Source organism: Rhodococcus sp. 06-1460-1B (assembly GCF_002258475.1).
In the GTDB taxonomy this organism is placed as follows: domain Bacteria; phylum Actinomycetota; class Actinomycetes; order Mycobacteriales; family Mycobacteriaceae; genus Rhodococcoides; species Rhodococcoides fascians.
Window position 1 is genome coordinate 1 of sequence record NZ_NOYS01000015.1, and the last position, 50,431, is coordinate 50,431.

64 protein-coding genes and 1 pseudogene are annotated in these 50,431 nt (G+C 66.0%); 35 read left to right on the forward strand and 30 right to left on the reverse strand.

Annotation, left to right across the window (positions count from 1 at the left end; genetic code table 11):
• The 6 genes from CH268_RS05720 to CH268_RS27765 all read left to right on the forward strand — a co-directional run.
• A partial coding sequence (locus CH268_RS05720) for an ImmA/IrrE family metallo-endopeptidase (protein WP_141215087.1) occupies positions 1 to 390 on the forward strand: 390 nt, incomplete at its 5' end.
• Between the two features lie 372 nt (positions 391 to 762).
• Positions 763 to 999, forward strand: a complete 237-nt coding sequence (locus tag CH268_RS05725; RefSeq protein WP_094662873.1) for a hypothetical protein — start codon at positions 763 to 765, stop codon at positions 997 to 999.
• A gap of 45 nt (positions 1,000 to 1,044) precedes the next feature.
• Positions 1,045 to 1,344, forward strand: a complete 300-nt coding sequence (locus CH268_RS05730; protein ID WP_094662875.1) for a hypothetical protein — start codon at positions 1,045 to 1,047, stop codon at positions 1,342 to 1,344.
• 67 nt (positions 1,345 to 1,411) lie between these two features.
• Positions 1,412 to 1,744: a hypothetical protein gene (locus tag CH268_RS05735; RefSeq protein WP_094662877.1), complete on the forward strand. Its 333-nt coding sequence runs from the start codon at positions 1,412 to 1,414 to the stop codon at positions 1,742 to 1,744.
• Positions 1,741 to 1,911, forward strand: coding sequence for a hypothetical protein (locus CH268_RS27760; RefSeq protein ID WP_165839653.1), 171 nt, complete (start codon positions 1,741 to 1,743; stop codon positions 1,909 to 1,911). The genes CH268_RS05735 and CH268_RS27760 overlap by 4 nt, the downstream gene beginning before the upstream one ends.
• Positions 1,912 to 2,168: 257 nt before the next feature.
• Positions 2,169 to 2,333 (forward strand): hypothetical protein, encoded by a 165-nt coding sequence (locus tag CH268_RS27765; protein WP_176457852.1) that lies wholly within the window; start codon positions 2,169 to 2,171, stop codon positions 2,331 to 2,333.
• Between the two features lie 11 nt (positions 2,334 to 2,344).
• On the opposite strand, the gene CH268_RS05745 is transcribed toward CH268_RS27765, so the two are convergent.
• Complete coding sequence (locus CH268_RS05745; protein WP_094662881.1) at positions 2,345 to 2,734, reverse strand: hypothetical protein; 390 nt, start codon at positions 2,732 to 2,734, stop codon at positions 2,345 to 2,347.
• A 692-nt stretch (positions 2,735 to 3,426) separates the two neighbouring features.
• On the opposite strand from CH268_RS05745, the gene CH268_RS05750 reads away from it, so the two are divergent.
• Both CH268_RS05750 and CH268_RS05755 read left to right on the forward strand, forming a co-directional pair.
• Positions 3,427 to 3,714 (forward strand): hypothetical protein, encoded by a 288-nt coding sequence (locus CH268_RS05750; protein WP_094662883.1) that lies wholly within the window; start codon positions 3,427 to 3,429, stop codon positions 3,712 to 3,714.
• A gap of 98 nt (positions 3,715 to 3,812) precedes the next feature.
• Positions 3,813 to 5,537: a ParB/RepB/Spo0J family partition protein gene (locus tag CH268_RS05755; RefSeq protein ID WP_094662885.1), complete on the forward strand. Its 1,725-nt coding sequence runs from the start codon at positions 3,813 to 3,815 to the stop codon at positions 5,535 to 5,537.
• A gap of 37 nt (positions 5,538 to 5,574) precedes the next feature.
• On the opposite strand, the gene CH268_RS05760 is transcribed toward CH268_RS05755, so the two are convergent.
• The 3 genes from CH268_RS05760 to CH268_RS05770 form a co-directional block, all read right to left on the reverse strand.
• Positions 5,575 to 5,760 carry a hypothetical protein gene (locus CH268_RS05760; RefSeq protein ID WP_094662887.1) on the reverse strand — a complete coding sequence of 62 codons (186 nt, stop codon included), beginning with the start codon at positions 5,758 to 5,760 and terminating at the stop codon, positions 5,575 to 5,577.
• Positions 5,761 to 5,897: 137 nt separating this feature from the next.
• Positions 5,898 to 6,266: a histone-like nucleoid-structuring protein Lsr2 gene (locus CH268_RS05765; RefSeq protein WP_094662889.1), complete on the reverse strand. Its 369-nt coding sequence runs from the start codon at positions 6,264 to 6,266 to the stop codon at positions 5,898 to 5,900.
• An 88-nt stretch (positions 6,267 to 6,354) separates the two neighbouring features.
• The gene (locus tag CH268_RS05770; RefSeq protein ID WP_369597497.1) at positions 6,355 to 7,281 is read right to left on the reverse strand and encodes an ATP-dependent DNA ligase; all 927 of its coding nucleotides are present in this window, start codon (positions 7,279 to 7,281) and stop codon (positions 6,355 to 6,357) included.
• A gap of 100 nt (positions 7,282 to 7,381) precedes the next feature.
• Between CH268_RS05770 and CH268_RS05775 the strand changes: the two genes are divergently transcribed.
• From CH268_RS05775 to CH268_RS05795, 5 genes are all read left to right on the forward strand, one after another.
• The gene (locus CH268_RS05775) at positions 7,382 to 8,545 is read left to right on the forward strand and encodes a tyrosine-type recombinase/integrase (protein WP_217900897.1); all 1,164 of its coding nucleotides are present in this window, start codon (positions 7,382 to 7,384) and stop codon (positions 8,543 to 8,545) included.
• A gap of 3 nt (positions 8,546 to 8,548) precedes the next feature.
• Complete coding sequence (locus CH268_RS05780) at positions 8,549 to 8,881, forward strand: helix-turn-helix domain-containing protein (RefSeq protein WP_176457853.1); 333 nt, start codon at positions 8,549 to 8,551, stop codon at positions 8,879 to 8,881.
• 71 nt (positions 8,882 to 8,952) lie between these two features.
• Entirely contained in the window at positions 8,953 to 9,813 is an 861-nt protein-coding gene (locus CH268_RS05785; RefSeq protein WP_141215088.1) for a hypothetical protein, read from the forward strand.
• Positions 9,814 to 9,969: 156 nt separating this feature from the next.
• On the forward strand, positions 9,970 to 10,200 hold the full coding sequence (locus CH268_RS05790) for a heavy-metal-associated domain-containing protein (RefSeq protein WP_094662893.1): 231 nt from the start codon (positions 9,970 to 9,972) through the stop codon (positions 10,198 to 10,200).
• Between the two features lie 34 nt (positions 10,201 to 10,234).
• Positions 10,235 to 12,418, forward strand: coding sequence for a heavy metal translocating P-type ATPase (locus tag CH268_RS05795; RefSeq protein ID WP_094662895.1), 2,184 nt, complete (start codon positions 10,235 to 10,237; stop codon positions 12,416 to 12,418).
• Positions 12,419 to 12,524: 106 nt separating this feature from the next.
• Here the strand turns inward: CH268_RS05795 and CH268_RS05800 are convergent, their stop codons facing one another.
• Both CH268_RS05800 and CH268_RS05805 read right to left on the reverse strand, forming a co-directional pair.
• Entirely contained in the window at positions 12,525 to 13,151 is a 627-nt protein-coding gene (locus CH268_RS05800; RefSeq protein ID WP_094626845.1) for a DUF305 domain-containing protein, read from the reverse strand.
• An 85-nt stretch (positions 13,152 to 13,236) separates the two neighbouring features.
• Positions 13,237 to 13,671 (reverse strand): DUF6153 family protein, encoded by a 435-nt coding sequence (locus tag CH268_RS05805; protein ID WP_094626844.1) that lies wholly within the window; start codon positions 13,669 to 13,671, stop codon positions 13,237 to 13,239.
• Between the two features lie 604 nt (positions 13,672 to 14,275).
• On the opposite strand from CH268_RS05805, the gene CH268_RS05810 reads away from it, so the two are divergent.
• The 9 genes from CH268_RS05810 to CH268_RS05840 all read left to right on the forward strand — a co-directional run bounded on the left by CH268_RS05810 (position 14,276) and on the right by CH268_RS05840 (position 20,344).
• Entirely contained in the window at positions 14,276 to 14,536 is a 261-nt protein-coding gene (locus CH268_RS05810; protein WP_094662897.1) for a hypothetical protein, read from the forward strand.
• Between the two features lie 360 nt (positions 14,537 to 14,896).
• Entirely contained in the window at positions 14,897 to 15,061 is a 165-nt protein-coding gene (locus CH268_RS27770; RefSeq protein ID WP_176457854.1) for a hypothetical protein, read from the forward strand.
• An 86-nt stretch (positions 15,062 to 15,147) separates the two neighbouring features.
• Positions 15,148 to 16,002, forward strand: a complete 855-nt coding sequence (locus tag CH268_RS05815; protein WP_094662899.1) for a hypothetical protein — start codon at positions 15,148 to 15,150, stop codon at positions 16,000 to 16,002.
• Positions 15,999 to 16,346, forward strand: a complete 348-nt coding sequence (locus CH268_RS05820) for a hypothetical protein (protein ID WP_094662901.1) — start codon at positions 15,999 to 16,001, stop codon at positions 16,344 to 16,346. Before CH268_RS05815 ends, CH268_RS05820 begins: the two co-directional genes overlap by 4 nt.
• A gap of 94 nt (positions 16,347 to 16,440) precedes the next feature.
• Positions 16,441 to 16,605, forward strand: a complete 165-nt coding sequence (locus CH268_RS27775) for a hypothetical protein (protein ID WP_176457855.1) — start codon at positions 16,441 to 16,443, stop codon at positions 16,603 to 16,605.
• A 77-nt stretch (positions 16,606 to 16,682) separates the two neighbouring features.
• Complete coding sequence (locus CH268_RS05825; protein ID WP_141215090.1) at positions 16,683 to 17,681, forward strand: hypothetical protein; 999 nt, start codon at positions 16,683 to 16,685, stop codon at positions 17,679 to 17,681.
• 56 nt (positions 17,682 to 17,737) lie between these two features.
• Complete coding sequence (locus CH268_RS05830; protein ID WP_094653172.1) at positions 17,738 to 18,595, forward strand: hypothetical protein; 858 nt, start codon at positions 17,738 to 17,740, stop codon at positions 18,593 to 18,595.
• Positions 18,596 to 19,144: 549 nt separating this feature from the next.
• Positions 19,145 to 19,285 carry a hypothetical protein gene (locus tag CH268_RS27780; protein ID WP_155289314.1) on the forward strand — a complete coding sequence of 47 codons (141 nt, stop codon included), beginning with the start codon at positions 19,145 to 19,147 and terminating at the stop codon, positions 19,283 to 19,285.
• A gap of 48 nt (positions 19,286 to 19,333) precedes the next feature.
• Positions 19,334 to 20,344 carry a DUF4192 domain-containing protein gene (locus tag CH268_RS05840; RefSeq protein WP_094662905.1) on the forward strand — a complete coding sequence of 337 codons (1,011 nt, stop codon included), beginning with the start codon at positions 19,334 to 19,336 and terminating at the stop codon, positions 20,342 to 20,344.
• A 184-nt stretch (positions 20,345 to 20,528) separates the two neighbouring features.
• Here the strand turns inward: CH268_RS05840 and CH268_RS27785 are convergent, their stop codons facing one another.
• Positions 20,529 to 20,699 (reverse strand): hypothetical protein, encoded by a 171-nt coding sequence (locus tag CH268_RS27785; RefSeq protein ID WP_176457856.1) that lies wholly within the window; start codon positions 20,697 to 20,699, stop codon positions 20,529 to 20,531.
• 487 nt (positions 20,700 to 21,186) lie between these two features.
• Between CH268_RS27785 and CH268_RS05850 the strand changes: the two genes are divergently transcribed.
• From CH268_RS05850 to CH268_RS05860, 4 genes are all read left to right on the forward strand, one after another.
• Positions 21,187 to 21,429 (forward strand): glutaredoxin domain-containing protein, encoded by a 243-nt coding sequence (locus CH268_RS05850; RefSeq protein ID WP_008719967.1) that lies wholly within the window; start codon positions 21,187 to 21,189, stop codon positions 21,427 to 21,429.
• Positions 21,430 to 21,456: 27 nt separating this feature from the next.
• Positions 21,457 to 21,588 (forward strand): hypothetical protein, encoded by a 132-nt coding sequence (locus CH268_RS28150; protein WP_254924082.1) that lies wholly within the window; start codon positions 21,457 to 21,459, stop codon positions 21,586 to 21,588.
• Positions 21,589 to 21,675: 87 nt separating this feature from the next.
• Positions 21,676 to 22,272, forward strand: a complete 597-nt coding sequence (locus CH268_RS05855) for a DnaB-like helicase N-terminal domain-containing protein (protein ID WP_094662909.1) — start codon at positions 21,676 to 21,678, stop codon at positions 22,270 to 22,272.
• Positions 22,273 to 22,358: 86 nt separating this feature from the next.
• Positions 22,359 to 23,213 (forward strand): hypothetical protein, encoded by an 855-nt coding sequence (locus tag CH268_RS05860; protein WP_094662911.1) that lies wholly within the window; start codon positions 22,359 to 22,361, stop codon positions 23,211 to 23,213.
• A gap of 85 nt (positions 23,214 to 23,298) precedes the next feature.
• Here CH268_RS05860 and CH268_RS05865 read toward each other — a convergent pair whose 3' ends face one another.
• From CH268_RS05865 to CH268_RS05885, 5 genes are read right to left on the reverse strand one after another with little or no spacing between them, the layout of a single operon-like run.
• A complete protein-coding gene (locus tag CH268_RS05865; RefSeq protein WP_008719961.1) occupies positions 23,299 to 23,628 on the reverse strand; it encodes a hypothetical protein in 330 nt (109 codons plus the stop codon).
• Positions 23,625 to 24,044 carry a hypothetical protein gene (locus CH268_RS05870; RefSeq protein ID WP_008719959.1) on the reverse strand — a complete coding sequence of 140 codons (420 nt, stop codon included), beginning with the start codon at positions 24,042 to 24,044 and terminating at the stop codon, positions 23,625 to 23,627. Before CH268_RS05870 ends, CH268_RS05865 begins: the two co-directional genes overlap by 4 nt.
• On the reverse strand, positions 24,041 to 24,853 hold the full coding sequence (locus CH268_RS05875; protein WP_094662914.1) for a methyltransferase: 813 nt from the start codon (positions 24,851 to 24,853) through the stop codon (positions 24,041 to 24,043). Before CH268_RS05875 ends, CH268_RS05870 begins: the two co-directional genes overlap by 4 nt.
• A gap of 37 nt (positions 24,854 to 24,890) precedes the next feature.
• Complete coding sequence (locus tag CH268_RS05880) at positions 24,891 to 25,073, reverse strand: hypothetical protein (RefSeq protein ID WP_042940224.1); 183 nt, start codon at positions 25,071 to 25,073, stop codon at positions 24,891 to 24,893.
• A gap of 3 nt (positions 25,074 to 25,076) precedes the next feature.
• The gene (locus tag CH268_RS05885) at positions 25,077 to 25,496 is read right to left on the reverse strand and encodes a hypothetical protein (RefSeq protein WP_042940223.1); all 420 of its coding nucleotides are present in this window, start codon (positions 25,494 to 25,496) and stop codon (positions 25,077 to 25,079) included.
• A 192-nt stretch (positions 25,497 to 25,688) separates the two neighbouring features.
• Between CH268_RS05885 and CH268_RS05890 the strand changes: the two genes are divergently transcribed.
• The gene (locus CH268_RS05890; RefSeq protein ID WP_042940222.1) at positions 25,689 to 26,087 is read left to right on the forward strand and encodes a hypothetical protein; all 399 of its coding nucleotides are present in this window, start codon (positions 25,689 to 25,691) and stop codon (positions 26,085 to 26,087) included.
• Positions 26,087 to 26,440 carry a helix-turn-helix domain-containing protein gene (locus CH268_RS05895; protein ID WP_094653182.1) on the forward strand — a complete coding sequence of 118 codons (354 nt, stop codon included), beginning with the start codon at positions 26,087 to 26,089 and terminating at the stop codon, positions 26,438 to 26,440. Before CH268_RS05890 ends, CH268_RS05895 begins: the two co-directional genes overlap by 1 nt.
• Positions 26,441 to 26,475: 35 nt before the next feature.
• On the opposite strand, the gene CH268_RS05900 is transcribed toward CH268_RS05895, so the two are convergent.
• Positions 26,476 to 27,816 (reverse strand): pentapeptide repeat-containing protein, encoded by a 1,341-nt coding sequence (locus CH268_RS05900; protein ID WP_094662916.1) that lies wholly within the window; start codon positions 27,814 to 27,816, stop codon positions 26,476 to 26,478.
• 387 nt (positions 27,817 to 28,203) lie between these two features.
• Here CH268_RS05900 and CH268_RS05905 point away from each other — a divergent pair, with 387 nt between their 5' ends.
• From CH268_RS05905 to CH268_RS05920, 4 genes are read left to right on the forward strand one after another with little or no spacing between them, the layout of a single operon-like run.
• Positions 28,204 to 28,584 carry a plasmid mobilization protein gene (locus tag CH268_RS05905; RefSeq protein ID WP_094662918.1) on the forward strand — a complete coding sequence of 127 codons (381 nt, stop codon included), beginning with the start codon at positions 28,204 to 28,206 and terminating at the stop codon, positions 28,582 to 28,584.
• Between the two features lie 26 nt (positions 28,585 to 28,610).
• The gene (locus CH268_RS05910; RefSeq protein WP_176457857.1) at positions 28,611 to 30,305 is read left to right on the forward strand and encodes a relaxase/mobilization nuclease domain-containing protein; all 1,695 of its coding nucleotides are present in this window, start codon (positions 28,611 to 28,613) and stop codon (positions 30,303 to 30,305) included.
• 44 nt (positions 30,306 to 30,349) lie between these two features.
• Entirely contained in the window at positions 30,350 to 31,093 is a 744-nt protein-coding gene (locus tag CH268_RS27545) for an adenylate/guanylate cyclase domain-containing protein (protein WP_141215092.1), read from the forward strand.
• A complete protein-coding gene (locus CH268_RS05920) occupies positions 31,090 to 31,581 on the forward strand; it encodes a Pycsar system effector family protein (RefSeq protein WP_176457858.1) in 492 nt (163 codons plus the stop codon). Before CH268_RS27545 ends, CH268_RS05920 begins: the two co-directional genes overlap by 4 nt.
• 94 nt (positions 31,582 to 31,675) lie before the next feature.
• Here CH268_RS05920 and CH268_RS28060 read toward each other — a convergent pair whose 3' ends face one another.
• Positions 31,676 to 32,767 (reverse strand): hypothetical protein, encoded by a 1,092-nt coding sequence (locus CH268_RS28060; RefSeq protein WP_217900898.1) that lies wholly within the window; start codon positions 32,765 to 32,767, stop codon positions 31,676 to 31,678.
• A 138-nt stretch (positions 32,768 to 32,905) separates the two neighbouring features.
• A complete protein-coding gene (locus CH268_RS05930) occupies positions 32,906 to 33,343 on the reverse strand; it encodes a hypothetical protein (RefSeq protein ID WP_094662922.1) in 438 nt (145 codons plus the stop codon).
• Positions 33,344 to 33,527: 184 nt separating this feature from the next.
• Here CH268_RS05930 and istA point away from each other — a divergent pair, with 184 nt between their 5' ends.
• Both istA and istB read left to right on the forward strand, forming a co-directional pair.
• On the forward strand, positions 33,528 to 35,246 hold the full coding sequence (gene istA, locus CH268_RS05935) for an IS21 family transposase (RefSeq protein ID WP_008720624.1): 1,719 nt from the start codon (positions 33,528 to 33,530) through the stop codon (positions 35,244 to 35,246).
• Positions 35,243 to 36,052: an IS21-like element helper ATPase IstB gene (gene istB, locus CH268_RS05940; RefSeq protein ID WP_006246577.1), complete on the forward strand. Its 810-nt coding sequence runs from the start codon at positions 35,243 to 35,245 to the stop codon at positions 36,050 to 36,052. Before istA ends, istB begins: the two co-directional genes overlap by 4 nt.
• Before the next feature lie 48 nt (positions 36,053 to 36,100).
• Here istB and CH268_RS05945 read toward each other — a convergent pair whose 3' ends face one another.
• From CH268_RS05945 to merA, 5 genes are read right to left on the reverse strand one after another with little or no spacing between them, the layout of a single operon-like run.
• Positions 36,101 to 36,979, reverse strand: a complete 879-nt coding sequence (locus CH268_RS05945) for a cytochrome c biogenesis CcdA family protein (RefSeq protein ID WP_048472691.1) — start codon at positions 36,977 to 36,979, stop codon at positions 36,101 to 36,103.
• 3 nt (positions 36,980 to 36,982) lie between these two features.
• Complete coding sequence (locus CH268_RS05950) at positions 36,983 to 37,507, reverse strand: TlpA family protein disulfide reductase (RefSeq protein WP_006246580.1); 525 nt, start codon at positions 37,505 to 37,507, stop codon at positions 36,983 to 36,985.
• Positions 37,504 to 37,797, reverse strand: a complete 294-nt coding sequence (locus CH268_RS05955; protein ID WP_006246581.1) for a hypothetical protein — start codon at positions 37,795 to 37,797, stop codon at positions 37,504 to 37,506. The genes CH268_RS05950 and CH268_RS05955 overlap by 4 nt, the downstream gene beginning before the upstream one ends.
• A 31-nt stretch (positions 37,798 to 37,828) precedes the next feature.
• Complete coding sequence (gene merB, locus CH268_RS05960; protein ID WP_006246582.1) at positions 37,829 to 38,488, reverse strand: organomercurial lyase MerB; 660 nt, start codon at positions 38,486 to 38,488, stop codon at positions 37,829 to 37,831.
• A 37-nt stretch (positions 38,489 to 38,525) separates the two neighbouring features.
• Entirely contained in the window at positions 38,526 to 39,950 is a 1,425-nt protein-coding gene (gene merA / locus CH268_RS05965; RefSeq protein WP_006246583.1) for a mercury(II) reductase, read from the reverse strand.
• Positions 39,951 to 40,055: 105 nt separating this feature from the next.
• Here merA and CH268_RS05970 point away from each other — a divergent pair, with 105 nt between their 5' ends.
• Entirely contained in the window at positions 40,056 to 40,445 is a 390-nt protein-coding gene (locus tag CH268_RS05970) for a heavy metal-responsive transcriptional regulator (protein ID WP_006246584.1), read from the forward strand.
• 128 nt (positions 40,446 to 40,573) lie between these two features.
• On the opposite strand, the gene CH268_RS05975 is transcribed toward CH268_RS05970, so the two are convergent.
• The 10 genes and pseudogenes from CH268_RS05975 to CH268_RS28065 all read right to left on the reverse strand — a co-directional run.
• On the reverse strand, positions 40,574 to 41,440 hold the full coding sequence (locus tag CH268_RS05975) for a hypothetical protein (RefSeq protein WP_094662924.1): 867 nt from the start codon (positions 41,438 to 41,440) through the stop codon (positions 40,574 to 40,576).
• 53 nt (positions 41,441 to 41,493) lie between these two features.
• Positions 41,494 to 42,117, reverse strand: a complete 624-nt coding sequence (locus CH268_RS05980) for a DUF4913 domain-containing protein (RefSeq protein ID WP_255182304.1) — start codon at positions 42,115 to 42,117, stop codon at positions 41,494 to 41,496.
• Positions 42,114 to 44,021, reverse strand: coding sequence for a type IV secretory system conjugative DNA transfer family protein (locus CH268_RS05985; RefSeq protein ID WP_094662926.1), 1,908 nt, complete (start codon positions 44,019 to 44,021; stop codon positions 42,114 to 42,116). Before CH268_RS05985 ends, CH268_RS05980 begins: the two co-directional genes overlap by 4 nt.
• A gap of 33 nt (positions 44,022 to 44,054) precedes the next feature.
• Positions 44,055 to 44,294 (reverse strand): hypothetical protein, encoded by a 240-nt coding sequence (locus CH268_RS05990; protein ID WP_094653189.1) that lies wholly within the window; start codon positions 44,292 to 44,294, stop codon positions 44,055 to 44,057.
• Positions 44,291 to 44,884 carry a hypothetical protein gene (locus CH268_RS05995; protein WP_094662928.1) on the reverse strand — a complete coding sequence of 198 codons (594 nt, stop codon included), beginning with the start codon at positions 44,882 to 44,884 and terminating at the stop codon, positions 44,291 to 44,293. The genes CH268_RS05990 and CH268_RS05995 overlap by 4 nt, the downstream gene beginning before the upstream one ends.
• On the reverse strand, positions 44,881 to 46,539 hold the full coding sequence (locus tag CH268_RS06000) for a peptidoglycan DD-metalloendopeptidase family protein (RefSeq protein WP_094653191.1): 1,659 nt from the start codon (positions 46,537 to 46,539) through the stop codon (positions 44,881 to 44,883). Before CH268_RS06000 ends, CH268_RS05995 begins: the two co-directional genes overlap by 4 nt.
• A gap of 4 nt (positions 46,540 to 46,543) precedes the next feature.
• Entirely contained in the window at positions 46,544 to 46,852 is a 309-nt protein-coding gene (locus CH268_RS06005) for a transposase (protein ID WP_094622100.1), read from the reverse strand.
• Positions 46,849 to 48,558 (reverse strand): hypothetical protein, encoded by a 1,710-nt coding sequence (locus CH268_RS06010; protein ID WP_176457859.1) that lies wholly within the window; start codon positions 48,556 to 48,558, stop codon positions 46,849 to 46,851. Before CH268_RS06010 ends, CH268_RS06005 begins: the two co-directional genes overlap by 4 nt.
• Before the next feature lie 28 nt (positions 48,559 to 48,586).
• Positions 48,587 to 50,074: an SCO6880 family protein gene (locus tag CH268_RS06015; RefSeq protein WP_094662930.1), complete on the reverse strand. Its 1,488-nt coding sequence runs from the start codon at positions 50,072 to 50,074 to the stop codon at positions 48,587 to 48,589.
• Between the two features lie 65 nt (positions 50,075 to 50,139).
• Positions 50,140 to 50,431 (reverse strand): annotated as a pseudogene (locus CH268_RS28065) (hypothetical protein); the annotation flags it as partial.

Below are 50,431 nucleotides of genomic sequence, written 5' to 3' on the forward strand. Positions count from 1 at the left end.
GGCTACACCACCACCGACGGCTCCCACCGGATCGTCGTCGACGCAGCCCTCGAACCCGCAGCGGCCGCGAAAACGATGATCCACGAGGCAGCGCACGCGCTCATGCACGCACCCGACCTCATCGGCCCCGAAGCCCGAAAGGACCTGCACCGCGGCCGGATGGAGGTCGAAGCCGAATCCGTCGCCTACGTCCTGGCCGGGATGCTCGGACTCGACACCAGCGCCTACAGCGTCGGCTACATCGCAGGATGGGCCGCAGGAGACCCCGAGCAGGTCACCGCCACCGCGAAAGCGGTACTGACCGCAGTCCACGAGCTGGCCGACGCCGTCGACCCTGCCGCCGCCGAGTCGGACGACGGCGAGGACACCGGGACCGGGGAGGCCGCGTAGCCGGTCGGGGCAGGGTTCGCCGGCCGAGAGTTCCGGCCGGGCGGATCAGGCCACCTGCGGTGTCCACCGAATCGAGCTCCGCTGCGCTCCGCACTCGAAAGAGCAGAGACGTTTTTTCACAGCGGTTCTGGCTACCGGCGAGCATTCATCACCCGTGCCCGCCGCCTCAACCCCTCGCTTCGCTGCGCTACGACCGAAGGCTCCGAACACTTTTCGTCCCGTGCTCGCTGCGCTCCCACGAAAACTGTCCGGCCGAAGGGTTGCCTCGTCGGCCCCGTGCGCTGACTTCTCTCCTCACGCCAGAAACGGCGAAAAAACGTGGGGGAGGACGCAAGACCGACCCGGCACCAGTTCCGAAGGGCAGCAACACTTATGACCGAGACCACGAACACCGACACCGCTACCTGCATCGCGGACGGACCCGACTGCACCGGCGACGTCGAATACCGGGACGCACTGTCCGGAACCGGAGTAGCGCACCCCAGATGCGACAAGCACTGGCAAGACCGCCTCGACCTCGAAGACGACCTCCGACGCCGCTACCCGGCCCACGCACCCGCCGACTTCGACCCCACCTACGCAGGCGAGCACTGGAACGAGGACTACTGACCCGCCACGCCCACCACCGATCGACCAGACCGAGGAGTACAAGTCATGACCGCCAACGACACCGACGACTACTGGACCATCTACGACAAGGCCCTCGACGCGGCCGCAGAATGCCGGAGCGTCGAATCGCTGATCGACACCCTCAACCGCTACTACCCGCCCTCGTCCGGAGTCGCGTTCTTCCCCAACGGGGCCGACCGCGACCTACTCGGCACCCTCACCGACGCCGGACACTTCGATACCGTCTGGGTCCACGCGGACTACCACTTCGCGCTCCGTGACGGCCGCGGAGACGGATTCACCTACATCGAAGGCGACATCGTCCGCGGAACCTCACGCCGGTAACCCACCGCCCCGGTGCCAGACGGCACCGGGGCCACCAACCCCGCACCACCTGGAAGGAACGCCCCTGATGCCCGCTCAAGCATGGGTCACCCTGATCGTCGGCGTCCTCGCCGTCGTCGGCGTCGCCCTGACCGTCCGCCAACGCACCGTGGCCGACAAACGCGCCCAAGCCTGGCAACGGATCACCTGGTGCCTCGAACGCACCACCAGCGACAACGACACCGAAGCCGAACTCGGATGGGACATCTACGCCACCGTCACCGACTCCGCACTGATCACCCGAACCGAACAGGACGTCCTCGTCGCGGTCTCCGACCGAGCTGCAGCCCGACGCGCACTGGCGGACCAGGGCCAAAGCGAGGACACTGACAACCAGAACGAGCAGGAGGACCCACGATGACCACCACCGAAAAGCGCACCGACCGCCCCGCCGAGCGTCCTCGAGTCGCCGCCGCAGCAGCCCGCGCCTCGATCGCGCTCCGCGAACGCACCGGCCGCGAGGTACCCCAGTGGCTCCGTGATACCGCCGAAGGGCGCCCGACCACCCCACCCGCCGAGCTGACCTGACACAGACACCAGACGCAGACCAACAAGGCCCGCACCCCGACACCGGGTGCGGGCCTTGTTCGTTACCTGGGGACGAGGCAACGCCGCGAGTAGGGCCGGGCCGCCCCGTGGGTGTCCCACCGAATCGAACTCCGCTGCGCTCCGCACTGCCACACCCCGACCACAGCGCAGATAGGCCGCCCTAGCATGTGCGGTTCAGACTTCAACCCGTTGCAGCGCAACACAATCTGTCGGTACCCGATGCCACACTCGAGTCCATGCGAATCCGAACCATCGACGGACCACCACTACCCGCCGAGATCGCCGAGATGACTGCCCGCGCACTCGCTCTGACGCAGCTACACCACGCCACCGGACGATCCACCAGCGCGAACAACGCCGCAATGGACCGTCCGGACGCACTCACCAGCGCAGTCGAATAGAGAAGGGTCGATCAGACGCTGCCCGACCCGCACTTCGGAACGCCGGGCTGATTCCCGACGAACGACGAATGCACGAACAACCAGCCCACATACCCGCTCGTGAGCTGGACATAGACCTTGAACCACCGCGGCGAACCGTTGTACGAGGCTCCGTCCCACCAGCACGACATGTCCGAGACCTGATACGTCGACCCCGAACCGTCGTAGGCCACTTGACCCATCAGGCACGAGGACAAGCTCACGCAACTACGCGCGTTCGCGCCGACCGCGACATGAGCACCCGACGCCGCATTCGCCGCAGGCGCAACCGCCAACGCCGACATCGCCAACGCCACGAACAGAACAACACCGACAACCGAACGACGCACCGCAGCCTTCGCCCGGGAAGTGAAAGAACGCATGGTCAACCAACTTTCTCGAGAGGAAAGTAGAACGAACCATCGCAGTATCACCCCACACAACACTGCCGCGATGTCCTCCAATCGACGGACCCAAACAGCCTCGAAACTGTTACACCACAACTCGATTCACCCCATCGCCTCGATACCCGACCGATAGAAGCGACAGTTACCGCTTGCACCCACCCGATCGGGGAAACCGACCGAACCACCCCAGGGCAGCAGGCGCACCCTCAACAGATCCGCGCTACCGCGACACCGAACGTGGCCGGCCTGCGTCGCTCCCGCACAGTCACCCTGCCGATTTCCGCTGGTGGGAGGTGGCCACGCCGCCGGCGTCGACCAACGGTCCTGCATCCCGCCTGCCGGCGGTGCCGGCCACCTGCGGTGTCCCCCGAAATGAACTCCGCTGCGCTCCGCACTCACAAGAGCAAAAACGTTTTTTCACTCCGGTTCTGGCTACCGGCGAGCATCCATCACCCGTGCCCGCCGCCTCAACCCCTCGCTCCGCTGCGCTACGGCCAAGGCTCCGAACACTTTTCGTAGAGCAGTCGCTGCGCTCCCACGAAAACTGTCCGAGACGAGGGGTTGCCCCGTCGTCCCCGTGCGCTGGTTTCTCTCCTCACGCCAGAAACGGCGAAAAAACGTGGCAGGGCAACAAGGTCCGGCCACCAGTTGAGAAGGGAAGTAGCGACATGCACGACACCATCACAGGACCGAGGACGGTGGGACTGCACACGGCGATCATGGCCGCGATCGGTCAGGTACCGGAGCAGGTCAAGACCCATGCACTCGCGCAGGTCACCGCCTACACCGAGCAGGTCAACCGAGCCGCAGCGGACGCGAACTCGACCACCGTCGATGCGCACCTCGAGCGGGCCGCGTTCTGGGCATGCACCGCCCGCGAAAACGGAGCCAGTGAGGCTGAAATCCACGCCGCACGGCTCGCAGGCCACCACCAGGTAGCCACCGCTCAGCAGTAACCCCCAGGCCCGTACAGGCCCGGAAACAAGAAAACACCGGACAGGTCCTAGCTGCCCGGTGTCTCCAGCCGAAGAATCTACCAGGGAGAGACACCACCATGACCGCAAGCATCGAAACCGCCACCGCCGCAACCGAAGCCCCCACGACCGGCACCACGCCGGTCGTGGGGGCGGGCGAGGAGTTCGCCCGCCTGCACCCCAACGCCCTCGAGGTCGGCCCCAACGTCCGCGACGAGGTCGACACCGACTCGGACGAGTTCCGCGCCGTCGTCGCCTCCATCACCGAACATGGTGTGCTCCTGCCGATCCTCGCCTGCCGCGACGGCGACCGCATCGTGGTCATCGACGGGCAGGTCCGCACCCTGGCTGCTCTCGAAGCCGGGGTCGACAGTGTGCCGGTGCTGATTCGGTCGACTGCGAGCAAGGCCAAGGACCGCGAAATCGAACGCCTCACCCAGCAGGTGAACACCAACGACCGCCGTATCGACCTCACCGACGGTCAACGCGCGAAAGCTGTGACCGCGATGTTCGAGCTCGGTCTGTCAGCTACCAAGATCGCCAAGACGATGCAGTACGACAACCGGGAGACCGCCAAAGCCGCAGGGACAGCGGGCCGGTCGCAGACAGCTCGCGAGGCGCTTGACGCCGGACAGCTCGACCTCGAGCAGGCGGCAGTGGTCGCGGTGTTCGACGCCGACGGCGACACCGAGGCCGTCGAGAGGCTGCTCGACGCCGGGTCGTGGTTCCACTCTGTCGCACAGGAGCTGATCGCGGACCGCGCCGAACGCAAGGCCCGCGCCGAAGCCGGTACCCCGTATGCCGAGAAAGGTATGACCGTCCTCGAGGAAGAACCCGACTACGACAGCCCCTACGTCGCTGCTGAGGACTTGGTGACCGCAGACGGAGACCCGGTCACCGAGGCCGTCATCGACGCCGCTGCCGAGCACTGGGCGGTGTGGCTGACTGCCGACGAGCAGATCACCCTAACCGCGACTGGAGAGGTGATCGAGTCGGAGTCGATCGACTGGGCGACCGAAGGAGCCCCGAAAGCCGTCGCCGCCGAGGGCTACCACCACCACAAGGACGTCACCGTCGCCCAGGTGTGGGTGCCGGAGTACTTCATTGCCGACCCCGACGCGGCCGGTGTGAAACTGGGACCGATCCTCGCCGCAGCGTCGAGTGAACCTGACGAGGCCGACGACCAGGCCGCAGCAGAGAGGAAGGCACGCGAGAAGAAAGCAGCGCAGGCAGCGCTCGCGGAGAAGGAAGCCGAGAAGGCCACTCGGCGGCGCACCGTCGCACTGAACAAGGCCAGCGCCGCCGCGGCGATCGTCCGCAAGGAATGGCTGAGCAAGTTCCTGACCCGCAAGACCCTGCCGAAAGGGGCAGGGAAGTGGATCACCGAAACCCTCGTCGACGAGCCGGGACTGTTGACCGAGAACAAAGCGGCGCAGTACCTCACGGAGCTGCTCGGTGTCACCGTGCCCGCCGACACGAGCCCCAGCGCCGGATACCCCGGTGTCGCGGACAAGGCCGCGCGGCGAGCGCTCGCCGCCACGATCGACAAGACGCCCAGCGAGACCCGCGCGCAGGTGATCCTGCTCGCGCAGATCCTCGCCGCCTACGAGGCACGAGTGAGCGGCAAGGGCAACGACTCGTGGCGTCGCACGTCCTGGGGCAACCAGGACAACTACCTGGGCTTCCTCGACCAGCACGGCCACGTGCTGACCGTGGTCGAGCAGGCCGCAGCCGGAATGCTCACCCCCGAGCAGGCGTATGACGCGCTCACCGCGCCCAGTGAGGACAACGCCGCCGATCAGTAAAGAGGAGGGGTGGCGGGCATCGTGTGCCCGCCACCCCTCATTCGTCGTTGCGGTCGGTGCGGGTACTGCCGAGGCTGAGCACCGCCGCTATTGCGGCTCCGACGAGCAGCAGCGTCACCGCGCTGTCGCTGCGTTCGGACGAGCTGAGCTCACCCCAGGTCAAGAGCCGAGCGACAACAGCGATCGCGTACAGGCCGAGGGCGGCACTTCGATATCTGTCCATCGCCGGACAGTATCGGCCCCACAGCGCAGGTGGGGAAGCGTCCCCGGCCCGGTCGAGGGGGCTGCCGCCGCCCTCGAGCTCCCCCGCTCGACGCCCACCACCGGAGTGCTCACGACGCGCAGGCGGCTCACCGCCCGTCAGTGTGCGGCGTTGTACGCCTCTTCGATGTCGGCCGGGATGCGGCCACGACTGCTGAGCTCGTAGCCCTCGTCGAATGCCCACTGCCGGATCGCGCGGGTCTGCGCCGGATCACGCGAGGCCGATGTCCCGGTCTTCGCTGGCGTCGTCGCGCCGGCGGGGGAGGGCTTACGCTTGCGGCCACCGACCCGAGTGGAATGCTCGATGTAGTAGTCGAGCTTCCTGTGAAACTCGTTGGCGTTCTTCGCTCTCAGGTCGATCACGTACTCGACACCGTTGACCGCGAATTCGATGGTCTCGCCGGAATCGTCGTCGATGACCGACCCGTCGATATCGTCCACCAATTGGGTTGTCACTCGTTTGGCCACAGCCGGAAAACCTTTCGATCACACTCAATGTCAGGGACTCGGTCACCGGCCAGCGTAACCAACGAATGTGGCGATGAGCTGCACCCTTTCATGTCACGACATCATGGGGTGCGATGTCGGATCGGATTCCTTTGAATGCGGGATGCCGTAAACGTCCCGTTGTCGACTGTTCGCGGTATTCCACGGTCGCCACCAATTCCGGTGTCACCCAGGACACTCCGACTGCGTCGGTGCGGGGAATCGGACCGTGCAGCGCACTGCCGGTACGGGTGCGCTCGATGAGTGTGCTCCGCAGTTCGCGGCGCATCCGATCGGTGAAACCCGTTCCGACACGGCCGATGTAGACCAACTCACCCGCCTCGTCGTACGCTCCGAGGAGCAGAGCCGCCAGTGTCCCACCGGCGCGGCCGCCCGTCGGAACCCATCCGCAGATCACGCCTTCGCGTGTGTTCCGGATCGGAACCTTGACCCACGACGGCGACCGGATCCCCGATCGGTACACCGACTCCGCTTTCTTCGCCACGACCCCCTCGATACCGTTGTCGGCGGCAATGCCCATCAACGTCTCCCCGTCGATTCCCGTCATATTCGGCGGCACCTGTACCCGCCGCCCGTCGGCCACTCCGAGACCCTCGAGCAGCGCACGGCGCTGCGTGTAAGGCAGCGTCCGGACCGATTCGCCGTCGACGTCGAGGACATCGAACACGAAATTCGTCACCGGGGTCGACCGCAGCAACGCCGCCGACGGCCGCGCGACATGCATTCGGCGTTGCAGCAGCCCGAAATCGGGCCGACCGCCCGAATCCAGTGCCACCAACTCTCCGTCCAGGGTCACCGATCGACCCGCCGTCGTGTCCGACAACGCCGCCGCCACGTCCGGGAACGAGGGGGAGATGTCGTTTCCGTTGCGCGAGAACAGCTTCACCCGCGATGCGCCGTCGACAACGCTGACTCCGCGTTGGCCACTGGAGTCCGCACGGGTTCGATCGGCTGCCAGGAACCGGTGTAAGCCCAGGTTCCCTGGTCAGAGCAACGATTCTTCTTCATTCCGTGGTCGCTCAAATTTCATCAGTTACTCGTAGATTCTGCGAGTTCCTCGCATAAGTTCACTGTTCGTGTCAGATTTCGCTACTCGTCGGCAGCGACGTATCGCTGCCGACGGCGCATCGAGTGCCGCGCGGGTCGGCAGTGGGGAACTTGCGGACGTCGAATCGCTGCAGCGGCTGGCGTCGGCGTCAGGGGACGACGAACACGACTTCTTCCGTAACACGCTGGTCGAATACGGATGGGCCAGAGATGTGGCGGGTCTGAGCCCGGCGACGTTGCAGAGAATCATGTATCCCGTGATCGAGATATGCGATTACTTCGATTGTGTGCCATGGCGATTGACCCAGAAGCAGTTCGATCAGTACTTTGCCGGTCCCGGTAAGCGCAGTCACGCAACCATCCGCAAGAAGACAGTTCAGATCGACAACTACTACCGATTCCTCGAGCACCGCTACGCCGGTGAGCTGCTCCGAGCGTTCGGTGTCGGTGTCGGTGTCGAGTCGCCGGTCGACCCGTTCAACCGGCCGAGACACAGGGGTGATTTCGCGCTGCGGATTCCTCCCACTCGACGAGCGATGACAGCGTTCTTCGCCGAGTGGAGAGAGGCCCTGCCGCGCTCACGCAAGTACCACGTGAGCGCGCGCGACTACACCATGGCGAAGATTGCGTACCTGTCCGGTGCGCGCGCGTCGGAGCTGTGTGCGGTGAGGATCGGCGACATTCATTGGGAAGCGGGACAGTGGGGCCGCTTCGTCGTCGTGGGTAAGGGCGCTCGCGGATCAGGTCCACGCGAACGGCAAGCGTTTCTCTTCGAAGAGGGGAGAGAGCTGCTGTGGTGGTATCTCGAACAGATCCGGGGCGAGTTCAGCGACGACCCGACCGACGCGGGCGCACCGTTGTGGCCATCGGAACGCTTGCCGACCGCCGTCGCGGCGCTCAACCTCGCCGTTGCACCCGCGATTCAGCCCTCGACTTTCCGCCGCAATCTCAAAGCTGCGTCGCACCTTCATCTGAACGGCCCGGTGCGGGAGCTCTACCCCCATCTGCTGCGTCACGCCTGCGCCACCCACAACTACCAACAAGGCATGCCCTTGTGGGATGTGCAGAAGATGCTCGGCCACGAATGGGCGAGCACCACTGTGGGCTATTTGGCGTCGGCCGGAGCCGACCCGGAACGGTCTGTCATCGAGTCGACACAACGCGCCGTGCGGCGCTTGAGTACGGAGAATTAGAAGATGAAATGGAACCTGCGCATGGTCGCGGCGCAACGCGACATCTGGCGTCCGACGCAGCTACTCAAAGCATTCGAGCAGGTCGACTTCCACCCGTCACTGAGCAAGACTGCGGCCCTGTGGTCTTCGGCGCCGGTCACGATCCGTCTCGATGACCTGGACAAGATCTGTGCGGCGTTGAACTGCACTGTCAGTGATCTGATGCTGGCGGAAGCTGTTCACAGCGTGGATCTCGACGCAGCTCCAGCACGCGCAATCGGTGATCGGTCGGGCCCGGCCGCACCCGCTACCGGGACCAGGAAGCGCGGAGCCCGCCGCGTCCCACCTCCCAACTGATGTCGGAACGAAACCCTGCCGATGGGGTGGCGGCAAGCAATGCCGCCCGGCACACCGAGCGCACCATACGGATGATCGAGCAAACACCCGCGCAGTTCCGCGACGACGTGCAGGCGTGGGTCACTGCGTTGGGCGGCCGCGGTCGACGTAAGTCCAGACCGCTGACGGAAGTGACCATTGCCCTCTATCTCAATTTCGCGCAACCGGTCTTGCATGAATGGGCTGAGACACACCAAAGCCTGCGATCTGTCGAAACTGTCGACATCGAGCGCGCGCTGAGCCGTCACTCAGGGCAGTCGAGACACAACGTGCACACGGCCCTGAGGTCGCTCTTCCGCGGACTCAAACGCGAACGTCGCATCTTCGCCGACCCTGCCCGAGAGGTCGCTGGTCGGTACAGCCGCAGGATCCTCAGACCGTTGCCGTCCGACCGCGTGCATGGGCTGTTGGATCAGCTGAGCAGGCCCGATGACCGGGTGATTCTGGCGCTCGTCGCGGTCCACGCGCTGACGATCGAAGAGGTCATCGGCTTCCGACTCGACCATCTCGACCGTTCGGCAGGACGAGCAACCGTCACCCGTACGCACACCCGCCACACGTTCTGGTTGGACGAGTTCACCGCTGAGGTGCTCCGCGACTGGCTGATCTACCGTCAGCTGCGGTGGCCGACCAGCACGAATCCGTACTTGCTGATCACCCGGATAACTGCGCCTACCGCGCTGCCGGGCAGTCGCCACTACATCACCCGGCCATTCCGTGACCTCGGCATCACCGCCCGCGAACTGCGTGTCGATCGCATCCTCGACGAGGCCGCCCACAGTGGCGACCCAGTTGCCCTGATGACCGTGTTCGGTATCGGCACCACCACTGCGGTCCGCTATGTCAGGACTGCGCACCCAGGCCGATTCGACGTAGACCCCACCGCACCATGACTCGATCCGAAGTTCGGCCAACGGACTGGTCTTCGCCGCAGGTTCGTAAGCCACTCGACGCAGCCAACGGCCTTCCGAAACATACGGGGAGGGGGTATGGTCGACATGTCATCGAGATACCCCCAGGGGGTATCTAAGCAGCCAGAGGAGCGCGACATGATCACCACGGTTTACAAAGTCACGGGCATGACCTGCGGTCACTGCGAAGCGGCAGTCCGGGAGGAAGTAAGCACCGTTGCAGGAGTCGACACGGTCGAGGCATTTGCAGCTGCGGGAACTCTGACGGTGACAAGTGCTGACGTGCCCGACCACGCCGGTGTCATCGCAGCTGTCCGCGAGGCTGGATACACAGTCGAACCGCAACCCAAAGATTCGCGCACCGCGTAACCGCTGAACCTGGTGGAGAGAAGGATTTCCCGCGATGAACAACCACACACATGCCGACGCTGGCGGAGCCGAGACAGCGGGCACGCTGCCGGGCCACGATGCATCCGAACACAGCGCAGCCCACTCCGGCCATGGCGAGAAGGAACACGAAGGCCATACAGGTCACGAAGGCCATACCGGTCACGGTGGCCACGCCGGTCATGGGGACCACGTCGGCATGTTCCGTCGTCTGTTCTGGATCATGCTGGTCCTCGCCCTTCCGGTGATCGTTGCCTCGAACATGTTCGCGATGCTCCTCGGATACTCACTGCCCGACTCATCGTGGATCGCCTGGGTCTCCCCGGTGCTCGGAACGGTGATGTATGCCTGGGGCGGTTCCCCGTTCCTCTCCGGAGCAGTCAGCGAAATCCGTTCACGTGCACCGGGAATGATGCTGCTCATCGCCCTCGCGATCACCGTCGCATTCGTCGCGTCGATGGGAGCAAGCCTCGGCCTGCTCGATCATCAGCTCGACTTCTGGTGGGAACTGGCCCTGCTGATCGTGATCATGCTGCTCGGGCACTGGATCGAAATGCGATCCCTCGCGCAGACCACCTCCGCTCTGGACTCGTTGGCGGCGCTGCTTCCGGACACCGCCGAACGCGTCGACGGCGACGATGTGGTGCCGGTGCCCCCGTCCGAGCTGCAGCTCGGTGATGTCGTCGTCGTGCGCCCCGGTGGCCGCGTACCGGCCGACGGCACCATCGTCTCCGGATCGGCGAGCATGGACGAATCGATGATCACCGGCGAATCACGCACCGTCCGCCGCAGCGACGGCGACCAAGTCGTCGCCGGCACTGTCGCCACCGACTCCGGTCTCCGCATCAAGGTCACCGCAGTAGGGGAGGACACCGCCCTCGCCGGCATCGGCCGCCTGGTCGCCGACGCCCAGAACTCGACCTCGCGGGCCCAGCGCATCGCCGACACCGCCGCCGGCTGGCTGTTCTGGTTCGCTCTCGGATCTGCGATCATCACCGCGTTGGTGTGGACGCTATTCGGGATGCCCGACGACGCCGTCATCCGCACCATCACCGTGTTGGTCATCGCCTGCCCGCACGCACTCGGACTCGCGATCCCGCTGGTGGTCTCCATCGCCACCGAACGTGCCGCCCGCGGCGGGGTTCTGGTCAAGGACCGGCTCGCACTCGAAACCATGCGCACGGTGGACACCGTGCTCTTCGACAAGACCGGGACCCTCACCAAGGGTGAACCCACCGTCACCGCAATCGAGGTGACGAACGGGCGCACCGCCGACAATGTCCTCGCTTTGGCTGCTGCCGCAGAAGCCGACTCAGAGCACCCACTCGCACGGGCCATCGTTGCGGCCGCACGCGCGCGGAACCTGACCGTCCCGGCTGCAGCAGACTTCCAGTCGTCTCCCGCCGTCGGGGTCTCTGCGGACGTCGACGGCACCCGCGTGCAGGTCGGCGGGCCCGCGCTGCTCGAGCAGGAACACGGATCCGAACTTGCTGTCGCCGACCGGTGGCGGGGCGACGGGGCGATCATCCTGCACGTCCTCGCCGACGGTGCCGTGATCGGTGCCCTTGCGCTCGCCGATGAGATCCGGCCCGAATCACGCACGGCAATCGACGCGCTCCACGCCCGCGGAGTCGCGGTGGTGATGATCACCGGTGATGCCGATGCCGTCGCGAAGTCCGTCGCGACCGAACTCGGTGTGGACCGCTACTTCGCCGGGGTGAAACCGGAAGACAAGTCCCACAACGTCGCTGAACTGCAGAGTGAAGGACGCACGGTGGCGATGGTCGGCGACGGAGTCAACGACGCCCCAGCGTTGGCACAGGCCGATGTCGGTATCGCGATCGGGGCCGGCACCGACGTCGCTATCGCGTCGGCAGGGGTGATCCTCGCCAGCGACGATCCGAGGTCGGTGTTGTCGGTGATCGAACTCTCGCGCGCCTCGTACCGGAAGATGAAGCAAAACCTCTGGTGGGCAGCGGGATACAACCTCATCTCAGTTCCGCTCGCGGCAGGAGTGCTCGCGCCGGTCGGGTTCGTGCTGCCCATGTCGATCGGCGCGATCCTGATGTCGCTGTCGACGATCATCGTCGCCGCGAACGCGCAGCTGCTTCGGCGACTCGACCTCACGCCCGACACCATCACCGGAGCGGTGAACGAGGGGAGTTCCAATTCTCCGTCGCAGCGCACACCGTCACTGTGAGAGCTGATCTCGTACCGGAAACGCAGCCCTGACGACTGCGAAGCGCTGATGGCCGCACCCTCTCCGCCGGAGAGGATGCGGCCATCGTTGTGTATAGCGGGCCGGGTCAGCCGAGCAGCCGCTGCATGGTCTCGATTTCCTGCTGCTGAGTGGCGACGATGGCGCGTGCCATCTCCAGGGCGTCAGGATTGGAACCGTCCGCGATTTCGGTGTTCGCCATCTCGATGGCACCGGTGTGGTGGGCGATCATCATCGTCAACCACTGGCGGTCGAATTCCGGTCCCGACGCTGCCATCAACGCGTCCATGTCCTGAGCGGTCATCATGCCGCTGCCGGAGCTGTGGTCCATCCCGCCCATCTGACTCATGTCAGCCGAGGGCGCGGGCTTACCCCACTCGGCCAGCCACGCCGTCATCTGGTCCATCTCGGGCTGTTGCGCGGATGCGATCGCCGATGCCAGTGACAGGACCTCCGTGTTGTCGGTGCGGCCTTCGGCCATGTCGGCCATCTCGACTGCTTGCGCGTGGTGCGGGTACATCATCTGCGCGAACATCACGTCGGCATCGTTGAACTGCGCCGTCGAACCCGCCGGCGCGGACGATGCCGGCGTCGAGGACATCGATCCCATCGAATGGCCATCCATCGACGAATCGGCCCCGTTGTCGCTACAGCCGACGACGAGGAACGCGCTCGCGGCAGCAGCAGCGATCGAGGCAATGACTTTGGTACGCATGAGGAAACTCCTTGCAAGAGTGAGTAGTACAGAGGATTCGATGTCGTTCGATCCGCCGACAGACACGCGTCTGTCGGGCTTCCTGTCACACTCGCAAGGTCACCGATCTGTCCAACTCCCACAACGTCCACGGCGGCGCACGCCCCCACGCGGAGTCGGTGCGCCCAACGATCCGGTTGACCAGCATCGGTACCGGGTCGATGGCTGCGCTCGTCGCCGGGACCGTCAGCGCGGGCCACGACGCTGTCGTGCCCACACAGGGGTGCATCATCTGGTGTGCCGACGGGCAGTCGTGCTCCCCGGTCATCACCGGAACCGACACCGAGTTGGCCATGCGGGACGGCGCTGCCATCGAGGCATGGCCGCCGCTCATCGACATGGACATGGACATCGAGCCGGTCACAGGCATCGACATCGGTGTCACCGAATGCATCAACAGCACACCGAACACCGTCAGTGCAATCAGCAAACCGACCATCGGAGCTGGACCCCGTCGACCGCGCCGGCTCACTGAGTGCATGCCCTCGACGATACCAAGAGATACCCCCTGGGGGTACATTCGTCTCTGCGCTTCGGTCTTCGATGCATTTTGTCAGACTTTCGTGGTGTCGAGACGGTCCGCGCCCGAAGGTCGACGACCCATGGTCCGTCGTCGATGCGGCGGCGTAGCGCAAGAGATCGTCCGGTGGTTGCCCGGCCTGCGAATGCGGTTGTCCCGCAGGGGTTAATGCTCTACGCACACGCGGGTTACGACGCTATAGTCCGCAGGTTTCTGCGAACCCGCGCAGTTACGTCCCACTTCCATTCCCACACCCATGCCGGTCCGGACGGGAGCGGCCCAGCAGTGGCGAGCATCGGAGACATCGGATTCGGGGGCATCGACGACGGATGCCCGCGTAGGGGATCGGCGAACCATCGAAAGCCGACCGCAGGCGGTCGCACGTCCCCTCCGGGGCCGCCCCATATGGGTCACCAAGCTGGTCGTACGAGTCGCCCGAGTCTGACATGTCGGGGACCCCGACCAGTCAACCCACGGTCGCAGGCTCCCTCTTCGGGGTTGACAGGCCACCCTCGTCATGTCGATCGGGGACGTCTCATCCGAACCTTTGGAAGGTGTCCCTGCCATGAACAGCAACGAACTGCTCAACGATCACCAGATCATCACCGAGCTCATCGGCAATGCCGCTCCGCTTCCCGCCGCAGATCCGCGCGCGGCCCGATGGGCCACCGAAGCGCTCGCGCTCGCCAGCGCAGCAGAGCTGCCCATCCTCATCGAGGAGGCCGAAGGAGTGCTCGGACGGATCGAGCACGACACCACCTGCCGGTGGTGCGCCGGGCAGCCGGGAGCAGCCATCCCGGTCGGGTCCTTCTGGTGCACCAACTGAAGCCAGGCCCTCCGAGGTCCCGGTCCCACCACGGGGCCGGGACCCCCTTTCTTTGCCTCCCACACGGGCTGGAATACCACCGACAGCACTGTCGTTGTAGAACTCGACGGCGTTCGATCCCAATGCCCCGGGTACCAACCATCAGCCGCTACGAGCGGCCACCTGCCGAGAGGCGCACTGGCGAACACCGTCACCCAACATCGAACAGGGCCACGCATCAACGATGCGCGGCCCTGGTTCATTCGAAACACATCCCGGCGTCGACGCGGCTACTGCCGCGTCTCCGAACCTCCCCGTCCAGTCATTCGAGTGAATGACTGTTGCGGGAACCGCCGCACCACCCCGTGCGTCCAATAAGACATGGACGACGACGAGTGCGCAGCCATCCGGTCGGAAGGCCACGACCCCGACCACCCGGCCGTCTCTCAGGCCCTCGACCAGGTGAAATGCGACCTCCGGCTATATCGGCACCTCGCCTGGACCTTCACTGCGGCCGACCTCGACGGCAGCGTCGTTCCCCGCTGACCCTGCTCACCAGCACATTCGACAGTCGAACACGCGTTCGATACTCTGACGGTAGTTCCTACCGGCACGGCGAAAGGTCGATCCCCATGGCCACCGTCGACGCGATCCCCGACCTGACCGGACTCGACAAGGCCACCCAACTCGATGTCCTGCGCCGCCGCATGGCCACCGTGCCCGGCGGCCGCCGCGACCACGCACCCACCGAACTCCCCACCATCACCGCACCCGAACCAGCGGCACCCATCGCGGGCGGCACGGACCTCACAGGCAAGACCGACGATCCGGAACCACTCAGCGCCGCTGTACGCGGCAAAACCCTGCGAACCATGCCTGTACCCCCACCGCTCGCCGAACTGCTCCCGCGTCGAGCTCTGACCCGCGGAACCGCCATCACCGTCGCCGGCGCCGGATCGATGCTCATCGCCCTCATTGCCGAAGCGTCCGCCGCCGGCCACCACGTCGCCCTCATCGGCCAACCGAGGTTGAGCCTGCTCGCCGTCCACGAACACGGCGGGGATCTCGCAAAAGTGCATCTCGTCGATCCCGGGGCAGGGGACCCGCTCGACGCCGCTTCCATTTGTCTCGACGGGCTGGATTTGGTCGTGACGACCGTGCACGGCCGAGACGTACCACCAACGCGCGCAAGGGCTTTGCTCGCACGCAACCGTCGTCACGCCAGTGTGCTGCTGCTGACGGACGGGCACATGCCCGGTATCGATCTCACGATCGCCTCCACCGTCGCGGGCTACGGCGGCATAGAGCAGGGCAGAGGACGCATCAAGTCCATCACTCTCGAGACCACCGTCCACGGCCGCGGAACACCACACCGCACCGGTCGCTACACCCTCACCGCCCCCACCTTCGGCGAGACAGGCCTGCGCTGGACACCCGCAGCCGCCGCCGCCCCCACCGTCCACCGACCCGTCGCCGTCGCGCAATGACCACCGACAACAAGGCCGCCGGCATCTTCGATGCCTGGCCCACCACCTTCGAGCCACCCACCCGACGCATCGTCGACCCACCGATGTCGGTGAACGTCAATGTCGCCCTCGCCATCGGACGATCCGGACGCGGAGGATTCCGCGACACCACACCCCTGAAAGTCCGCGCCGAAGGCCTCGCCATGGACACCACCGTCGACGGAACCCTCTTCGCATGGGCACGCACCGGAACCGGCGATTGGCTTGCCGCCGTGTCGTTCTCGATCCCCACCGGCAACAAGAGAGGCCGACTCGACCTCGACCGACAATGGTGCCCCGCCGCCGCCATCACACCCATCACATGACCGACACCACCACCACCACCACCACCGCGGTGGCCGTACGGATCGGCCTCGATCACCGACAATCAACACACACCACCGCAGCACAGGAGACCCAGTGAACATCGGCGACCGCTACCACCTCGCACCCGGAGCACCCGGCATCGTCGTCGTACGCGAGATCCAAGACGGAGGCCTCGTCCTCGTCGAAAACGAAACACCAGGCCCCGGCGTCTACCCCTACCTCGTCAAACCCGACACCCTCATACCCGCCGCCACCTGACCTCAGAGGTCCGAAACGATCAGCGACACAGTGGACGCCACCGACCGATGTCCGATGCGGCGACTATCATCCCGCAAATGACGACCGAGTCTTCGGCCCCTCAGAGTTGCGCCATCCATATGGAAGGTTGGCGACCCGAACTCGTTGACTGGCTCTGGAACGACGCGGCCGCTCACTCCTTGAGGGCGGCCTTCCAAGACCTCGCCGAGTTGTTGGCAGGCCTCGTCGACCGCCCTGGCGACACGACGCTGGTGATTGCAGTCGACTTCGTCGAAGCGGTGATGCGCCGGGACGACTCGTCAGTTCACTACTCCACGACTCGTGGGTCCGGAATGGTGGGCGGCCGCACGATGCCGCGCAAAGACGGCAAGACAGATGTTCTCATCGACGGCAACTGGCTCGTCGACCGCGACAGCTACGGCCGCATGATCCCCAAAGCATCCGGCGTGGAACTGATGCGCCGATCGATCCAGCACGAAGCCCAACACGTGGTGATGCACCAGAGAGGCAGCGGTTTCGAAGCATATGGACGCGAGAAAATTCCGGGTCTGATAGACGTTCACATGTTCGACTTCGCGAGTCTTATCCTCGACGAACATCGCGCCGAATGGGGAGCTATCGCACTCTCCGCACACGACTACCCCTCCACCTCTGATGTCGCCGAAGTTCTGTCCGCCCTCGGCACACAACTGACCGCGATCGATGAGTCATACCAACAGTCCCAGGACGTGCAAGCACTCATGGAGGGGACTCTCATTGCATGCCAACCATTTTGGGTATCTCTAGCCTACTGGGCTGCAGAGTATAGGTCACCGGATTCGATCGCATCGCTCCCGGAAGAGATCCTGCGGATACCTCTCTGGGAAAGGTACGTCGGCGACTCATGGCCGGCGATCTCCGACGCGTTCTGCAGGGTGCCCGTCGCGGACCTATCCACGAAACCGGAGAAGTTGCATGAGGCAGCGCGATCTATGGCTGCGGCACTTCGCGCTTCTCTGCAGGTCATTGGATTTCGCTACGTCGAAGACGATGCGGGTTCGGAGTTCCGCATCGATCGATACGACTTCATATCTTGACCGTTGCCTCACTGAAACCCACCGACCGAAGCAGGATCCACGTGCCTAGACAGCCTATGCAGCTGATCGACTCTCTCCTCGCACCGGCTGCGTCATATTTCGATGTAGCGACCGAGTCGTATCGCACACTACCTCGCGAAGATCGCACAAAACTGAAGAGCTCCGTACGAATCTGGGGTGGCGATCTCAGCGACAGCGAGGTACCCGACGAAAAAGTCGACACGCATCAGTACGGACCTCAAATGCCACCCTTCGACGACATGTGGCTCGAGTTCGAAAGCATTGCGCCGTTAGCCCCCTCACTTGCTGTCCGGCTCCGCCACCACGAACTGCTCTTCGGAGGTACTCGATATATCCAACGTGACCTCGAGTTCTGGGTCATGGTCGAACGGGAATTGATCAAGACAGCGTTCGAGGCGGCCTTTTACGTCGACCCGCAGCGCCTCGATCAAGATCCCACCTCTGACGTTTGGATGACCGTCGACGGTATCCGCCGCAAACTCTCAGCAGGCGAAATGTTGCGGGACAGGCGCGATCAGTTGCAGCGCGAGGTTGCAATGAACCTGATGCGAGCAACTATGACCGCGGTTGGGTTGATGAACTGCAAGAACGTCACGGTCGAGCGCCAAGCGCCCGTCGGGTCGCGCTCCTCAAACAAGAACGTCCGCAAAACGGCCAAACTCGACTTCCACACCATCCACCTGCCCGGCTCGACCTCGCCGGGCCTATCGCTCGGCAACTCCAGCTACGGACCGATCTCCCAGCACCGAGTTCGTGGTCACTTCAAGACCTTCACAGCGGAAGCACCGCTTATGGGAAAGCATGTCGGCACGTACTGGTGGGGATGGCAAATACGAGGTAAGGCCGCCGACGGCATCGTTGTCGGTGACTACCGACTCGATACAACGACATAGATCCGACAACGCCAGTCAACCACGGAGGCCGCAACATACGAATACCCCTGATCCAGCAACGACAACCACGAGCTACCGCGACACCGAGCGTCGTCACCCTTCGTCGCTCCCGCACAATCACCTCACAGCCGTACCCCACACCACGCCGCCGTAGAGCACCAGCTCCGGCGGCGTTCCGCGTCCCACCACCCGAAGCCGGCCACGTTTACAAGCAGGCCCTGGCGGGCCACACGCACCCCTACGGGCTGCACCGAACCGAACTCCGCTTCGCTCCGCACTCACAAGAGCGAAAAGAATCAATTTCTTTCGACGTAGGTGGCTTCTCCGAGCATCCATCACCCGTGCCCGCCGGCTCAACCCCTCGCTCCGCTGCGCTACGGCCAAGGCTCCGAACACTTTTCGTCCCGTAGTCGCTGCGCTCCCACGAAAACTGTCCGGCCGATGGGTTGCCCCGTCGTTCCCGTGCGCTGGTTTCTCTCCCCAGCCACCACGGCGAAAGAAAATTGGCAGGGCGAAGGTCCGGCCGCCAGTCGAGAGGAACAGGTCACCATGCGAGCACAGCACCCCACCACCGCCGACGAAATCGACATCATCGTCCACCGAAACGGCAGCCGCAAAGTCCGGCGGACCGTCAAACGCGCCAGCGCACGCCGCGACCGCCGCACCGCCCGCCGCGAACTCCGCCACTGAAAACAGCGCTACCCCAACCACACCCGCACACACCGAAAGGCTTTCGCCATGACCCAACATCGCATGTCCCTCACCACCGCCGCCGACACCCTCGCCGCCATCCCCGCCCTGCTCGGCTTCACCCCCGACAACTCCGTCGTCATCATCGCCCTGGCCGACGACGGCAACGGCTCGCATCTCGTCGCGCCCACCGCCCGCGTCGACGCCCACCAGGCAGAAGCCGCCGCAGGCATCATCACCGACGCGCTCACCCGGCAGGACACCCCCGTCACCGCCGTCATCCTCGCCGCCATCGCAGACACCACCCACGCAGGCGCAGCCCTGCTCGGACTCGACGCCATCCGCGACGCGCTCGCCGCCGCCGGAATCCGCACCATCCGCGCCCTGCACACCTACAGCCTCACTGCAGGAACGACCTTCACCGACCTCGACCGCTTCACCGACGGCACCATCCCCGACCCCGCCACCACCGAGCTGGCGACCGCCCGCACCGCAGACGGTGCCGTCATCGCTGCATCACGGGCCGACCTCGAGGCCCGATACGCCCCCACCACGGAGATTCCCGAATCCCTTGCCCTTGCCGCCGCCGCCACGATGGGCGCCGATTTCCTGCCCGTCACCTTCGACGAGCTCGCCGCCGTCATCCACGCCCGCGAAATCCCCAGTGCCGACCTCACCGCCCGCGTCGGCCTGGCACTGGCGACCGGGCACCTCGAAGTCCGGGACGCGTTCCTGGCCCTGTCCATCCACGGAGACGCCGACGCAGCCGACGCGTTCACCCGCATCGCCGCCCCGCTGCGCGGCAACGCCCGCGCGAACGCTCTCACCATCGCCGCCTACTTCCTGTACTGCACCGGCGACGGCGCAGCAGCTCACGCAGCACTACAGGCCGCCGAACGCACCGCCGAACGAGCCAACGTCCCGCTGCCGAGCCTGACGGGAATTCTCCTCCGCGTCCTCAACGCCGGAATGCCACCGGAAGAGGTCAGGGGGATCGGCGCAGTCATCACCCCCGACTACATCGCCGCCCACATCGGCGCAGTGCAGAGCTACACCTGACACCCGCCGCCGAGCGTGGCCACCGGTTCGAGGTGGCCACGCCCGGCAGTCGCAGGTCGCGGGCGCGGGGCCGGTGCATCGGGCATCGAGCCCTCACACCGACAAACGCGCCGCCCGCAGCAACGACAGAAGAGCAGGCGGGTGCGGCGAGGTCAGGCGTGGCAGAGAAAGAGCGGAACAGCGCTCAGAGGGACGTCGGATCGGCCGGCCACACCATATCGACGTCAGCGGCGGGCGGACGGGTGTCCTCGACCCGAACACCGGCGACGATCGCATCGAGCGCCAGATCCGACGGCGGCGGCTCAGCGTTCACCACAGCTTTGGACAAGACATGTTCGATCCGCGAGCGCTCCATACCCCAGCACCCTACCGACCAGCACGAACACAACTACGGCCACGAGCTCCGCGCCACGACGACAAAGGGGAGGTTCTTTTCGGTCCGTCTGACTGCGCAACGAGAATGCATCACCCGTCGTCTCCCGGATCAACCCCTGGCTCCGCTCACGCTTCGGCCCACAGGGCGGCCCAGCACGACTGTTCGCCCGACCCGCACTCGCTGCGCTCCCTGGCGAACACTCGCACCGGCCAGGCATTGACCGTCGACGCCGTGCGCCGCCGTCTCTTCTCCGCGCCACCCGTAAGCGAAAAGAACGCAATAAAGGCAGCCCGATACACGTATCCACACCCGTTTTCGAGGGTCCCGTCGGGCACAGCGATGAGTAAGTACAAAACATCGAAAAACGTTATAAGACAACGCAAATGACTGTCTTTGCACCTGGTGCAAAAGCTATTTGTGACGTAGAATAGAAGCCAATAAGAACAATTCCGAGAAGGAGGCAACCATGTCGATCACCGTGTACACGAAACCGAATTGCGACCAATGCGATGCAACGAAACGACGGCTCGACAAGCACGGTCTCCAATACCGAATCGTCGACATCACCGAAGACGACACCGCCCGCCACTTCGTCACCTCCGAGCTCGGCTACCTCCAAGCGCCCGTCGTGGTCGTCGACCGAAGCGACGGTGACCGCGAAGACTGGTCCGGTTTCCGAATCGGCCGACTCGACGCACTCGCAGCCTGACACCCCCACCGACACAGGAGAACCGCCATGCACCTCGTCCCCGCCTACATCCCCGACGCCGACTACATCGACCGCCAGATCGATGCCGAACTCGCAGCAGAGCGCGACACCGAACAGAACGACACCCCGTACGGCGACGCCGAGCAAGTCGCATCGTGACCACCCCCGAAGGCGTGGCCGCTGGTAATCCCGTATCCGTTCACGACGACTTCTGACCCGACACCGACACGAACGCGAGGCCCGACGATGAACGCACTACGCGCAGTCCCCACACCCGGCGACGACCCGGCAGCGCAGGCACGCGCGGACCTCGCACCCGTCGAGGACCTCGGCACAGCGGTCGAACCCGGCTACGACCCGGCCACCGACCCCGAAGCGATGCTCCTGTGCGCCCTGATGGACGTGCGTAACCAGAGCGCCGATGGAACCGACATCGAGCGGATCACCAGCACGCTTACTGCGGCGGACTTCGAGGATCCCGCGCACGCACGCATGTACGGCCACATCGTCGACCTCATCACCGCCGGCCAACCCCACGACTTCGCCTCCGTCACCGGTGCACTCATCCGCTCCGGAGCCGACGGAGCCAGAGACGCTCCGCTACGCAAACGCCTCATGGGCATCGTCACCGCCGGCGCGCACTCCGTCGCGGCCGTGCACTACGCCGACAACGTCCTGTCGCAGTCCTACCGCCGCAGCTTCCACATCGCGGGCCAACGACTGGCTCAGGCCGCCGAAGAGGCACCCGAAGCTGATCTGTTCGACTTTATGGTCGAACTCGGCACCCGGCAGCGAGCAGCGTTCAACAGGCTTAACAACTTTCGGCAACCACCGATCTCCTGAACGAACCCGCAGGGATACCGGTCGGCGCGTCGACGATGCCGGGGGCACTACGGTGCTCTGCGGGCCACAATCGAAAGACGAGGACAGTGACAGAGACAGGTGAGCACGCCGAACGGCCGCCACAGGGCGCGCCGGACCGCACGAACGCACCCCCGACCGGTGCCGCTGTCGATGCGGGTCTGCCCGTCCACGTCCGCGAGCAGATCGCTGCTGTCGTCGACGCGTCCGGCGACCTCGAGCGCGTCCCGACCGGTAGCGGCGCGTTGACGGTGCAGGTGTGCTCGGCATCGGACACTTCGTACGACGCCGCGACGTGGAGCACCCTGGGCACCTACCGCGCTGCGGACGCGGCAACCTTGGCCGAACGGCTGCTCGACGCTCTCGGGGACAGTGCGAACATCGGCACCGACCTGGGAGTCCTCATCGTCACCCACACCCACACCGACACCCTGGAGGCACCGGCCATGACTGCACCCACCGCCGACGGAACCCGCGCGCCGGCCGCCCCGCTGCTCACCCTCGACCTCGCGAAAGCCGACGTGCTCGACGACGACTTCGAGTGGCCCGAACCGGGCAGCGCGCAGGCATTGTGGACTCCGCACTGGCTGCTGCAGGCCGCGATCAACTCCGGGGCCGTCACCTACGACCGGCGACTATGGGGCGAGCTCGCACTGTCGGCCGAGTTCACCGCCCCGAACCGGCACGAGCTCCAATTCGTGATCACCTACGAAATCGACGGCGCACCGAACATAGTCGACGGCGACACCACCGACTACCCCGCCGACTTCAACGAACTCTCCGACGAGGAACAGAACGCCGTCCCGTCGACGCTGGTCCCGAACCCGGAGACCGCAGCGTCGTGGCTGACGTACCTCGTCGACGCCTTCAACGCCGTGCACGCGAGCACCGACAAGCTCGTCCGCGGCTGGCCCCAGCACTAGTTCCCCGCCGGACAGCAGAAAGCCCCGACCATCATGCGTGGTCGGGGCTTTCTGATGTCTCGCGGACCGATTCAGGTGGCGTAGGTCAGTCCTGGCGGATGGTGCGCAACAGCTGAGCGAGCGCGAGCGCGGTGATCGGATCGTCGAGCGTGGGCGCGGCTGCGACGACCAGCGCGAGGTCGCCCGAGTCCTGCACCGCGTCGAGCAGGTTCAACGACGCGTCGACGGCAAAGTTCGCCCCTGAAATGTCGTTGATGATCGCCAGCAGCTCGGCGAACCGCGACCCGGTCTCCACCGGAACGGCGGCGTGCAGCATCTCGAACGCGGCCACCGCTTCCGGTGAGCGCAGTTCGGCGAGGATCGCGAGTTCGATGCTGTCGAGGTCGGACAGGGCGGGGGAGTCGGGTGTGCTCATGGTGTGGGTCCTTCGGTCGGTGCGTCGCCGGTGGGCGGCGAGGTGGGAGGGACGAGAGACAGTCGGGCCACCGCGGCTTCGGCGATCCCGAGATGTCCGGCGACGGTGTCTATGGGGTGGGTGGCCACCAACCCGGTGATCAGATCGCGATGGATCAGGGCAGCGAGGCGGTGCTGATGGGACAGGTAGGCGAGCAGTTCGGCGGTGAGCAGTGCCGCACCGGTAGGTCCGCCGTAATCGTGCGCCCAGTCCTCGCCGTCGCGTTCGGGGGCGTACAGCAGCGAGTCCGGGGCGCTGAGAACCTTGTCGAGGATCTCCGAGGTGATCCCGCACGCCTGCAGGCGCTCGATCACCCCGGGGATCTCGGCGGCGGTGCGGTGCCCGACCAGGCTGAGGTGCCACTGGATATCGATCACGCCACTGCGCCCGATTCGTCGTCGAACGACCGGCGGGTATGGCTTTCCAGTACATGCAGCTCGGCAGTGAGGCCGACTGCGCATTCGACGTCCGCCACCGGATCGAGGGCCGCGATGTTCGCCCGCAGTTGCGTGATCCGGGTGTAGCGGGCGACAGCGGCGGCATCGGCGTCGTCGACCTCCACCGGGTGTTCGACGACGAGCCTGCGTTGCCCGGGCACTGTCTTCACGGTCGCGTCGCTGTGGCCACCGCTGCGCATCGTGATCTCGCGAGCGAGAGCGCCGGCGAAGATGTGCGCCGAGTGAGCGGGGAAGTCGCCGGCCACCGTGTTCGAGTCCGGCAACGGATCGGGACGAGTCGACCGCACGGTGACGTCGATCAGGTCGGCCGGGTCGACGCCGGGAAGCGGCTCGATCGGTGTGGCGGTCCAGACCTTGATTGCGGTGGTGACGTAGCCCGGTGGCGGCAGTTCCGCCGAGCGGACACCCGCTGCGTAGGCCGGCATCGACGCCAGAGCACACGCAATCTCGCCGGGGGTCCCGATGAGGCAGAGCGAGTCGTCGACGGTCTGGGTGAACGTCGCGGCGACGGTATCGACCTGGTGGAGGTCCGCGACGGTTTCGGCTTGGCTCACCGCGAACCGTGCCGCCGTGGAGGGGGAATGGAAGTGCCCGCGGGTGTGTACGAACCCGGGATCGCCGTGTTGGTCGAGGGTGGAGATCTCGACTTCGATCAGCGTACGAGTCGAGGGCGCGGCTGAGGGGGACTCTGCGGCCGGCTGGAGTGAGTGGGGATCGGTGGTGTCCATGAGGGTCTGCCTTCGAGAGGTCCGGGCAAGGAAGCGGTTATGCGAGGGCGACGAGCGCGGGTGCAGCGAGTCCGCACACCGCAGCGGCCGCAGACAGGGCGGTGGTGGTTCGATCCATCGGCTCGCAGCTATCGGCGAGAGCCAGGCGTAGCCCGGCTGCTCCTGCTGCGATGACACCGACGAACACCAGAACCCAGGTAGAGCCGACCAGGTACGTCATCGGTCAGCTCGCGTTCGGGTAGCTCTCACCCGGCGAGTTCTGCTCGGCGTCCGTACCGGTCGACTCGGCAGCGTCGGGCTCGGTCTTCGCCGGTGACGACGGCTGCAGCCGCGGGGGCCGAGGCGACGTCTTGGTAGCCGCAGTGGTGGCGGTCTTCTTGCCGGCGACGGCGGAGGTGGGGACTTTCAGCCCGGCCTTGCGGAGCTCGGGGGCGGACCAGCCGCCGTCGAGCGCGGCTTTGATCGCGGCAAGCTCAGTCGCGGCAGCGGTGCGTTCGGCGGCTTGCGCTTCGGCGACCTTCGCGGCGGCGGCGGCTCGCTCGTTCTGCGCTTGGACAATCGCGTCGATCAAACCGAGACGGGCATCGAGAGCAGCCTGTGCAGCGGCGCGAACAGTGTTGGGATCGAGAGGGGTGAGCGACATGTGTGGGACCTTTCGGAGACGGCGTGCAGCGCGCGCGAGAGAGTGGCGCAGCGCTGAGTGACAACGCGGTCTCGGGCGGCCCACACGCCGTCCGATATCCGAGGGCAACGCTATCGAATCGGCCCGACAGATGCACGCCACAGACGGCGCTATACCTTGCGCGGTATATGCCGTGCACGGTATACTCGGGTGGTGGACGTTGATGCACCGGAAGAGTTCTTCGACTGGCTCGATCGAGTGGAGGCGAAGGCCGACGCCGGGGATGCTGCGTCGGTGCGGGTCCTCGCTCGGGTGACCGATGCATTGGTGCAGTTGCGTGAGCTCGACGGCGTTCCGGTGGAGGATCGGCCGGACCTCAAAAGGGTGCGGCAGTCGAAGAAGTTTCCGGTGTGGCGCACGGCGCATCCGTTCGATGCGCAGATTGCGCTGCGGTTGATCTGTTGGTTCCCGCCCGGCAGTAGCTCGGTGGTGGTGGCGTTGTTCGCGGCCGACAAGGCGCGGATGGGTGATGTGTTCTACGACGGTGTCGGCGCGAGGGCCGATGTCGCGATCGAGCGTTGGTTGCGGGAGACCGCGGAAGGGGAGCAGTGATGAGCGAGAGCGAGAAGAAGTCGTTCCGGCGTGCGAACGACCGGATCGAGCAGTTGCGCACCAAGCCCGCGATTGCGGAGACGGTGCGCGAGTTCGCGGCCGAGCGGGAGACGATGAACCGGGTGTACGCCGAGGGGTTGGCGGACATTCGTAAGGCCGGCAACCTCACGCAGGTTCAGATGGCTGCGTTGCTCGGGACCAATCAGGGTGCGGTGTCGCGGATCGAGGGCCGCGACGATCTGTTGCTCTCGACGTTGCGGCAGTACCTCGCTGCGACCGGTGCTGTGCACCCGAAGATCGTTGTGGAGAAAGATGGCGTCGAAATCGCGTTGGACCTCGACGCCTTCGCCTGACGGCTGCGGTGCTCGACCAGGCTCGGGGTCGGCGGTCAGTCTCCCGGTGTGGTGTCTGCTCGTAGCGTGACGAAGCCGGGGAGGTTATTGCTCCCGTCGGGCCACGTTGTTTCGGCATCGACCTGCACGTCATGGAATGTCGTCGTGTCCGTGAATCGAGCGCGGGAAAAGTTGGTGCCACGTAGGTCCGCGTTGTCGAAGCAGACCTCGTTGAGGTTGCATCCGGAGAAGTCTGCTCCGCCCAGTCGTGCGCCGGCGAAGTCCGCGAAGTCGAGGTCGGCTCCGACGAACTTTGCACCGATCAGCCGCGCCCGATGGAACACCGCTGCGCCGCAGGTTGTGCCGCGAAAATCAAGGTCCCTCATCCGAGCGCCAGCAAAGTTGACGCCGTCGAGGTGCGCACCGGTAAGGGTGGCTCCGATTAGGTTCGCGGTTGTCAGGCGTGCGCTGTTCAGCCACGCATTTGTGAGTACTGCATCGCTCAGATCGGCGCTGTGCAGCCGGATGCCCTTGAGGTCAGCGTCGATCAGGTCGGTGCCGACGAGGAACGCTCCAGCGAGGTCGACTGAACCCAGCGATGCGTTGGGGAGTTTGGCTGCGGAGAGGTCGAATTTCGATCCCTGCCAGGTTGGGTTGTTCTGATACTCGGGAAGGAACGTTGTGTGTGTCTGGATGAGCTCCACGATCGCCGTGCGGACACGCACCTCTTCGTCTCGCAAGACATCGGCGAGGGCGGGAAGGTCCTCCGGCGAAATACGCGAGAGCATGGTGAGTTCGTTCGCGGTGTCGTTGCGTAGGTAGGCGCACAGCAGGTCGATGCAGACCTGCCGTTCGGTGATCGCGGCGGTGAGCGGGTGAAGGGCGGCCCAGTCGTCTGCGAGTGATCCGAGTGAGAACACACCTGCCAGCCGTACAGGTGCGGCGGCGTCAGCGAGTTGCGCGGCGGCCGTGGCGAAGCGGGCGCGGAGGTCGTGGATCGTCTCCCGGAGATGGGCTTGTTCGCGTGCAGTAAGCAGTTCATCCATGCGGGCGCGTTCGGCATCCGACGTCGCGATTCGTGAGGTGGTCAGTTCATCGAGTCGAGCTAGCTCGTATTTGTCGGTCTGCTTGCGGTCGAGCGCTGCATCGTCTCGTCTGTCGCGTTCGATCGCGATGTTGTGCTTGCGTTCGAGATGACCGTTGAGAAAGGCGAGCCCTGCGCTGAACAGAACGGCCGCCCCGCCGAGGCCGGCGACTGTCCCCGGTTGGGGTGAGGCAAGCGCGATCCAGAGCACCAGGCCGACTGCGATCGATATAGCGGCGATGACCACGGCGACGGGAAACGTCGCTCCTGCCGGCGATGGCCGGCGATCGGGATCGGTGGGCTCGATGCTCATCTGTTCATCATGCTCGGATTTCAGGCGCGGTTGCCCCCAACTGTGGATCGGACTTTCGTCCTCATGTGGATGTCCGAGAGTTCCCAGGCCGCTCCGCTCGATCTCAGGCACCCACAATCGGGTCCGAGTCCACAACCGGGGACAACCGCCGGCCGCGCACCGTCGGCGCGGGAAATCGGAACTCGCGGCGCTCGTCCTGAGCGTCTTTGCTGGTGACCCACTGCGCAGGCTCCGCGAGCCACCAGCGTGCCTTCGGCGGAGCAAGCTATAACTTAGGTGCCCTAAGTGTGGATTTCCTGACGGAAATCTGACACGCTGATCGCGTGGTCCCCAGGTCTGGGGTCGCTGCGCTGGGCCGAAGTGAGGTACGGACGGGAGGAGCGGGTGATGGCAGAACGCAAAGCGGGGTGGCTGCGCACCCGTCAGTCGAACGTCGTCGGCGGCCGGGAGTACCGCCACGTGGTAAAGCTGACCGCCGAGCAGGAGCTGGCGGTCCAGGCGGCTGCCCGCGTGCAGGGTGTGACGGTTGCCCGTCTGTTGATCGACTCCGCTCTCAAAGCCCCACGTTCGACTGTGTCGCGTGAGGATCTGACGGAGTTGTTCGCCGCGACCAAGCTCATCGCAGCTCTCGGACGGAACCTGAACCAGCTCGCGAAAGTGGCGAACGCGACGGGCGAGGTGCCACCGGAAACCATGGCAGCGATCGCGGCGGTGCGGCAGGTCTTCGATCGGGTGAACCGGTTGCCGCGCGATCTGGTGGGACGTTGATACCGAACATCACTCGGGGCGCGAAGATGACCGGACTGGTGGTTTATCTCGCCGGTCCTGGCAAGTCGAACGAGCACGAGAACCCGCACGTGGTAGGCGGGCACGAGAGCATCGTGTTCGCCGCGCCGGTGGGCGAGCTGTCGCACGAGGACGCCATCGCGTTAGCGGGTGAACTGGACACTGCGCGTGTGGTGTTCGGTACCGAGGTGTCGGTGACCAGTCGACGCAAGATGAACGCTGCCATCGACGACGGTGTCCCGCGATCGGTGGCGTTGGCCGACGCCACATCGGATCAGAACGTGTGGCACTGCTCGCTCTCGCTCAAGCCAGAGGAGGGTGAGCTGTCGGACGAGAAGTGGGCGACGATCGCGGCCGACTTCATGAAGGAAATGGACTTCGACGACGCGGACTCACCACGGGCCCCGGCTCGCTGGGTGGCGATCCGGCACGGCAAGACCAAGGCCGGCGGCGACCACATTCACATCGCGGCATCCGCTGTCCGCGAGGACGGTACGAAGGTCAATACGTTCAACGACCGGAAGCGGGCGCAGGCCGCGTGCAACACCCTCGAACACCGGTACGATTTGGAAGTTCTGCAGTCCCGCGAACAGCAACTCGGCGGCCGCGGAACCAAGCCCGCCGAGCAGGGCCGTGCTGACCGAGCGCACCTGCCGGAGACCGGTCGAGATGTATTGGAGCGCCGAGTGCGAGCCGCAGCTACCGCCTCGAAGACCGAAGCAGAATTCGTGCGTCGACTACGGGGCAGTGGGGTGCTGGTGCGGCCACGATTCACCAAGGGAACCACCGACACTGTCGAGGGCTACTCGGTGGCGTTGCGACCCAATCAAGGCGAGGGCCCGGTCGCCGCTGTTTGGTACGGCGGAGGAAAGCTGTCGAAAGACCTGACGCTGCCGCGCCTGCGCAGCGAATGGGACACCACCACCGAAGAATCGGCGAACGCCGTCGACGAATGGACTGCAGCCAAAGCAGGGAAGCCCGCCAAGCGGAGCGGACCGGAAGCTGTCGTGGCCGATCCGAAACTGCTCGCGCGAGCAGCGGAAGACCTCGAACGGTGGAACGAGTACCTCACGAGCATTCCGGTCACCGATCGAGCGCAATGGGCACGTGCGGCAGGCCGGACCTCTGGGGTGTTCGCAGCATGGTCGGCGAAGGTCGAGAATCGTCCCGGACCACTCGCACATGCATCCAAGCAGCTCGCACGCGCGGCGCAATTGCCCGCACACCAACGCGCCGCAAAGCCGGCCGGGGTGGTGTCGGCCGGCGGAGCGGCTTTGATCGTCATGGCGTGCAAACCAGGTCTCGACGCCACCACCGGATACATCCTGCTGCTGCGGCAATTGATGAAAGCAACCGAGGCCATCGCGGCCGCGTCACGCGCGGCCGGTAACGCCGAGTACGCACACGACCTCGAGATCGTCACCCGGGAAAGACTCAGTGAGGTACACACCCGACTCGAAGGCATCGAGCTCCCTTCGGCTGCGGATGTCTACCGCGAAGGCACGGCGGCCGAAGTAGATGCAACACGGGCGGCGTACACCGTTGACGAGCTCACGGACGCAGAATCCGCCCAGCGCGTGGCGCAAGTGATGGCCCCACCACCGTCGGCAAATACGCCAAGCAAACCGCGTACCAGCGAACAACCTCGCCGGGTTCAGCCCAAGAAACCTAAGAGGGAACGAGACTCAAGGGACGGACGGTAAGACCGCCCGCAGGACAGCGGCCGGTACGAGACGGAGGACCCGCGTTGAGCTTCAAATCGGACCTAGAGACCCAAGTCGACAGCCTCATCAATACGCCATTCAAGATTCGTGATGGCCGTGTGATCCCTACAAGCAGCTCGATAGGGCCGCACGACTACGTTGCGCTTTCCGATGTCGCGTACCTGTACACCGACATGGCGGACTCTTCCAGCATTCCGAGCCGCTTCGAGTACGACGAAGGTGCTCGCATACTGCGTGTATTTCTTACAACCGTATGCCGAGTGATCAGAGACCGAGGTGGTGAAATTCGGAGTTTCGACGGGGACCGAGTGATGGCAATGTTCAAGGGTGACGATGCCGCCAACGACGCGGTGGACGCGGGTCTGAGAATCAACTGGGCAATTTCGGTGCTCGCCCATGATGCGCTCACCCTGTACGAGCCGTACTGGAACGAGTTCTTGGAGAACGACTGGAAGTTGCGTCACCGAACCGGTATCGATATTGGGTTCGCGCACGTAGTGAGGGGCGGAGTGCGCGATCACAACGACCTGGTGAGTATCGGCCACGCGCCCAACACCGCCGCAAAGCTGAGCGACTACAAAGATGGTGGCGCAACCATCATCACCGATGATGTCTATGAGCTGCTCAGTGAGAAAAATCTTCGTAGCGAAAATTCTGAAAAGAAGGACGGCGTTGTCCGCGATATGTGGCAACACAAGGGCTATACCAAGATCGGTTCACGTATCGAGAACGTCTACACGTCCACGTGGTGGCGATCCTATTCATGAGCGCTGATCCGATCGAAACAGCTTGGAAGATCCATGCCGCACTGGTCGATTGGACCGGCAAGGTGGATACCAAAGCTTCGTTCGCGCTGACAATCGAGTCGGCGCTACTCGGAGGGGTAGTGGCGTTATCCGGCGATGGCCGCGTCTTCCATGATCTTGCTGGGGCCTCGGTCGTCTGGTACGTCCTGGGCGTCTTCACGCTTGCGTTGAGCGTGCTGTGCGTTGTCCTGGTTGTTCGACCTCGATTACGCAGGGGAGGACTCCAGTCCGAAGCGCGTGGAAATTTCGTCTACTTCGGTCATCTAAGGCACCTAGACGCCGCTGCGGTACAAAATCACCTGGAGACGTCGGACCTACTACCGGTGCTCTCTAAGCAGCTGGTCGAGATGAGCAAAATTGCGTGGACGAAGCATCGCCTGGTGCAGGTCTCCATGAGTCTCGCACCTGTTGGTGTGCTCTTTCTCGTGATCTCGTCCCTGTGTGCGTAGGTGACTCAACAATCAGATTGCGAAACGAAGATAGCGGTCGAAGCGACGTCGTGGCTTGGGTTGCACCAGAACTGTCGTGATCGAGTTGTTTTGGCTAGATTGCCGAGCCTGTCGAAGGGGGTGGAGGCACTATGTTTACCCGTCGTCGCACGATGAGCGGTGCGCCGTCGGGACCCTTGATGTGGGCCTCCACCCAGCGGCGTCGACGTTCATGTCGGTCCGGTCCGTAGCGGTAGGTGTGCCAGTGACCGCGGACGATGTGTCGATTCTTGAGTCGCCCTTCCTGTCCAATCGTTTCGGCAGGAGTGGCAGATCCCCGGTAGCTCAGATGGCGTACGACGGTTTCCACCCTGCGCCCTCGGCTGTGGGTGCGTTTGGACAGAACAGTTTCGTCGCTGGTCGTCAGGTTGGATCGTTCCATCCGTAGTAGGTCCGTGAACGCCATCAGGACGCGGATGAACAGGGCTGGATCGTCCCAGCAGAAGATATTTCGGAAGCCTTCGGGGGCTTGGGGAACATGCGGTGGCTGGGTGAGGAACCCCCAGCCTGCGCTCAGACCGGGCGGAGCATCGTCGGCTGGCTCACCGATGTCCATGGTCATGGATTGAAGGGGCATGTGGAGGGCGCGATCGGTGCCCCACCCTGCTTCACCGTTCTGGAGCAGGAATGCTTCGAGGCCAGCGGCGGTCGCCATCTGGATGCCGACGCTGTTGGAGGACGTGGGATCGCTGTCTGTGTGCCAGAGCAGGTAGAACGATTCCTCGGGTACGGCCGCACCGAAATACGCGAACCCGCTGGGGGACGGTAGATCGGCCACTGTCGCGGGGACGAGGTCGGCAGGCTGTGCCGATGCCTCCTGCACGAGGGCCGACGCTTCAGGCGATGCGTAAAAGGTCTCGCCACTGACTGCGCCGGAGGTAACCGAAAGCGCCAGCCGTACAGCGAAGTTGCTGTACCGCTCGAATCGTTCTTCCTCGCTCAGCTGTGGTTGCGGGTGGTCCCATCTGGGTGCCATCTGCTGGTGGTAGCGCAGCACATCGTCCAGCCGCGGTCGTACAACCGCGTCGAGGCCGTCGAGTAGAGCCGGTACATGCTTGGGCAGCGGCGATCGAACCGCCCGCACGGCAGCTTGGGGCGGGGACGGGAACACATCATCGTTCGGACGACCGATGAAGTAGCCGGTCATGGTGGTACCTCCGCTGGTGAGCAGTCGAACCGAGAGTTGATACGCGCGTTGCGATGAAGATTGTGGCAAAGCGCTCTGACACGAGACTGCCCACTTCGAAGCTCGAAGTGGGCAGTCGTGTTCGTTCCGAGTTCGCGTCTACGGAGCGATCCAGATGTAGTTCGATACGGCGAATGCTCGCTGGGGGAGTACGGAGACGGTCACCCAGCTTGCGCCGAGTCCGGCGTCGACGGTGATGGTGGCGGGGCCTCCGTCGAGGGTGTGTTGTGCGGAGTGGGTGAACGGTGCGATGCCGTTGACCCAGTCGACCTGGATTGTTGTTCCGCAGCCCGGACGTGCCCCGAGGTCTCCGCGGGGTGTGGCGGTGATGGTCAGCTGGCCGGGGTGGGCTCGGTCGGTAGTGCGGTCGATGTGGATGGGTCCGTTGCAGCCGCCGTTGTCTCCGACGGTGACGATGTCGTCGCCGGTCAGGCTCGGGGTTGCAGGAGGCACGTCTGCTGCTGCTAGACCGGTCCCGCCGATCAGTGCTGCGGCGGTAATGGCGGCGGTGGCGACAGTGCGGGTGATGGTGTTCATGGGATCTCCTGTGTTGGATGGGTGTTTGGCGGTGACAGTCTGATTCGGGACCAGTGTGACGGTCTGATTCGGGACCCACCCGGGCTTCGGCGTGGCGTCGTGACGGCTTGATCTGGACCCACTTCCGTGGCGTCAGGAGGACCCGCATCCAGCGGTCCTCGCGGCACCGGAAGTGGGTTTCGGGATGAGGGTGCGTGTGGAACTGTTCGCTGCGATCCGTCGGGACGCCCGGGTCGAGGGCATGTCGATCCGAGCGCTCGCACGCAAGCACCAAGTCGGACGCGGCACCGTTCGCCGGGCCCTCACGTCCGCGGAACCACCGCCGCGGAAGACCCCGGTGCGTTCCTCGCCCCGGTTGGATCCGTTCAAGTCGGCCATCGACGACATGCTCCGCGCCGACCTTGAGGCGCCGCGGAAGCAACGGCACACCGCCCGCCGGATCCACGTCCGCCTCATCGAGGAACACGACGCCATTGAGGTGTCGTACTCGACGGTTCGCGACTACGTCCGCATCCGCCGCACGCAGATCGGCCTCGAAGCTGGCCGCCGGGTCGAAGTCATGATCCCCCAGGAGCACGCGCCAGGCGCAGAAGCAGAAGTCGACTTCGGCGAGCTCTACGTCATCCTGGCCGGGGTGAAGACGAAGGTCTTCCTCTTCACATTCAGGTTGAGTTACTCCGGGAAGGCGGTGCACCGGATCTACGCCACCCAAGGCCAAGAGGCGTTCCTCGAGGGCCACATCGCCGCGTTCAACGAGATCGGCGGCATCCCCGCCCGGCACGTCCGGTACGACAACCTCACCGCCGCAGTCACCCGGGTCGTCAACGCGCGCGGTCGTGAGCGGGTAGAGAACGACCGCTGGGTGCTGTTCCGCTCTCACTTCGGGTTCGACGCGTTCTACTGCCAGCCGGGCATCGCCGGGGCACATGAGAAGGGCGGTGTGGAAGGCGACGTCGGCCGGTTCCGCCGCCAGCACCTCGTGCCCATGCCCGTCGTCGACTCGCTCGACGAGCTGAACGAGAAGGTCCGTGCCTTGGACGCCGCCGACGACCGCCGACGGATCTCGTCGCGGATCCGGACCGTCGGCGAGGACTTCGCGACCGAACGCGAGAACCTCGCGCCGCTCCCGGTCGAGGGGTTCGACCCCGGGCTGATGCTGAACCCGATGGTCGACCGCTCCGCGATGATCACCGTCCGCATGGCCCGGTACTCCGTCCCGGCGCGGTTCATCCACCGCCGCGTCCGCGTCTCCTTGCGCGCATCCGAGGTCGTCGTGTTCGACGGCCGACTCCAGATCGCCCGGCACGCCCGCGTCATCACAAGGGGTGGCCAGTCGGTGAACCTCGACCACTACCTCGAGGTGCTCAAGGGTAAGCCGGGCGCATTGCCAGGCTCCACCGCGTTGGCGCAGGCCCGCGAATCGGGGGCGTTCACGCCTGCGCATGAGGCGTTCTGGGCGAACGCCCGCAGGCGGCTCGGGGATGCGGTCGGCACCCGGGAACTGATCGACGTGCTCCTACTGCACCGCGCCATGGCCGCCGACGAAGTCGAAGCCGGGCTGCTCGCCGCAGTGAGCGTCGGTGCAGTCTCAGCTGATGTGGTCGCGGTCGAAGCACGCCTGCACACCACCCTCGCAGCGCCCACCGGGGCCAGTTCAGACCGTCATCCCGTTGCGCAGCCCAGCGATGGCGAACGACGAGATGGCGACGCCAAGCGCAGCCGGAAGGTCGTGTCCCTCACCGAACGCCTGCTGCTCGACCCGGCCGCGGTCATCGCCGGCCTCCCGCCCGACACCCGGCCGCTGCCGTCGATGGAGAAATACCAGCAACTGCTCGGCCGCCGCACCGGCACCGACCACCACCCCGACCCGATGAGTCCCGATGAGAGCGGAGCACCCCGATGAGCACAGTCACCAGCGTGACCACCACCTTGCGCCGCCGCCGCGGCCTGACCGAGGAAGCCGCCGTAGCGGCGGTCGACCAGGCCTGCCGGAGGCTCCGGCTCCCGACCATGCGGGCCCTGCTTGGCGACGCGGTCGCGGCGGCGAACAAGGACCAGTTGACCTACACCGGATTCCTCGCCGAGCTGCTCCTGGCCGAGTGCGACGACCGCGACCGTCGGTCCACCATCCGGCGCGTGAACGGCGCCGGGTTCCCGCGGAGCAAGTTCCTCGCGGACTTCGACTTCGACGCCAACTCGAACATCAACCCCGCCACCATCCACCAGTTGGCGACCGGCGAGTGGGTGCGGAAGGGCCAGCCGCTGTGCCTGATCGGGGATTCCGGCACCGGCAAGTCTCACCTGCTCATCGGCATGGGGACCGCAGCCGCGGAAAAGGGATTCCGGGTAAAGTACACCCTCGCCACGAGGCTGGTGAACGAGCTTGTAGAAGCAGCCGATGAGAAGCAGTTGGCCCGCACGATCGCTCGTTACGGCCGCGTCGACCTGCTCTGCATTGACGAGCTCGGCTACATGGAACTGGACCGCCGCGGCGCCGAACTCCTCTTCCAGGTCCTCACCGAGCGAGAGGAGAAGAACAGCGTGGCAATCGCGTCCAACGAGGGCTTCGCCGGCTGGACCAAGACCTTCACGGACCCGCGCCTGTGCGCGGCCATCGTCGACCGCCTCACCTTCGGCGGCAACATCATCGAAACTGGTACCGACTCCTACCGGCTGGCGTCGACCCGGTCAGGGAACGCGTCGCGGTGACGCAATCAACCGAGCCTGTTTCGTGCGCACGCCGCACCCGGTGGGCTGTCACTGCGTGCTGTCCCGCGTGGTCATCGGGCGCCCCCGAAGGATCCGGCGGCGTCGCTGGAGAACCCCGAGCGCCAGCACTACCAGCGCAGACGCGGCAGCGAGCGCGCCGATGAGTGTCGCCCGTGTCTGGATCCAGCTGGAGACCACCGCGGAGACGTCAGTGAGTCCGCCACCACGGCCCGCGGCGACCGGGGCGTCGCTGGTGGCCGCCGGGTACCAGTACCAGGCCAGATAGGCGCCGGTGAGCAGCAGGACGACAGCGGTGACCCGTGGGCCATGGCGGGCCAATCGCGCGACGTGGCGGGTGAGTCCGCTGCCTGCCGCGGCGGTGGCCAGGGCGAGCAGCAGCAGGACGGTCGCCGAGCCAGCAGCGTAGACACCGAAGACGAGCAGGAGCCCGGCATAGCTGTAGGTGGCCTGCGCCTGCGCGATGACCGCGAGGATCACCCCGAACGTGCACGACAGCGAAGCCAGCGCGTAGCCGACCCCAAACGCAGCCATCCGGGCAGTGGGTGGGAGTCCCGCGGCTGCCCGGCCGGGGATCCGAGGCACCCGCACCGAGACCGAGCGTCCGGCTAGCATCCACAGGCCGAGAACCACCAGCAGGATGCCGACGGCCAGGCCAAGCGACGGCGCGGCGCGAATCAGCCCTCGGGCGCCGGCGCTGACTACCAGGCCAGCTGCCGCGAGGGTGCCGGCGAACCCCACCGCCAACACGAGACCGGCCCGCAGCGCCCGCAGCAGCCGCACCGGGACCGTTGAGGCATCGGTGTCGCCGAGGGTGTGGGTGATCCAGGCCGGGAGTAGCGCGAACCCGCACGGGTTCACGGGCGCGACCATGCCGGCCGCGAAGGCGAGGGTGAGCAGTCCGCCCATGGGTCAGGCTCCGGCCTTTGCCAGTTCGGCGGTGATCGTCGCGGCGTCGGGGTCGGTGGCGCGGAAGGTCACCGTGCCGTCGGCGTCGACGACGATCAGGGTGGACAGAGCGGCCACCTCGAATCGCCGGGAGAGTGCCGCGCCATCGTCGATTGCGGCCGGTACGTGTTCGGCGTCGACGGACTCCATGAAGTCGCCGATCAGGGCCTTGGATTCGCCGGGGTCCATGTCGACGGCGAGGAAGCTTGCCACGGTGCCGGCGTTCTCGGCGGTGGTGGCGGCCTCGCCGAGGGACCGGACGCCGTTGACGCATTCGCCGCACCCGACGGAGAAGAAGAACACCGCGGTGGGCTTCCCGTTGGCGGGCAGGCTGATCTGCTGGCCATCGACGCTGGTCACGGTGGCGGGTGAACCGGAACCGGCGGTCGCGGGGTCGGCACTGTTGCCGCAGGCGGTCAGGGTCAGCGATCCGGCGGCGAGTACGGCGGCGATCGAGAGCGCGGCGTGGTGGCGGCGGGTGATTCTCATCGGTTCTGCTCGTCCTTCGGGTCGACGTTTTCGTTGGTGGGCATGGGCGGGCAGCAGCCGTGGCCGGCGGTGCCGCCGCCGCGGCGGGAGATGGCAATCAGCGCGAGGATCGCCAGGGCGATCCCGGCGCCGATGACCCACGGGTTGCGGAGGAACGCGCCGATACCGGCGATCGCGCCACCGGCGATGAGGATGGGGAGCAAGGCGCAACAGGCGACCATGAGCAGCGCGGCGCCGGCTCCGAGGAGCAGGCCGCTGCCTCCCGGGCGATCGTCGTGGTTGGACATCATCGGTGTTCTCATTCCCTTCAGTGGGTATGGGTCAGCAGCAGCTGTGGCTGTCGTCGGCCGCGGCGGGCGCCTGGAGGCGGTTGAGCAGGCCGGTGGCGAGGGCGGCCCCGATCCGGCACGCCTCGGCCACCGGGACCACCTCCGCGCCGGGGTGCTCGGCCAGCCAGCCCGCGGCGTCCTCGGGGGAGGTGAAGTAGTGCACCTGGTTGCAGAAGGAGGAACGGATCGAGGTGATCTGCTCCGGGTTCACCAGCGACACCACCGCGGTGGGCGGATCGACGCTGGTTGCACCTTCTGTGGGGTCGACGTTGACCCGAACCGGCTCGCCGCTGACCGGGGAGGCCGACTCCACCTTTGCCGGGCGGTCCAGCAGGGCGGGGAAGATCAGCGTGTCCAGCGCACACCAGGTGTAGAGCTCCTCACCGGCCACGGTGAACCGGTGCGGGGTGGGGCGCAGGGTGAGGCCCTGGCCGATGATCCGGCCCTGATCGTCGTACTCGGTGTCCGGCACCGCCGCGAGACCGCGCCGTACGTCATCGAGGGTGCGGCTCGCAGCCGCGGCGAGTTGCTCGACGGTGACGGGGTCGCCGTCGACGAGCAGCCGCAGCAGCGGGATCAGCAGGCCGGCGTCAAGGCCGGTCTCCTCGGGTCGGGTGAGTCGTTGGGGCAGTTGGGTGCTGAGGTCCGACATCGCGGATGCCTCCTTCGTTGAGTGGGGTGGGTGCGGGTCAGGCGCAGCAGGAGAGCTTGGAGACGTCGGTGGTGAAGGCCTTCGCGACGATCCGGATGCCCTCGGTCATGGTCAGGTAAGGCGCCCAGGCGTCGGCGACCTCGGCGATGGTCTTGCCGATGATGTGGACGCCCGCGGCGGCCAGTTCGCCGGCGTCCTTGGCGACCGCGGTCAGGCCGAGGATCTCGCCGGTGTCGGCGTTGGCGACCATCTTGATGAAGCCGCGGGTGTCCCGGTTGACCAGCGTTCGCGGCACGTATTCCAGCGGGAGCACCCGGCAGTCGCAGCGGATCCCGGCCGCGAGGACTTGGGCCTCAGTCATCCCGACTGCGCCGATCGCGGGACTGGTGAACGTGACCCGGGGCAGCCGCATGTAGTCCACCGACCGCTCGGCGTCGGTGAAGGCGTTCTCGGCGACCACGGTGCCGTGGTGGGCGGCGACATAGACGAACTCGGGGTGCCCGGTCACGTCACCGGCCGCCCAGATCCGCGGGTTGGAGGACTGCAGCTGGTCGGTGACCACGATCTCGCCGACCTCGCCAGTCTTCACCTCGACCGCGTCGAGGTTGAGCCCGTCGGTCACCGGTCGGCGGCCGAGAGCGACCAGAACCTCGTCGGCGCGGAACTCCTGCGCGCCACCGGAGACGTCCGCGGTCACCACCACCTGGCCGGTGGCGGCGTCGCGGGTCACGCGGGTCGGGACCGCTCGGCGGACCACCCGGATGCCCTCATCGGCGAAGACCTCCTGCAGCGCCTTGGAGACCTCCGACTCCTCCTTCGACGCGAGCCGGGACCGAACCAGCAGGGTCACCGTCGACCCGAGCCGGGCGAACAGCTGCGCCTGCTCCAGGGCCACGTAGCCACCACCGAGCACCAGCAGCGAGTCGGGGACCTCGGTCAACTCCATCGCCGTAGTCGAGGTCAGGTACCCGGCCTCCTCCAACCCTTGGATCGGCGGGGCCCAGGGACGGGACCCGGTGGCCACCAGGTACTGCGCTGCCTCGATGGTCTCGACGCTGCCATCCGCCGCGGCGACCTCGAGCAGGGGCGAATCCGGAGTGCCGGCGAACGCGGCGTTGCCGCGGCGGACCTGCCAACCGTAGGAGTCGGCGACGTCGACGTACTTCTCACCCCGCAGGGCCTCGACGAGATCCTGCTTTCCGCCGATCAGGGCCGGCATGTCCACCGCGCCCGCGACGCTGGCGATGCCCGGGAACCGGGTCGGCGCGTCCGCGGCCACGTGCCGGGCCTCCGCGGCTGCGATCAGTGCCTTCGACGGCACGCAGCCGGTGTTCACACACGTGCCGCCGAACGTGCCACGCTCGACCATCACCACCGACTTGCCCAGAGAGGTCGCACGAATGGCCGCCGCGAACGCACCGCCGCCGGATCCGATGATCGCGAGGTCGTACCTGGTCTGCATCCCGATTCCTCCCAGAACTGTTGGGAAACGCTCCTGATGCAGCGATACTGGACCTTCCAGTAAAGGGGAAGGTCAAGCGAGACCTGCGACACGATGGAGGCCGGGATGCGGATCGGAGAACTCGCCGAGGCGGCAGGCACGACCACCAAGACTCTGCGGTTCTACGAAGAGCAAGGGCTGCTGCCCCCGGCCGAACGCACACCGGCCGGCTACCGCGACTACACCCCCGACGCGGTCAGCCGGATCGACTTCGTCCACCGCGGCCAAGCGGCCGGGCTCACCCTCGCCCAGATCAAGCAGATCCTCGACATCCGCGACCACGGCCAAGCTCCCTGCGGCCACGTACGTGACCTGCTGGACGCGCGCCTTGCCGACATCGACGCGCAGATCGCCGACCTCACAACACTTCGCGACAACGTGGCTGCGCTCCGCGACGATGCAGCCCTCCCAGAGCCCGAAACCTGTAGCCCCGATCAGGTCTGCAGATACCTATAGCCCTCGCCACTCGGCAGTGACCACCGAGACCAAGGGCGTGATTAGCCGGTGCCAGGTGGGTCCCAGTCAGGCCGTCATCGTGGTCCCAGATCGGGTTGACACAGCCAGGTGTTGGGCGTGAGACAGGGTCATCGGCCGGAACGTTCGCGGTCGGTGTGCTTTCCGGTGCCGGGCCGTCCTTTGCGCGCTCGAGGTGATTTCGTCGAAGGCACTGTAATGGCACCGGCGGGTGCGCCCTGGCAGATGTCTGCGGAGATCCGCGCGGCGATCGCTTCGTCGTCGACGCCGGCCGCGCGCATGTCTGAAGCGAACTGCTCGCGGCGTGCGGCGCTGTCGTAGCTGTGATCGGCCTCAGCACGTCGGTCTGTCTCCTGCGACCGCTCAGTGTGCTCTGAGTTCTGGTCCCGGGCCTCACGTTCGTTCATCGGCTGGGCCTCTGCGTCTTCTATTCCAGGGCCGGATCCGTAGCCGTCCTGTGCGAGCCGCTGCGTTTCGGCGTCCTGGCGCTCGGCGTCCGCGATGAGTGCTGCGGCTTGGGCGCGATCGAGTCCTGCCGCTCTGTCGGAGTTCTGGGCGAGGGCATGTTTACGCTGGCTGTCGTCGATGAACGCTCGGGCCCCGCGGTCATCGGTGATGTCGACGCCGTATCGACGATGAACTTCGCTGCGGACCGTTGCTGCGGCTTGCGTGGCGATCTCCGACTCGCTTTCCCATGCCTTGGCCTGCTCGTAGACGGTCGTGATGTCGTGAGGTGTCGCCCGGTCCCACCACTGAGGGTCGAGAGGCCGGCGGAGCTGGGTTTCGGCGGCGATCCGTTCGGTGCGGAGCCGTTCGCTGTATTCGCGCGCAGCTTGGTTGCTGTGCTGTTCGGCCTCGCGTGACTGCTGTTCACGTCGGCGGGCGCTCTGTTCGGCGAAGCGGGATGCGAGCTGCATCCCGACGCGGAACACCATCCCCACTTCTCTACTGGCGGAGCCGAGTTCGTCATCGGACATGTGGTGTCACCTTTCAATTGACGGTCCGGCTCGTTACCGGATCCGAATGGGGGTCAGCGCTGTCGCTGGTCGGGGAACATCGCTGGCGGTGCGGGGTCCACGGGCAGCGGATGCAGCCGGTCGGAGTGTCCGGTGCGGGTGTCGCAGTTCTGGAAGGGGCCGTCGGAGGCGAAGAGCTTTTCCATGTGGTGGTCGGCGTGATCGCGCAGCCACACGCTCATGCCGGTGTGTGGGTCCTTGCGCAGGTGCTCGAACGATCGCCACAGCGCTTCGAGGCGGGCGACGGCTTCGGCGTGCCGCCACCACTGCGGGCACCAGCACCGGTGCGGTACGTCTTCGACCTCGCGGCGGTAGAGGACGGCGAGGTGGTCGCGCACGAACTCCTCGACCGACCCGAACTTGAGCGGTTCGGGCTCGTTGCCGGCCGCGTCTATCGCGGCGTCGAGCTCGGCTTCCATCCGGGCCCGTGTCGCCTCGGCCAGCTGGTGGTGCAGCTCGGGGGTCAGGAGCTCCTCGAACTGTGCGGCGGCGATCGCGTCGACTTCGGCGCTCAGGCGTCGATCGACGCCCGCCTGGACCCGGGCCTGCATCGGCTCGCTCAACGAGCCCGCGGCAGCCTCGGTGGCGGTGGCGGTGGCGGTGTCGTCGAGGCCGTCGAAGCTGAAATCCTCGCTCACGCTGCACCCTCTTTGGTCAGGTCGACGTTCCCGACGAGGGTGACTGCGCCGGCGAGGGTGCGATCGGCTTCGGGGTCGTGGACTCTGATGGACGCGACGACGGCGGCCTGGTTCGGTCCTTCCCACCACGGCACGGTCCGCACGAGAACCGGTGTGTTGCCCGATGATCGGACGATGGCGCGTCCGCGGGGGAGGGCTTCGAGTTCGGCTTCGGTGAAGGTGCGTTGTTTGGTGCGCGAGCGTGAGACGCTGCGGCCGTGATCGCTCGTGGAGACCGATCCGCTGATTTCCCAGTGATCACCGATCGCGGTGGACATGTTGCGGAGGAATTCGCCGTCGTCGATCGCGACGCCGCCGCCGTAGACGCGGACGTTGGCGGCGGACCAGAGTTTGCGCATTCCTTCTGTGCCCCAGACGTTTACGCCTTGGGACCAGGACTGGAGGACGGCCATGATGATGATGCCGCGGGAGCCGTAGTGGCTGTAGAGGCCGGGTAGTTTCGCCCAGCGCACGACGTTGGCGACCTCGTCGAGCGGTGCGAGGAGGGGGACGGGGAGACGGCCTTTGGGGGAGGTGGTGGCGAGCTGTTCGGCGGCGTCGATGATGGCCACGGTCAGGGCGGTGACCAGGGGACCGGCGGAGCCGTTTCCTTCGCGGGAGAGGCTGTACATCGTGCCGCCCTCGGCGACGAACGCCCGCGGGTCGAAGTGCGGGCGACTATCGCCGGGTCCGCTCGCACGGATCCACGGGTGCACTGCGGAGAGCTTGAGCGATCGAATCATCTTCTTGGCGGTGGTGAAGACGCCGGATCGTTGCTTCTCGGTCTGGTTGTACTGTGCGGCAAGGCCGTCCGCTTGCAGGCGGTATCGGCCGTCGGCGGTGCCTCGGAGGATTTCGACGGGCTCCTTGTTCTTTTCCTGCGTTGCCCAGGTGTAGACGTCGGTGATCGGGCGCCCCGCCACCGCGGCGGCGAGGATCAGCCCGGCGAGCAGGTCCTGGCCCTCGGGGTCGAAGAACGGGTCCTTCTTGGCTTCTACCCCGTCGTCGCCGGAGGCGAAGTGTTCGGCGAGGTCGGCGGCCTTGACTTCGTCGGTGACCCAGGTCAGCGGGTTCCACCACCAGCTGGGCTGTTCGTCGGCGACCTGCTGCGGGTCGAACACCCACACCGGGCGCCGCTCGAGGGACTCGACGGACACCATGCCCTTTGCCGGGACGGCCTTACTGTCGCCGTAGGTGCTCCAGTCCACCGCCGCGGCCTTGACCGGTTCCCCGGTGACGCGGTCGAGAAGACGCACGCTGCGCCAGAGCCGCGTCGCGTCGACGACGTCGCGTTTGTTGGAGGTGGTGATCACCCCGCCCGGGGCGTCGAGAATCGCCGGGATGACCCGCGAGGAGGACTTACCGGTCCGCGGCCCCCAGATGTCGCAGTGCAGATCCTCGTAACTGCCGCGCAGCATCTGCTTGGAGAGCAGGTGACGGCCGACCTGGACGCCGGGTACCTGTGTGGGTGTCAGCTCGATCGCCAGGTCCGCTGCTTTGCGTCTGCATCCTTTCTCGCTGAGCGATTCGATGTCGCGGCCACGGCCGAGGTGGCGGGCCTTGTCGTCGACGCGGGTTTTCTTGCTCCGGTGGCGACCGAGCAGCACCAGCGCTCCGACCGCCGCCGCGAGCAGCACCAGTGCGGCGAGGACGACGACGATCGTCGAGCCGGTCTGCCATACGAGATCGCCGCGGAAGAGGCGTTTGGCGATGGCGATGGGATTGTCCGGGGCGGGTTGGTCGGTGCCCAGGTGAATGCCGGCCCACAGTCCGCCTCCGGCGAGGGCGGCGACGGCGGCACCGAAGCCGAGCAGGACCAGGGAGCCGTCGGTGGTGGCGGGGTCTTTGACGCTGCGAGTGCTCATGTGTGGAGTCCTTCTCGTTCGTGGGCGGGTGTGTCAGGAGACTTCGACGATGGCGGTGATGGTGACGGTGAAACCGGGGGCGGTGCGCGATCCCGGTGGATCGGCTACCTGGAGCGGTGTCACGGCGTGCGAATGGCCCTGTACGGCAACGAATGTGTGGTCTCGTTCGAGCTCGTCGATGTAGCCGATCATGCTGTCGGCTGCGATCTGCAGGGCGGGGGCGGGAGAAGGTCCGGCGGCGGTGCCGTGGCCGTAGAGGACCAGGAAGCTCATCGCACAGCCACCGCGTTGATGCGCCACACGCCGAGTTTGGTGGCGGTGAAGTAGGCCGCGAAGGTGTTGGTTCCCAGTGTCTTTCCGTCGGGGGTCGTGGCGTTTTGGTTGACGGTGACCACGCGTGAGACTCGGCCGCTCTGATCGGCGGGATGGTCGTCGCCGCCGATCGCGGCGACCGCGGTGATGCGGGCACCTGCCTGTGCCCAGTCCTGCCACTGGTTGCCGGTGATCGGGGCGAGGGCGATGAACGAAGCGGCGTTGTCGGCGTAGTAGCGCTCGTCGAACAGCGGCTGCGCCCGCTTCGCTGCGGCGAGCTGGTTGGGCTCGTCTGCCGGGGTGTAGGAGAACAGAGTGGTCGCGGCGGCGAGCATGACCTGCTCGGGATCGGTCTGGTCGACCCCGGCGAAGGCTTGTGGCAGGTCCGGGGTCGAGGGCGCGGGTAGCGAGGTCGTCGGTCCGCCGGAATCGAGAGGATGGTCGCCGGTGTCCTGACCGGAGTCGTCGCTGCCGCAGCCACCGATGACCAAGGTGAGGGCCGCCAGCAGGGCCAAAGCGGCGCGTCGGTGGGTGCGTGGTGTGGTGTTCATCCGAATCTCCTGACGTACATGTCTTCTCCGGCCCAGCCGGAGAGCGGCATGATCGAGACGGTTTGGCCGGACTGAGGGGCGTTGAGGAGCATGTCCTGGCCGCCTTCGGTGCCGGTGTAGATACCGACGTGGTGGGTGTTGCCTCCGGAGCCGAAGTAGATGAGGTCTCCGGGTTGCTTGTCCTCGAACGGGATCTGTTGTCCCCGTGGATCGCCTAGCTGTCCGGGGTTGGAGGTGTCGCCGGTGTAGTGCGGGAGCGTGATCTTTCCGCCCGATGCTTGGAAGACGGCGTAGAGGGTCAATCCGGAGCAGTCGAACCCGGTTTTGGAGGTGTCGCCGTTCGCGTCGGCTGCGCCTCCGCCGTCGCTGATTCCTCGGGTCGGACCGCTCGAATCTCCGCCTCCCCATGCGTAGGGTGTGCCGATCCATCTCGACGCTGCGGCAATGACATTGGCTCCGAATGGGCCGCCGGGGACGAAGGTCGGTCCTCCGCTCGTTCCGCTGGCAGGAGGGGTGCAGGCACCGGGGGCGGTGCCGCCGTCGACGACGGCGGTGGCCACCGCGCCGGTGCCGTTGTTGGCGATCGCTGCGAGGTCGTCGGCGGTCAGGTCGGCGCGGGCACCTTTGAACTGTGCGTAGAGCTGGCGGGCGAGTGGTTCGTCGTCGGCGTAGGCCCCGGGGTGGCCAGACCCTTGCACTGCTTGGGCGGCGTCGGTGACAGCCATCGACTGCCAGCCGGGGATCTTGAGCAGGGCGGTGTAGAACTTGATGTTCGCGGTCACTGGATTCATCAGCTCTTCCGTCGTGCCCCAGATCGTGACTTGTTGCTGAAATTGGTTGACCGACAGGTGATCCGATCCAATGCCGTCGTGGGGGTAGTTCGTGGAGTCCGGGACGTTCGAGCTGGCGAGCATCCGATAGGTCGACTCCTGGCCTTCGGTGGCGAGCGCCACGACGATGCCCTGTTCGGGTACCCCCATTGCCTCGCCGATGGCTACGGTCTGTTTCGCCAGTGCGAGTTGTGCGGCATTGAGGCCGCCCGTTCCTGCACCGGGGGAGCTCGAGGTCTGTGGTTGGGCGGCGGTGCCGGGCTCGGCGGCCTTGGCGACCCACGGCGCGGGGTCGACTGCGGTTCCAGCACCGTCGGGGAGCCGCGCGCCCTCCCACACCTCGAAATGTAGGTGTGCGCCCGTCGATTCGCCGTCGTTGCCGATCTTTCCGATCTCCTGGCCGGCCGAGACGTGCTGGCCGGCAGAGACGAGGACACCGTCGGCGAACATGTGACCGTAGACGGTGGAGTAGGTCCGGCCGTCGATCTCGTGGTCGAGGATGATCCAGTGCCCGAATCCGGCGGCCTCCCCGGCTTCGGCGACACGTCCGTCTGTGAAGGCGTAGATCGGGGTGCCGACCGGGCCGGCGCGGTCGATCCCCTGGTGGACGGTGCCCCACCGGGGGCCGAAACCGGAGCTGTCGGTGGTGGTGTCGCTGGCGGTGGGCTTGACCAGCGTCCCGGCCGGCGAGATCGCGCCGGCCGCGGCACCGGACGGGGGAGCGCAGGCGATGGTCGTCGACGCCGGAGCGAGGATGACCACCACGATCAGGACCAGCCCGAGAAGTGTCGCGGCGGTGGCGACGAGGAGTTTCTTGGCGTCCACGTCGCTATGCGCGCCGACCGGTGTGCGGGCCCATTCCTGCGGTCAGGGTGGCGATCAGCTCCGTCGCGGCCGCGAGCTGGACTTTGTGTTCGCGGGCGCGGCGCTCGGCTTCTTCGGTGGTGACGGGGGCGGCGTCGCGGCCGGCGGCTACGACCCAGTTGCGCAGGGTGTTCGGGTGGACCTCGAGGGTTTCGGCGACGAGCTCGATCGCTCTCCACCGGGAGGACACCTCGGTGGCGACCTTGGCGACGGTCTGTACTGCTGCTGCCCGCAGTTCCGGGGTGAGGCGCTTGTACTTGCGTTCGGCGATCATGCGAGCGCTCCTGCTTGCTCAGGGGCGGCGATGTCGGCTTCGATGACCTCGCGGACGAGGTTCGCGTCGGCGAACTCACTGAACCGGGAGTTGGTGTCGTGGATGCCGGCGTCGATCTCGGCGGCGGAGAAGATCAGCTGTACCGGGATGCCGGGGCTCAATTCGCTCTCGCCGATCTTGATCAAGAACTTGCCGAGTCCGGATGGGGGCTCGATCGGCTCATCGTGTTTGCGGCGATCTCCGGTCATGGGCGGCGGCGCGGACCATCCGCTGACCATGTCGGATTCGGTGGCCGTGAACTTGACGATGCCGGCCAGGCGTTCGACTTCTTTTTCCGGGATCGGGCCGATGACTTTGACGCGGGCGCGTTCGAGGAAGCCCAGGGCTTTGTTAGCCGATCCGGTCGTCGACTGCGATTCGAGGTCGGTGATGGTGTGGGTGATCATCCACAGCGCGGTGGCGATGGCTCGGTTCAAGCGGGTGAGGGCGTTGACGCGGTCGACCATGAAGTCGCCCAGTCCCAGGACCTGCCAGAGCTCGTCCATGATGGCCTGGAAGTAGCGCTGCGGTCCCAGCCCCGCGTCGGCGAGGGCGTGTGCGGCTTCGATGGCGGCGAAGCCGTCGGACCAGCACACGAGCATCACGGCCGCTTTGAGTTTGGTGTCGCCTTCGGCAATGTGCGAGACATCTATGCAGATGGCGACGGCGTCGATATCGATTTCGGTGGTGGTGTGTCCGTTGAACACTTCACCGAACCGGCCTTTGATCAGCCCGCGAAGTGATTGCCGGAGGCGTTTGGTCGAGCGCCGGTACTCCTCGACGGTGTCTTCGCCGGCGTCGGCGATCAGTTCGGGGTGTCCGTCGATGACGAGGGCGAGCAGGTCGCCGAGCAGGGGCGGGCGATCGGGGGTGTAGCCCATCTCGCCGTAGAGCAGGTTCAGCGAGGTCGCGAGGATGGTTTCCTCGAAGTCCTGCACGGGGCCGCCGCGGGAGAGTTCGATCAGTCCCGAGACGACCTGGACCTGGCGGCCGCGGAGTTCGGCGAGCATGCGGCGCTGCAGGTCGGGGAATGCCGAGAGGGTGGGGATCACCGATCCCAGGACCCCACCGGCGAGCGGGTTGATGCGTCCGTATCCGTAGCCGAGGTCGATCACCTGGCCTCCGACGGCTTCGATTTCCTTGCGGTAGTCGGGCTTGACGTCGGCCAGGACGAGGGTGGTGACGTTCTGTGCGATACCGCCCAGGACCACGCGTCGTACGAACGAGGACTTGCCGTAACCGTTGAGTCCGAGCACGAAGCCCACCGGTGCGGTGATCAGCCCTTCGATGAACCAGTTGAGCAGGTCGAAGCAGACCGCGGCGCGGGTGAGCAGGTGTTGCCCGATCGGGGTCCCGATCAGTGGGGCTCCGGCACCGACCGACCACGGCCACAGTCCGGCAGCTTGGACGGAGGTGGCGCGGTATTCGATCTGTCGGCCGACGGTGTTGGTGCGCCCGCCCCCTGGACCGGCGAATCCGCGGTCGGTCAGGCGCAGGGTGGAGCGGGCGAAGCCGTCGGCCGAGGACGAGTAGTCCGCGGCGTCGCGGTTGCGGCGGCGGCGGTCGTCGGTGGCGAGCTTGTGTTTGGCCCACATGCTGCGGACGCCGGGACGGTTCGCGGCGACGACCAGGGCCGCGCGGGCTGTGTCGTCGAGGATCTTGACCATGGACGGGTCCTCTTCTCGTCTCGGGTGCTTATCCGGCGAGTGCGCCGGGGAGGGTGGCGTGTTCGGGCAGCACTGCCCCGATGCCGAGGGAGCCGTAGAACCCGGCGGCCTGCCAGCGGTAGGCGCGGCGGATCTTGAGACGGCACTGCACCGACAGATCGCGGACGATGGCTTCGATGGCCGGGATGTCGCCGGTGAGGGGCTCGGTGACGGTGATGAGCACCCCGAAGCGCACGAGTCCGTGGCCACGGGCCTGCTCTTCGCGGGCGCGGGAGGTCGATTCGACCTTGATCGAGGCGGTCACCGATCCGATGCCGCGCCCGCCTTGCTCGGCGATGAGTGCGTTCTTGTAGTCGGTGTCGACGATCTTGACCGCATCCGCCGCGGTGTGGGGTCGGTAGATGATCGCGACACGTTTGCGAGGCACGTCGGGATTGGGAGCGAGGATGCGCCGCAGGACGCCCTCGTCGACGGCGCTGGCGGGAGCGGCATCCATTTCCCAGGTCACCGACCGGCCACCGTCGTGGACGTACTGGTCGAACTTCTCCTCGTGCGAGACCGGTCCGGCGTCGTCCCAGTGAAGTCCGTGTCCGGCCGAGCTCGACGACGCGCGTTCGAGATCTGCCTGTGAAGCGGGATCGGTGGAGCGCCGGACGAAGGCGACGATGTCGGCCGCAGGCATGGGCCGGACCATCACCGACGCCGATTTGAGGGCCGCGCACAGCCCGGGTAGTCGACGGCTGATCTCGACGGCCTGCTCGGAGGGGTCCTTCTTGCGGGCATCGGTGGTGGCGCGGAAGGTCACTGCGATCCGGGCTTCGAGCTGGACCTGTTCGGTGGGCAGCGACTCGGCGAGGTCGTACATCGAATGCTGTGCCAGGGCAGGTGCATTCGGCGCGGTGTTGCGGTCGACTTCGGCGAGCAACCGGTTACCGGTTTCGGGGACGGTGTCGATGACCGGGACGACGGCCACGATGTCGGAGGTCTGGCCCATCGCGGCGAGTACGACTCCCCATTCGCCGACCCAGTTGTTGATCAGGGACTGATCGACTGCTTCGTCGCCCTGCGGCCAGGCGCGCAGCACCACGGTGTAGCAGTGCTTGGCGGGCATGTGGATCATCCCGAACCGGAACCCGGCGGCGTCTTCGCCTTCGTAGAGTTTGGTCGGGGCCATGATGCCCGGGAGGAACGCTTTGCCTCCGGGTAGTTCGGAGAACAACCCGCCTCGGTAGATGTTCTCTTTCCTGCGTCGTGCTCGTATCCACTGCATTCTCAGCACCGTCATTTCGTATCCGGATCGGCCATCTCTGCTCCACACCAGCGGTGCGGCAACAACTGTCGCGATTGATGCGACGACCACGCCTGTGCCGAAACCGGCGAACATCATGGTCACCATCACCGAGATCACCAGGACGAACCCGATGATCGTCGCTGCCCATGTCGCACCGAACAATCCGGTGTTTCGGGGCTTGGTCCACCCGTGGTAGAGCAGACCTGCTTCGGTTCTCGTCGCCATCTACTCACTCCTCGGATAGGGGAAACTGCGTTGCGCCACAACCGGTGTGGCCGATGTCGGGGTGCTCATCGTGGTATCGCGTGTCGGTTACCGCTGCTGCCCTGTGAGGTTCGGCCACCGGCGAGGTCGTCGGCCGACCGTCCTGCGCCCGCAGCTCCGGACCCCACCGCCTTGGCTGCCTTCGATCCCGATCCGCCGCCCGATCCGCCGCGAGATCCGTTGGCGCTTTGGCTCTGTCGGCCTGATGCCGAGGACGGCGGACCGCCTGCCGAGGACGGCGGACCGCCTGGCGAGGGTGGGGTCAGGTTCGGTCGTGGGCTCGGGCGACTTCCACCACCACCGCCACCACCACAACAA

Excerpts from the sequence above, each read along its gene's own strand:
- CH268_RS05725 (WP_094662873.1), top strand. The coding sequence starts at position 763 with ATGACCGAGACCACGAACACCGACACCGCTACCTGCATCGCGGACGGA.
- CH268_RS05730 (WP_094662875.1), top strand. The coding sequence starts at position 1,045 with ATGACCGCCAACGACACCGACGACTACTGGACCATCTACGACAAGGCC.
- CH268_RS05735 (WP_094662877.1), top strand. The coding sequence starts at position 1,412 with ATGCCCGCTCAAGCATGGGTCACCCTGATCGTCGGCGTCCTCGCCGTC.
- CH268_RS27760 (WP_165839653.1), top strand. The coding sequence starts at position 1,741 with ATGACCACCACCGAAAAGCGCACCGACCGCCCCGCCGAGCGTCCTCGA.
- CH268_RS27765 (WP_176457852.1), top strand. The coding sequence starts at position 2,169 with ATGCGAATCCGAACCATCGACGGACCACCACTACCCGCCGAGATCGCC.
- CH268_RS05745 (WP_094662881.1), bottom strand. The coding sequence starts at position 2,734 with ATGCGTTCTTTCACTTCCCGGGCGAAGGCTGCGGTGCGTCGTTCGGTT.
- CH268_RS05750 (WP_094662883.1), top strand. The coding sequence starts at position 3,427 with ATGCACGACACCATCACAGGACCGAGGACGGTGGGACTGCACACGGCG.
- CH268_RS05755 (WP_094662885.1), top strand. The coding sequence starts at position 3,813 with ATGACCGCAAGCATCGAAACCGCCACCGCCGCAACCGAAGCCCCCACG.
- CH268_RS05760 (WP_094662887.1), bottom strand. The coding sequence starts at position 5,760 with ATGGACAGATATCGAAGTGCCGCCCTCGGCCTGTACGCGATCGCTGTT.
- CH268_RS05780 (WP_176457853.1), top strand. The coding sequence starts at position 8,549 with ATGAAATGGAACCTGCGCATGGTCGCGGCGCAACGCGACATCTGGCGT.
- CH268_RS05785 (WP_141215088.1), top strand. The coding sequence starts at position 8,953 with ATGATCGAGCAAACACCCGCGCAGTTCCGCGACGACGTGCAGGCGTGG.
- CH268_RS05790 (WP_094662893.1), top strand. The coding sequence starts at position 9,970 with ATGATCACCACGGTTTACAAAGTCACGGGCATGACCTGCGGTCACTGC.
- CH268_RS05795 (WP_094662895.1), top strand. The coding sequence starts at position 10,235 with ATGAACAACCACACACATGCCGACGCTGGCGGAGCCGAGACAGCGGGC.
- CH268_RS05800 (WP_094626845.1), bottom strand. The coding sequence starts at position 13,151 with ATGCGTACCAAAGTCATTGCCTCGATCGCTGCTGCTGCCGCGAGCGCG.
- CH268_RS05805 (WP_094626844.1), bottom strand. The coding sequence starts at position 13,671 with ATGCACTCAGTGAGCCGGCGCGGTCGACGGGGTCCAGCTCCGATGGTC.
- CH268_RS05810 (WP_094662897.1), top strand. The coding sequence starts at position 14,276 with ATGAACAGCAACGAACTGCTCAACGATCACCAGATCATCACCGAGCTC.
- CH268_RS27770 (WP_176457854.1), top strand. The coding sequence starts at position 14,897 with ATGGACGACGACGAGTGCGCAGCCATCCGGTCGGAAGGCCACGACCCC.
- CH268_RS05815 (WP_094662899.1), top strand. The coding sequence starts at position 15,148 with ATGGCCACCGTCGACGCGATCCCCGACCTGACCGGACTCGACAAGGCC.
- CH268_RS05820 (WP_094662901.1), top strand. The coding sequence starts at position 15,999 with ATGACCACCGACAACAAGGCCGCCGGCATCTTCGATGCCTGGCCCACC.
- CH268_RS05825 (WP_141215090.1), top strand. The coding sequence starts at position 16,683 with ATGACGACCGAGTCTTCGGCCCCTCAGAGTTGCGCCATCCATATGGAA.
- CH268_RS05830 (WP_094653172.1), top strand. The coding sequence starts at position 17,738 with ATGCAGCTGATCGACTCTCTCCTCGCACCGGCTGCGTCATATTTCGAT.
- CH268_RS27780 (WP_155289314.1), top strand. The coding sequence starts at position 19,145 with ATGCGAGCACAGCACCCCACCACCGCCGACGAAATCGACATCATCGTC.
- CH268_RS05840 (WP_094662905.1), top strand. The coding sequence starts at position 19,334 with ATGACCCAACATCGCATGTCCCTCACCACCGCCGCCGACACCCTCGCC.
- CH268_RS27785 (WP_176457856.1), bottom strand. The coding sequence starts at position 20,699 with ATGGAGCGCTCGCGGATCGAACATGTCTTGTCCAAAGCTGTGGTGAAC.
- CH268_RS05850 (WP_008719967.1), top strand. The coding sequence starts at position 21,187 with ATGTCGATCACCGTGTACACGAAACCGAATTGCGACCAATGCGATGCA.
- CH268_RS28150 (WP_254924082.1), top strand. The coding sequence starts at position 21,457 with ATGCACCTCGTCCCCGCCTACATCCCCGACGCCGACTACATCGACCGC.
- CH268_RS05855 (WP_094662909.1), top strand. The coding sequence starts at position 21,676 with ATGAACGCACTACGCGCAGTCCCCACACCCGGCGACGACCCGGCAGCG.
- CH268_RS05865 (WP_008719961.1), bottom strand. The coding sequence starts at position 23,628 with ATGAGCACACCCGACTCCCCCGCCCTGTCCGACCTCGACAGCATCGAA.
- CH268_RS05875 (WP_094662914.1), bottom strand. The coding sequence starts at position 24,853 with ATGGACACCACCGATCCCCACTCACTCCAGCCGGCCGCAGAGTCCCCC.
- CH268_RS05880 (WP_042940224.1), bottom strand. The coding sequence starts at position 25,073 with ATGACGTACCTGGTCGGCTCTACCTGGGTTCTGGTGTTCGTCGGTGTC.
- CH268_RS05885 (WP_042940223.1), bottom strand. The coding sequence starts at position 25,496 with ATGTCGCTCACCCCTCTCGATCCCAACACTGTTCGCGCCGCTGCACAG.
- CH268_RS05895 (WP_094653182.1), top strand. The coding sequence starts at position 26,087 with ATGAGCGAGAGCGAGAAGAAGTCGTTCCGGCGTGCGAACGACCGGATC.
- CH268_RS05900 (WP_094662916.1), bottom strand. The coding sequence starts at position 27,816 with ATGAGCATCGAGCCCACCGATCCCGATCGCCGGCCATCGCCGGCAGGA.
- CH268_RS05905 (WP_094662918.1), top strand. The coding sequence starts at position 28,204 with ATGGCAGAACGCAAAGCGGGGTGGCTGCGCACCCGTCAGTCGAACGTC.
- CH268_RS05910 (WP_176457857.1), top strand. The coding sequence starts at position 28,611 with ATGACCGGACTGGTGGTTTATCTCGCCGGTCCTGGCAAGTCGAACGAG.
- CH268_RS05920 (WP_176457858.1), top strand. The coding sequence starts at position 31,090 with ATGAGCGCTGATCCGATCGAAACAGCTTGGAAGATCCATGCCGCACTG.
- CH268_RS28060 (WP_217900898.1), bottom strand. The coding sequence starts at position 32,767 with ATGACCGGCTACTTCATCGGTCGTCCGAACGATGATGTGTTCCCGTCC.
- CH268_RS05930 (WP_094662922.1), bottom strand. The coding sequence starts at position 33,343 with ATGAACACCATCACCCGCACTGTCGCCACCGCCGCCATTACCGCCGCA.
- istA (WP_008720624.1), top strand. The coding sequence starts at position 33,528 with ATGAGGGTGCGTGTGGAACTGTTCGCTGCGATCCGTCGGGACGCCCGG.
- istB (WP_006246577.1), top strand. The coding sequence starts at position 35,243 with ATGAGCACAGTCACCAGCGTGACCACCACCTTGCGCCGCCGCCGCGGC.
- CH268_RS05945 (WP_048472691.1), bottom strand. The coding sequence starts at position 36,979 with ATGGGCGGACTGCTCACCCTCGCCTTCGCGGCCGGCATGGTCGCGCCC.
- CH268_RS05950 (WP_006246580.1), bottom strand. The coding sequence starts at position 37,507 with ATGAGAATCACCCGCCGCCACCACGCCGCGCTCTCGATCGCCGCCGTA.
- CH268_RS05955 (WP_006246581.1), bottom strand. The coding sequence starts at position 37,797 with ATGATGTCCAACCACGACGATCGCCCGGGAGGCAGCGGCCTGCTCCTC.
- merB (WP_006246582.1), bottom strand. The coding sequence starts at position 38,488 with ATGTCGGACCTCAGCACCCAACTGCCCCAACGACTCACCCGACCCGAG.
- merA (WP_006246583.1), bottom strand. The coding sequence starts at position 39,950 with ATGCAGACCAGGTACGACCTCGCGATCATCGGATCCGGCGGCGGTGCG.
- CH268_RS05970 (WP_006246584.1), top strand. The coding sequence starts at position 40,056 with ATGCGGATCGGAGAACTCGCCGAGGCGGCAGGCACGACCACCAAGACT.
- CH268_RS05975 (WP_094662924.1), bottom strand. The coding sequence starts at position 41,440 with ATGTCCGATGACGAACTCGGCTCCGCCAGTAGAGAAGTGGGGATGGTG.
- CH268_RS05985 (WP_094662926.1), bottom strand. The coding sequence starts at position 44,021 with ATGAGCACTCGCAGCGTCAAAGACCCCGCCACCACCGACGGCTCCCTG.
- CH268_RS05990 (WP_094653189.1), bottom strand. The coding sequence starts at position 44,294 with ATGAGCTTCCTGGTCCTCTACGGCCACGGCACCGCCGCCGGACCTTCT.
- CH268_RS05995 (WP_094662928.1), bottom strand. The coding sequence starts at position 44,884 with ATGAACACCACACCACGCACCCACCGACGCGCCGCTTTGGCCCTGCTG.
- CH268_RS06005 (WP_094622100.1), bottom strand. The coding sequence starts at position 46,852 with ATGATCGCCGAACGCAAGTACAAGCGCCTCACCCCGGAACTGCGGGCA.
- CH268_RS06010 (WP_176457859.1), bottom strand. The coding sequence starts at position 48,558 with ATGGTCAAGATCCTCGACGACACAGCCCGCGCGGCCCTGGTCGTCGCC.
- CH268_RS06015 (WP_094662930.1), bottom strand. The coding sequence starts at position 50,074 with ATGGCGACGAGAACCGAAGCAGGTCTGCTCTACCACGGGTGGACCAAG.